Annotated in this window: 42 protein-coding genes and 1 tRNA gene (2 of these 43 cut by a window edge); 22 read left to right on the top strand and 21 right to left on the bottom strand. The window is 56.7% G+C overall.

Annotated elements, in window-relative coordinates:
• Positions 1–518: the 3' portion of a hypothetical protein gene (locus GRX76_RS17205; protein WP_160154425.1), read on the top strand. It extends 100 nt beyond the left edge of the window; 518 of the gene's 618 nt are visible here — the last part of the coding sequence; the start codon falls outside the window, past its left edge; its stop codon occupies positions 516–518.
• Positions 519–660: 142 nt separating this feature from the next.
• Here GRX76_RS17205 and GRX76_RS17200 read toward each other — a convergent pair whose 3' ends face one another.
• The 3 genes from GRX76_RS17200 to GRX76_RS17190 form a co-directional block, all read right to left on the bottom strand.
• The gene (locus tag GRX76_RS17200; protein ID WP_160154424.1) at positions 661–1,083 is read right to left on the bottom strand and encodes a 3D domain-containing protein; all 423 of its coding nucleotides are present in this window, start codon (positions 1,081–1,083) and stop codon (positions 661–663) included.
• A 625-nt stretch (positions 1,084–1,708) separates the two neighbouring features.
• Complete coding sequence (locus GRX76_RS17195) at positions 1,709–2,371, bottom strand: tetratricopeptide repeat protein (RefSeq protein WP_160154423.1); 663 nt, start codon at positions 2,369–2,371, stop codon at positions 1,709–1,711.
• A 99-nt stretch (positions 2,372–2,470) separates the two neighbouring features.
• The gene (locus GRX76_RS17190) at positions 2,471–5,548 is read right to left on the bottom strand and encodes an FAD-binding and (Fe-S)-binding domain-containing protein (RefSeq protein ID WP_160154422.1); all 3,078 of its coding nucleotides are present in this window, start codon (positions 5,546–5,548) and stop codon (positions 2,471–2,473) included.
• A gap of 426 nt (positions 5,549–5,974) precedes the next feature.
• On the opposite strand from GRX76_RS17190, the gene GRX76_RS17185 reads away from it, so the two are divergent.
• From GRX76_RS17185 to GRX76_RS17160, 6 genes are all read left to right on the top strand, one after another.
• Entirely contained in the window at positions 5,975–7,084 is a 1,110-nt protein-coding gene (locus GRX76_RS17185; protein WP_160154421.1) for a DUF523 and DUF1722 domain-containing protein, read from the top strand.
• An 8-nt stretch (positions 7,085–7,092) separates the two neighbouring features.
• Positions 7,093–8,595, top strand: a complete 1,503-nt coding sequence (locus GRX76_RS17180) for a deoxyribodipyrimidine photo-lyase (RefSeq protein WP_236250447.1) — start codon at positions 7,093–7,095, stop codon at positions 8,593–8,595.
• A 95-nt stretch (positions 8,596–8,690) separates the two neighbouring features.
• On the top strand, positions 8,691–9,206 hold the full coding sequence (locus GRX76_RS17175) for a DUF2878 domain-containing protein (RefSeq protein WP_160154420.1): 516 nt from the start codon (positions 8,691–8,693) through the stop codon (positions 9,204–9,206).
• A gap of 76 nt (positions 9,207–9,282) precedes the next feature.
• Positions 9,283–11,472 carry an autotransporter outer membrane beta-barrel domain-containing protein gene (locus GRX76_RS17170; protein WP_160154419.1) on the top strand — a complete coding sequence of 730 codons (2,190 nt, stop codon included), beginning with the start codon at positions 9,283–9,285 and terminating at the stop codon, positions 11,470–11,472.
• Between the two features lie 352 nt (positions 11,473–11,824).
• Positions 11,825–13,018 (top strand): pyridoxal phosphate-dependent aminotransferase, encoded by a 1,194-nt coding sequence (locus tag GRX76_RS17165; protein WP_160154418.1) that lies wholly within the window; start codon positions 11,825–11,827, stop codon positions 13,016–13,018.
• A 156-nt stretch (positions 13,019–13,174) separates the two neighbouring features.
• Positions 13,175–13,651, top strand: a complete 477-nt coding sequence (locus GRX76_RS17160; RefSeq protein ID WP_160154417.1) for an Lrp/AsnC family transcriptional regulator — start codon at positions 13,175–13,177, stop codon at positions 13,649–13,651.
• Between the two features lie 3 nt (positions 13,652–13,654).
• Here the strand turns inward: GRX76_RS17160 and GRX76_RS17155 are convergent, their stop codons facing one another.
• Together GRX76_RS17155 and GRX76_RS17150 are read right to left on the bottom strand one after the other, a co-directional pair.
• A complete protein-coding gene (locus tag GRX76_RS17155; RefSeq protein ID WP_160154416.1) occupies positions 13,655–14,671 on the bottom strand; it encodes a HupE/UreJ family protein in 1,017 nt (338 codons plus the stop codon).
• Positions 14,671–15,528, bottom strand: coding sequence for a peptidyl-prolyl cis-trans isomerase (locus tag GRX76_RS17150; RefSeq protein ID WP_160154415.1), 858 nt, complete (start codon positions 15,526–15,528; stop codon positions 14,671–14,673). Before GRX76_RS17150 ends, GRX76_RS17155 begins: the two co-directional genes overlap by 1 nt.
• Before the next feature lie 225 nt (positions 15,529–15,753).
• Here GRX76_RS17150 and GRX76_RS17145 point away from each other — a divergent pair, with 225 nt between their 5' ends.
• Positions 15,754–16,068, top strand: coding sequence for a cytochrome c5 family protein (locus GRX76_RS17145; protein WP_370463932.1), 315 nt, complete (start codon positions 15,754–15,756; stop codon positions 16,066–16,068).
• Positions 16,069–16,248: 180 nt separating this feature from the next.
• On the opposite strand, the gene GRX76_RS17140 is transcribed toward GRX76_RS17145, so the two are convergent.
• The 3 genes from GRX76_RS17140 to GRX76_RS17130 form a co-directional block, all read right to left on the bottom strand.
• Positions 16,249–17,289: a helix-turn-helix transcriptional regulator gene (locus tag GRX76_RS17140; RefSeq protein WP_160154413.1), complete on the bottom strand. Its 1,041-nt coding sequence runs from the start codon at positions 17,287–17,289 to the stop codon at positions 16,249–16,251.
• Between the two features lie 38 nt (positions 17,290–17,327).
• Positions 17,328–17,918: a lytic transglycosylase domain-containing protein gene (locus GRX76_RS17135; RefSeq protein ID WP_160154412.1), complete on the bottom strand. Its 591-nt coding sequence runs from the start codon at positions 17,916–17,918 to the stop codon at positions 17,328–17,330.
• A gap of 155 nt (positions 17,919–18,073) precedes the next feature.
• Positions 18,074–19,552 carry a peptide MFS transporter gene (locus tag GRX76_RS17130; protein ID WP_236250446.1) on the bottom strand — a complete coding sequence of 493 codons (1,479 nt, stop codon included), beginning with the start codon at positions 19,550–19,552 and terminating at the stop codon, positions 18,074–18,076.
• Between the two features lie 221 nt (positions 19,553–19,773).
• Between GRX76_RS17130 and hrpA the strand changes: the two genes are divergently transcribed.
• The 7 genes from hrpA to GRX76_RS17095 all read left to right on the top strand — a co-directional run bounded on the left by hrpA (position 19,774) and on the right by GRX76_RS17095 (position 29,602).
• Complete coding sequence (hrpA, locus tag GRX76_RS17125) at positions 19,774–23,712, top strand: ATP-dependent RNA helicase HrpA (RefSeq protein WP_160154411.1); 3,939 nt, start codon at positions 19,774–19,776, stop codon at positions 23,710–23,712.
• A gap of 269 nt (positions 23,713–23,981) precedes the next feature.
• Positions 23,982–24,356: a hypothetical protein gene (locus GRX76_RS17120; protein WP_160154410.1), complete on the top strand. Its 375-nt coding sequence runs from the start codon at positions 23,982–23,984 to the stop codon at positions 24,354–24,356.
• Positions 24,357–24,468: 112 nt separating this feature from the next.
• The gene (locus GRX76_RS17115) at positions 24,469–25,380 is read left to right on the top strand and encodes a DUF692 domain-containing protein (protein ID WP_160154409.1); all 912 of its coding nucleotides are present in this window, start codon (positions 24,469–24,471) and stop codon (positions 25,378–25,380) included.
• A complete protein-coding gene (locus GRX76_RS17110) occupies positions 25,370–26,212 on the top strand; it encodes a DUF2063 domain-containing protein (RefSeq protein ID WP_236250445.1) in 843 nt (280 codons plus the stop codon). Before GRX76_RS17115 ends, GRX76_RS17110 begins: the two co-directional genes overlap by 11 nt.
• A gap of 134 nt (positions 26,213–26,346) precedes the next feature.
• Complete coding sequence (locus GRX76_RS17105; protein ID WP_236250444.1) at positions 26,347–27,321, top strand: VacJ family lipoprotein; 975 nt, start codon at positions 26,347–26,349, stop codon at positions 27,319–27,321.
• Between the two features lie 74 nt (positions 27,322–27,395).
• Entirely contained in the window at positions 27,396–28,646 is a 1,251-nt protein-coding gene (locus tag GRX76_RS17100) for a PP2C family protein-serine/threonine phosphatase (RefSeq protein WP_160154408.1), read from the top strand.
• A gap of 407 nt (positions 28,647–29,053) precedes the next feature.
• On the top strand, positions 29,054–29,602 hold the full coding sequence (locus GRX76_RS17095; RefSeq protein ID WP_236250443.1) for an STAS domain-containing protein: 549 nt from the start codon (positions 29,054–29,056) through the stop codon (positions 29,600–29,602).
• 28 nt (positions 29,603–29,630) lie between these two features.
• On the opposite strand, the gene GRX76_RS17090 is transcribed toward GRX76_RS17095, so the two are convergent.
• From GRX76_RS17090 to GRX76_RS17070, 5 genes are all read right to left on the bottom strand, one after another.
• On the bottom strand, positions 29,631–30,086 hold the full coding sequence (locus GRX76_RS17090) for a TerB family tellurite resistance protein (RefSeq protein ID WP_160154407.1): 456 nt from the start codon (positions 30,084–30,086) through the stop codon (positions 29,631–29,633).
• 81 nt (positions 30,087–30,167) lie between these two features.
• The gene (gene tal, locus GRX76_RS17085) at positions 30,168–31,112 is read right to left on the bottom strand and encodes a transaldolase (RefSeq protein ID WP_160154406.1); all 945 of its coding nucleotides are present in this window, start codon (positions 31,110–31,112) and stop codon (positions 30,168–30,170) included.
• Between the two features lie 35 nt (positions 31,113–31,147).
• Positions 31,148–32,170, bottom strand: a complete 1,023-nt coding sequence (gene dusA / locus GRX76_RS17080; protein ID WP_160154405.1) for a tRNA dihydrouridine(20/20a) synthase DusA — start codon at positions 32,168–32,170, stop codon at positions 31,148–31,150.
• Positions 32,171–32,293: 123 nt separating this feature from the next.
• The gene (locus tag GRX76_RS17075) at positions 32,294–33,502 is read right to left on the bottom strand and encodes a glycerol-3-phosphate dehydrogenase/oxidase (protein WP_160154404.1); all 1,209 of its coding nucleotides are present in this window, start codon (positions 33,500–33,502) and stop codon (positions 32,294–32,296) included.
• On the bottom strand, positions 33,486–34,178 hold the full coding sequence (locus GRX76_RS17070) for a glycerophosphodiester phosphodiesterase family protein (RefSeq protein ID WP_160154403.1): 693 nt from the start codon (positions 34,176–34,178) through the stop codon (positions 33,486–33,488). Before GRX76_RS17070 ends, GRX76_RS17075 begins: the two co-directional genes overlap by 17 nt.
• A gap of 218 nt (positions 34,179–34,396) precedes the next feature.
• Between GRX76_RS17070 and GRX76_RS17065 the strand changes: the two genes are divergently transcribed.
• Positions 34,397–34,720, top strand: a complete 324-nt coding sequence (locus GRX76_RS17065) for a hypothetical protein (protein ID WP_160154402.1) — start codon at positions 34,397–34,399, stop codon at positions 34,718–34,720.
• A 59-nt stretch (positions 34,721–34,779) separates the two neighbouring features.
• Positions 34,780–35,460 (top strand): molecular chaperone, encoded by a 681-nt coding sequence (locus GRX76_RS17060; protein ID WP_160154401.1) that lies wholly within the window; start codon positions 34,780–34,782, stop codon positions 35,458–35,460.
• 47 nt (positions 35,461–35,507) lie between these two features.
• On the opposite strand, the gene GRX76_RS17055 is transcribed toward GRX76_RS17060, so the two are convergent.
• Genes GRX76_RS17055 through GRX76_RS17045 form a run of 3 tightly spaced genes read right to left on the bottom strand, consistent with a single transcriptional unit; the run spans position 35,508 to position 39,567 of the window.
• Positions 35,508–36,473, bottom strand: coding sequence for a hypothetical protein (locus GRX76_RS17055; protein WP_160154400.1), 966 nt, complete (start codon positions 36,471–36,473; stop codon positions 35,508–35,510).
• A complete protein-coding gene (locus tag GRX76_RS17050) occupies positions 36,466–38,991 on the bottom strand; it encodes a TcfC E-set like domain-containing protein (RefSeq protein ID WP_160154399.1) in 2,526 nt (841 codons plus the stop codon). The genes GRX76_RS17055 and GRX76_RS17050 overlap by 8 nt, the downstream gene beginning before the upstream one ends.
• 48 nt (positions 38,992–39,039) lie before the next feature.
• The gene (locus GRX76_RS17045) at positions 39,040–39,567 is read right to left on the bottom strand and encodes a hypothetical protein (RefSeq protein WP_160154398.1); all 528 of its coding nucleotides are present in this window, start codon (positions 39,565–39,567) and stop codon (positions 39,040–39,042) included.
• 333 nt (positions 39,568–39,900) lie between these two features.
• On the opposite strand from GRX76_RS17045, the gene gltX reads away from it, so the two are divergent.
• Both gltX and GRX76_RS17035 read left to right on the top strand, forming a co-directional pair.
• Positions 39,901–41,376 carry a glutamate--tRNA ligase gene (gene gltX / locus GRX76_RS17040; protein WP_160154397.1) on the top strand — a complete coding sequence of 492 codons (1,476 nt, stop codon included), beginning with the start codon at positions 39,901–39,903 and terminating at the stop codon, positions 41,374–41,376.
• 153 nt (positions 41,377–41,529) lie between these two features.
• Positions 41,530–41,605, top strand: a tRNA-Ala gene (locus GRX76_RS17035).
• A 196-nt stretch (positions 41,606–41,801) separates the two neighbouring features.
• Here GRX76_RS17035 and GRX76_RS17030 read toward each other — a convergent pair.
• The 5 genes from GRX76_RS17030 to GRX76_RS17010 all read right to left on the bottom strand — a co-directional run bounded on the left by GRX76_RS17030 (position 41,802) and on the right by GRX76_RS17010 (position 49,221).
• Positions 41,802–45,170: an Ig-like domain-containing protein gene (locus tag GRX76_RS17030; protein ID WP_160154396.1), complete on the bottom strand. Its 3,369-nt coding sequence runs from the start codon at positions 45,168–45,170 to the stop codon at positions 41,802–41,804.
• A 69-nt stretch (positions 45,171–45,239) separates the two neighbouring features.
• The gene (locus GRX76_RS17025) at positions 45,240–46,685 is read right to left on the bottom strand and encodes an O-antigen ligase (protein ID WP_160154395.1); all 1,446 of its coding nucleotides are present in this window, start codon (positions 46,683–46,685) and stop codon (positions 45,240–45,242) included.
• 123 nt (positions 46,686–46,808) lie between these two features.
• The gene (locus tag GRX76_RS17020) at positions 46,809–47,612 is read right to left on the bottom strand and encodes a hypothetical protein (RefSeq protein ID WP_160154394.1); all 804 of its coding nucleotides are present in this window, start codon (positions 47,610–47,612) and stop codon (positions 46,809–46,811) included.
• A 208-nt stretch (positions 47,613–47,820) separates the two neighbouring features.
• Positions 47,821–48,555 carry a LapD/MoxY N-terminal periplasmic domain-containing protein gene (locus GRX76_RS17015; protein WP_160154393.1) on the bottom strand — a complete coding sequence of 245 codons (735 nt, stop codon included), beginning with the start codon at positions 48,553–48,555 and terminating at the stop codon, positions 47,821–47,823.
• A gap of 3 nt (positions 48,556–48,558) precedes the next feature.
• On the bottom strand, positions 48,559–49,221 hold the full coding sequence (locus GRX76_RS17010) for a transglutaminase-like cysteine peptidase (protein ID WP_236250442.1): 663 nt from the start codon (positions 49,219–49,221) through the stop codon (positions 48,559–48,561).
• Between the two features lie 524 nt (positions 49,222–49,745).
• Here GRX76_RS17010 and galU point away from each other — a divergent pair.
• The 3 genes from galU to GRX76_RS16995 all read left to right on the top strand — a co-directional run.
• Positions 49,746–50,657, top strand: coding sequence for a UTP--glucose-1-phosphate uridylyltransferase GalU (galU, locus tag GRX76_RS17005; protein ID WP_160154391.1), 912 nt, complete (start codon positions 49,746–49,748; stop codon positions 50,655–50,657).
• 416 nt (positions 50,658–51,073) lie between these two features.
• A complete protein-coding gene (locus GRX76_RS17000) occupies positions 51,074–51,436 on the top strand; it encodes a hypothetical protein (protein ID WP_160154390.1) in 363 nt (120 codons plus the stop codon).
• Positions 51,437–52,312: 876 nt separating this feature from the next.
• Positions 52,313–57,671: the 5' portion of an FG-GAP-like repeat-containing protein gene (locus GRX76_RS16995; RefSeq protein ID WP_160154389.1), read on the top strand. Its footprint extends 2,630 nt past the window's final position; only the first 5,359 of its 7,989 coding nucleotides appear in the window; the start codon lies at positions 52,313–52,315; its stop codon lies off the right edge, out of view.

Below are 57,671 nucleotides of genomic sequence, written 5' to 3'. Positions count from 1 at the left end.
CGATTATCGCCGGCAGAACCTGTGTGGACTGCGATGAAAATACCGCAATTTTCCTGGAGAAAATTGACGGCGACCAGCTCGCGTCACAACCCCGCGATACCGAGCGCGAGGAGCCTCCAGAACCCCAGGAGTTTGCTGCGTTGGATGAGCTTGGCCACGACAGCCGGTCCGACGACCGGGCCCGGGATCGCGCCCAGGCGGACACCGATGGCGTGGTGGATGTGGATCTCTCGGGAGAAAGGTTCAGTTATCCCGGGCAATACCGGGATTACCTCACCAAGGAACTGGTGGAAAAAACCCGTATGTTTTACGGCCACTGCCACGAGAATTCTCCGGCACTGCTGTGGTTGACGGAGTACCGCACCGAGAAAGGCTGGGTGAAAGAAGAGTACCTGCTGGTGTTTCGCGACGAGGGCGTGGAACACCGCTACAACCAGTCGCGCCAGCCGAGTATCTATTACATCAAGAATGAACGCTGCCGCGAGTTGCCCGGTATCTCGGTGACGACGGAACCCTGACCACTAACCTCAGAGTCGAGTAGATTCGGAACGGCCAAATAGACAAAACCCCGCAATTGCGGGGTTTTGTATGTGAAAGTCGTGCTTGGCAAAGCCCTGTGAACTTTCGCTGGGTCGGTCGGCGCTCACTGGCGCAGCCGACTTACTTCTTGTGGTCCCAGATGATTTTCAGCTTCTTTTTACCCCAGCTACGTGCTTTCTTGATGTCTTCTTCCATCCACACGTCGATGCGGTTTTTGTAGCGCTTGTTCATCCGGTCGCGCACGGTATAGGTACCCGGCAGACCTTCAATACGGACCTTGGCACCGTTGGTCAGGCCGTGTTTCTCAAGGTCGCGGGAAACCGCGATGATTTTGTCACCCGGGCGCAGACGGTTGTTCCAGGCTGCTGTCCAGGGGTCGTCATCGGTCTGGCCTTCAATGGAGTTGTAGGCGGTCGCGGTGACGGTCATAGACTTCTTTTTGTCGGCAGGGTCCTTCTTGATTGCGGCAAAGGCATCGCCACCGGCCAGCGCCGCAAGGGAAGCTACAAGTACGATTACATACTGTTTAAGACTCTGTCGCATATTTAATTACCTCCGAAAGCTTTTTGGTCACAGACTCTAAATGTCTGCCCGGCCTCCAAGTTGATTTCGTCATATGTGATCAATGTTTGATCAGGAAGGGCCATATTAAAGATCGCGGGGGAGGAATCAATCATTCCGCTGACAGCGGCAGACGTCCGTACAGGGTATTCATTTGCTTTTGTCTGTGAGTCGGATTGTTTAATTTTTTCCTCGTATTTAGAAAAAATAACCTGAGTGTGACCGTTTTATGACGGTGGTGACTGCTCTTGAGTATTTTCAATGGATCTCTGTTTCCTGATCACAATTCACTCATGACAGCGATGTCATCTTTTTTGGGTGGAATTTTGGGCGATCAGGGCGCTGTGACCGCCGCTTTTGTGGAACATAATTTTTTTCGAAAAATCTGCGACCGCCGGTTCAATACTACTTGTGCGTATCGATGACAGCGTTGTAACGGGAGCTGGGGAGGGAATTTTGGCTGAATATCGAAAGGCTCAGACTATTAGCCTGATAGAAAAAGGGCTGGCCATCCCTGTTTCTCTGGTCAGGTAGGAAGGAAAGGCCGGGGAAATCCATTCTCTGCTGTTGCACGGGCAGGGAAAGGCAGCCCCGGGGGAAGGGGGAGTCAGATGGCGGTATTGCCGACCGGGCGCTGGGGATTGACCTGTTCCCGCAGGGCAGTCAGGTAGGCCTGGTCTTCCTCCAGGTCCGCAAAGCCGTGCCGGCGATCCAGCGATACCGCCTGCTCCAGCCACTGGATAGCCTCTTCCAGATTGCCCTGCCACTCGCACACCTGTCCGATGTTGAAGGCGGTGATCGCCAGGTTCTGCCAGTCCTGCTCTTCCCGCAGTTGCTCTATGGCACCGGCGTAGAGCTGGTAAGCGTTGCGCAGCATGGCCAGGCGCTTGTTGGGGTTTTCCTGCAGGGCTGACTGCTGGTGGTAGGTATGGGCGATGGCGGAGCGCACACGGGCGGCGGAATGCTCAAACGGCAGGCCCGGTGCGGACTCTACATACTCCAGCACCCCCTGAAACTGGGTGCGGGCGAGGGGATAGAGGTCCGGGCGCTGGGCGCCCAGGGCATTGAGGATGATCCCGTAGCGGTAGCGCAGCTGGTTTTGCCGGTGAGGCTCACTTTCCAATTGCGCGATGGCGCGCTCGTATAAAGGAAGGGCGTCGTCGTAGTTGCCCGCCAGCGCGAACTCTTCCGCCTCGGCCACCAACGCTGTCGAAGATGTCGCAGGTTCCTGAGTGCTGGCGGCGGGCGCTGCAGCCAGTTGCGTGGCCATAACAATAGCAGCGAAGGCGGTCAGGAGTCGGGGGCTACAGCGGTTGGCATGGCCAGCAATCTCCAAAGCCCGCCGAAAGCACTTCGGCGGGACGGGAAGTTAGTGATTACTGACAGTAAACCCCGAATCTTCGATCTGCGCCAGTAGTGCTTGCAACGGATGGCGCAAATTTGTGTCGGCAAAGCGTCTGCTCTGGCAGCGGCAGGAGTAGCCGGTGGCAACAATGGCGCTGGTGTCGCCATTCAGCTTGGGTGCCCAGGACTGCTGGAAGATGGTACGCGAGGTTTCCCGGTTGGCCACTTCGTGGCCATAGGTACCCGCCATACCGCAACAACCGGCCGACTGGGTTTTCAGTTCCATACCCAGGGCGGCAAATACCTGCTGCCACTGGCGCGAGGAGCCGGCCGCATTGGATTGCTCAGTGCAGTGGGGCAGCAGTGTGAAACTGCCCGACTGCAGGCGGTTCTTGTTGGTCGCCAGGTGCTCGGTGTGTTCCGCCAGCCATTCCTGCAGCAGCTGAACCTTCGGTGCCTTGTCGCCCAGCAGCTTCTGGTACTCGGCGCGGTAGGTCATGGTCATGGAGGGGTCTATGCCCACCAGCGGCACGCCGCTGTCGGCGAGGCTGTTGAGCATGGCGCTGTTGCTGGCTGCGGTCTGGGCAAACTGGCGCAGGAAACCGTGCACGTGCAGCGGTTTGCCGTTGGCCCGGAAGGGCGCCACCAGGGGATTGAAGTCCAGCAGCTTGAGCAGGCGCAGGGTATCCGCCACTACCTCGGCATCGAAATAACTGGTGAAGGCATCTTGGACAATCACCACGGATTTGGCCCGCTGTGCCGGTCCCATGGCGCGCAGGCTTTCACGGCTGGCGTAGGCTACTCCCAACTCGCGCATCACCTTGTCCAGCCGGGTGGCCGACAGAGCCGGGGAGTCGGTGAGACCCAGGCCGCGCTCCATCAACCAGCGCACCGGCTTCAGGCGCAGGGGGACGTTGTACAGCTGTGGCACCCGCGCCAGGTGCGGCATCATGAACTCGAGTCCGCCGACAAAGTAGTCCTTCAGCGGGCGCAGGTAGCGGCCGTAGTAAAGCTCGAGGAATTTGGCGCGGAAGGTGGGCACGTCCACCTTGATCGGGCACTGGCCGGCGCAGGACTTACACGCCAGGCACGCCTGCATCGATTCGTTCACCTCATGGCTGAAATCGTATTCGCCGCGGGCCTTGGCCAGGGAGTTTTTGAAGCGCCCCGGCAGGCTCATGATAAAGGACTGCTCGCGGCTCTTGCGGGCTACGGCTTCCGGGTCGACGGACCTGTCTGCCAGCAGGCGCAGCCATTCGCGGATCAGTGAGGCGCGGCCTTTGGGGGAATGGATGCGGTTGCGGGTGCCCTTGTAGGAGGGGCACATGGCGTCGTCCGGATTCCAGTTGAAGCAGGCGCCGTTACCGTTGCAGTAGACCCCTTCTGAATAGCCTTCCCACACCTGCACCGGGATCTGCCGGTCGTGTTCGCCGCGCGTTGGCACCTGGTCGATCTTGAGCAGGCTGGAGGCGACACTGGGGGTGGCAATCTTGCCCGGGTTTAACTGGTTGCGGGGATCGAAGGCGGCCTTGATCTTCTGCAGCTCCGGGTAGAGTTCGCCGAAGAATGCGGGCGCAAACTCCGAACGCACGCCCTTGCCGTGCTCGCCCCACAACAGGCCGTTGTACTTCTGCGCCAGATCCACCACTTTTTCCGTGATGATCCGGACCTGCTTGGCCTGCTCCGGGTCCTTCATATCGATGGCCGGGCGCACGTGCAGCACGCCCGCGTCTACATGGCCGAACATCCCGTAGGCAAAGCCCGCTTCATCCAGTGCTGCACGGAACTCGGCGATAAAGTCGGCGAGGTTTTCCGGCGGCACCGCGCAGTCTTCTACAAACGGGATAGGGCGCTCTTCGCCCTTGGCGTTGCCCAGCAGGCCCACCGCGCGTTTGCGCATGCCCCAGATCTTGTTTACCTCGGCGTGGCCGCGGGCGATGGTATAGCCGAAACTCTTGCCCGGCTGGCCGATCAGGCTGTCCACGTGGGCGGTGAACTTGCCGAGCGCCGCGTCCAGTTCTTCTTCCGAATCCGCGGTGTATTCCACCAGGTTGATGCCGTTTACGGCCCGATCGTCCTGGGGGAAAAACTCGCTCACGCTCTCCCATACGATATCGCCCATGGCCAGCTGCAGCACCTTGCTGTCCACGGTTTCGATGGAGGTAGGGCCGGCTTTCATAAGGTCACTGGCGTCTTTGAGCGCGTCCTGGAAATGATCGTAATTCAGGTTCACCAGTGCTGCGCACTTGGGAATTTTCAGCAGGTTGAGCTTGGCCTCGGCAATAAAGCCCAGGGTGCCCTCGGAGCCGCACAGGATATTGTTGAGGTTGAAGCGGCCGTCTTTGCCTTTCTCGCGATCGCGAATATGCGCCAGGTCGTAGCCGGTGAGGCAGCGGTTCAGTTTGGGAAACTTGGTCTCGATCAGGGCCTGCTTGTCCCGCGCGATACCGTCTACCAGGCCGTGCACCTTGCCGGCGCGGTTTTCCTGGGCGGAGACCGTTGCCAGTTCGGCGTCCTCAATGGCCTGGGAGTGCCACAGTTCGCCGCCCATCAGCACCGTCTTCAGCTCCAGAACGTGGTCGCGGGTCTTGCCGTAGAGGCAGGAGCCCTGTCCGGATGCGTCGGTATTGATCATGCCGCCGATGGTGGCGCGGTTACTGGTGGACAGTTCCGGGGCAAAAAACAGCCCGTGTGGCTTGAGGGCCGCATTCAATTGATCCTTCACCACCCCGGTCTGTGCCCGCACCCAGCCTTCCTCAACATTGATCTCGAGGATGCGGTTCATATGCCGGGAGATATCCACCACGATGCCATCCGTGAGCGACTGGCCGTTGGTGCCGGTGCCGCCGCCGCGGGGGGAAAGCACCACCGTGTGGAACTCCTCGCGGTCGGCAAGGCGCATCAGCAACTGCAGATCGTGCAGATCCCGCGGATAGACCACCGCCTGGGGCAGCACCTGGTAGATGGAATTATCGGTCGAGAGCACCGTGCGGCTGGCATAGCTGGGGCTGGCATCGCCGTGAAAGCCCTCCTGCTTGAGTGCCTTGAGGAACTGCAGGTAGAGCGCCTGTACATCGTTGATTTCGCGCAGTGCTGGAATCATTCCGGGCCCCGGGGTCTGGTAAGACGGATGTCTTGCAAATTGGTACATATATAAAGAAGGACTGGCATTTTAGCGGCGGTGGCGGGCTGCGCAACAATTACCGGGAAATCAGCAGGAGGCTGAGAGCCACTATCGGCAAATGGGGAGGCACTAGGTGGAAATTGCGCAGCACGCCATATCGCTCACATGTCATCATCCACAAGGTGTTTTTCATCGTACTTACTAAGCTGATGTGAAAACTTGCCCCCGGGATAACTCGAATGCCCAGGCACGCGCGGATGGCAGTGGAATGAATCAAGGTAGCCTGCGACGCTACTTTTTAAGGAATTGGAGGATGTTCGTGCAATTTCTGCAGGATTTCTCTACTGGATCTCGCTGCGGGTCGGCAGCACTTTGCTTGGCCTCCCGGAGGCTGGAGATAACCATATGAACTTTTCCCGGAAAATCCCCGTCGGCATCAGCCAGTGCGCCATGGGTGATGCCGTGCGCTTTAACGGTGGGCACAAGCACAGCAAGGTGTGTACCGAGTTGCTGGGGCAGTGCTTTGAGTATGTGCCACTGTGCCCGGAAGTGGCAATTGGCATGGGGGTGCCGCGCAAGCCGATTCACCTGTTGGTAGAGAAGGCCAGTGCGCCGGTGGATGCGGTGCGTGTGATCGGGGTGGAGAACCCCGAGGTCGATGTAACCGAGCCGCTCAGGGCGTATGCGGATTCGGTGGTACCCGAATTGGAAAGGGTACGCGGCTATATCTTTATGCAGAACTCTCCCAGTTGCGGACTCCATGGCGTGCGTCGCTACCTGGACAATGGTCACGGTATCGACAGTGAAGGGGTTGGCGTTTTTGCCCGGCGTTTGCAGCAGCAGTTTCCCCATTTGCCGATGGAAGAAGTGGGGCGCCTGAACAACAGTGAGCTGCGAGAAAATTTTCTTACCCGAGTGTTCGCCTACGATGCGTGGTTTCGCTATGTGGAAAACATGACAGAAGTCGACGCGGAAGAAAAAGCAGGTGTAAAAGAAGACGTAAAACAAGCGGAGCAAGCAGCGGCAAAGACCTGGGATCAGCAATGGGATAAGCAGTGGCACGACAAGCTCCGGGGCAAAACCGGTAAGCCGCTTTCCCGTATCGCACGTATCATCGAGTTTTACACGGCTTACAAATATCTGTTGCTGGCGCACCATCAAGAGCAGACGCGCGAACTGGGTCGTTTGCTGGCAGACTCCAAGGCGATGTCTGAAGACGCGCTGGCATTTGAGGTGCGCGGGCGGATTATGCAGATCTTGTCGCGCCCGGCCTCGCGCAAAGACAGAACCAATGCACTGATGCACAGTGCGGGTCACTTGCGGGAATTTCTCGACAAGCAGGAAAAGGCGGAACTCAAGGCATTGATCGACGAATATCGCCTGGGGCACAAGCCCTTGTCTGCGGTACTGACGTTGCTCCGTCACTATATTCCGCGCAGTCCCCACAGTTTTATCCACAGCCAGGTACTGCTGGCGGCAGAGCCCGCAGAGCTGGGGTTGTGCGACTTTCATTGAATTGAGTTATGCCTGAAAAAGCCTATCAACGGGGGCTGGTGTGGTTGCGCAACGATTTGCGCCTCGCCGACAACACTGCCCTGTATCGTGCCGCCAAAGGGTGTAAAGCCGTGGCGGCGATTTTTATTGCCTGCCCGCAAACCTGGCGCAGCCACGGCGATGGCGACAATGTGGTGGCCATGCGTTTGCGCAGTCTTCGCCAGCTGCAGCTGGCGCTGGAAAAAAAAGGTGTCCCGCTGTACTTCCTTGAGTTACCGGCGTTCTCCGATGTGTCCGGTGCACTGGCGCAGATTGTGGACAAACTCCAGGTCGACGCGGTTTTCGCCAATGCGGAGTACCCGGTCAATGAGCTGCAGCGGGATCAGTCGGTAAGGCAGAGCCTGAAAACCCAGGGGGTCCCGGTGGAATTCTCTACCGATCGCACCCTGATTCCTCCCGGTAGCCTCACCACCGGCAGTGGGGATGGCTTCAAGGTGTTTACCCCTTTCAAGCGCGCCTTTATTGCCCGCCACGACAATCGCGGCGATGGCTTTGCGCCACTGCCGGCTCCCAGGGCACTGGGGCCGGATCATATGGCCCTGTGGCCGGATTGGATCGCCGTAGACGGCGACCACAATCTGGTGCGGCGGATACCCGATACCGTGGGTGATTACGGTGTCGCGCCCGGTGGCGACGCGCGGGTACTGGACTGGACGGCAGGGGAGGCGGCAGGTTTGCGGCTGCTGAAGGGATTTGCCGACAAAGTTGACGACTATGCGCAGTGGCGGGATTTCCCCGCGCGAGACAATACCTCGCAATTGTCTCCCTACCTGAACTGTGGCGCCGTGTCTGTCCGCCAGTGCGTGCAGATGGCGCTGGGGCAAAATGACGGTCGCTGGCAGGGCGCGAGTGAGGGCGCCACTACCTGGCTAAACGAACTGTTGTGGCGCGAATTTTACCAGCACCTGGTGGTGAACTTCCCCCGGGTTTGCCGCAACAAGCCGTTCAAGCCGGAGACGGAACAGGTCCCCTGGTCTGACCGTACCCAGGACTTTGCCCGCTGGTGTAAAGGCAATACCGGTGTCCCCATTGTGGATGCCGCCATGCGCCAGCTGAACCAGACCGGCTGGATGCACAACCGGCTACGCATGGTGGTGGCGTCTTTCCTGACAAAAAACCTGCTGACGGACTGGCGCCGGGGTGAGCACTATTTTATGCAGCAACTGGTGGATGCAGACTTTGCCGCAAACAATGGCGGTTGGCAGTGGGCGGCTTCCACCGGTACCGATGCCGCGCCATATTTCCGGGTGTTCAATCCCTACAGCCAGTCGCAGAGGTTTGACCCGGACGGGGCGTTTGTTCGCCGCTATGTTCCGGAGTTGGCGCATCTCTCGAATAAGGAGATTCACTGCCCGCCGGAAACCGCCATCACGCAAGACCTGTTTTCCGGGGAGGGTTACCCGCGGCCCATCTGTAATGTGACTGAATCCCGCAAACACGCAATTGAAGTATTTGCTAACTTGAAGTCTTAAGGATCCTCTGATTTATTCTTGATACCCCCGTTTCTGGCTTTCGGGGGTTGGCTACGCGCTCGCGGTACAGAATGCTTCTGATAAATGAGTGGCTGATGAATTATAAAAAACTCGCAAATTTCGCCCTGTTCGTCGCCGGATGGTGGACGGCCCTGTTGTATGGCAATGCCATGGCGTTGATTGCGCTGTTTCTGGTGCTGGCACTGCATTTCGTTATGTGGCGGGACGTGCGGGATATTTTCATTATTCTGGGCTTTATTTTTTGTGGCTTTGCCATCGAGTGGGGCTTTATGGCCAGCGGTGTGCAGGATTACCACTCCAACCTTCCCCCGGCCTGGGCTATCTGCATCTGGGCCATGCTTGCCACCACCATGCGCTACTCCCTGTCCTGGCTGATCAGCAAACCGGGGTACGCGGCGCTGACGGGGTTGCTGGTGGCGCCGGTGTTCTACTTCAATTCGGTACACTTCGGCCCTGCCGGTTGGGGGCGCCCAGTGTGGCAATGCCTGCTGAGTATCGCATTGGTGTGGAGCCTGCTGGCGGCATTTCTCAGTAGTGTCCTGGTGCCTTTGGTGGAACAGATGGAATCCGCAGAAAGCAGTGCCACCTGAACCCTTACCGGTAAAATTCGATCCTCACAGCTGACCTATACTTGCCACGAATTTTCGCGTAGGCAAGGAGAGCCCAGTGCTGCGAGATAGACATGACGTTAACCGCGCGGCCCGGCTGTCGGCGGCGATAGCCCTGGTCATTGCTGCAGGGCTGCACGCGCCCGAGAGCCGGGCAGAAGAAGCATTGTTCGGGTCCCTGGTCGTATTTGGCGATAGCCTGTCCGACAACGGCAATGCCGGTGTGTTCACCTCAGAGGACCCGCAAGGACGTTACCCACAGCAGCCGGCGGCGTCTTTTCTCGCAGACATGTTGGGTGTTCCCAAACAAAACTCCTGCTACGGGCTTGGGCCCGAATTTGGCGGCGCCATTCCGTGTGCGCCGGCCGCGGGTACGCCGGAGCAGCAGTTGCAGCAGATCACCAATTCGGTACTGACCAACGGCCCCAACTGGGCCGTTGGCGGCAACCGCACCGCCGATGTATTGCTGGACCTGGTGGGACCACAGCGCTTCCGCCAGTTGTTTCCCGATACCACCGTGGCCGATCACAACAGCCTCACCACCATACTGCCGGATTCCAGCCGCTGTGGCAGCGACGGCATCTGTGATCCGGCGGCGGGGGAGAGCCCCTACCTGAGTCCGGCAGAAACCCAGGCCGCAGTTGCCGCATTTGGCGACCCGGTGGCCCTGCAAGCACTGGTGGACGACCCGAATAACAATATCACCCTGACCGGGGTGCCATTTGCCACCGGCCAGGGATACCTGCCGCAAAATGTACCGAATTCCAACAGCCTCTATTTCCTCAATGGTGGTGGCAACAATATTCTCGATGGTGTGCGTGCCGGTAACCTCTCGCTGAGGTCCATGGAGCGGGCAGCGACTTTCCTGTCCACGGCGGGCAGCGAATTGAAAGCCGCTGGCGCCAAGTACATTGTCATGACGAATGCCCCGCGCATCGGAAATACCCCGGCGGTCTACGCTCAGGGACGCGCCCTTATCGACTACGCCAACCAGGGAACCGAGTGGTTTAACGACAGGCTGCGACGGCAGGTAAATGAAATAGGCGATATTCTGCTGCTGGATATGGAGGGAGTACTGGAGCTTGCGGTGCAAATGCCATCGGCATTTGGCTTCGCCAATATCAATCAGAGTGCGACCTGCTATATCAATTGCGCAAATCCCCATCCGGTATACGGCGCCAATGGCACCAACCCCAACGCGAATATGCTGATTTTTTACGACAGCATTCACCCGACCCTGGCCGGCCAGCGGCTACTTGCAGACTATTACTTCGAAACCCTCACCGCGGCCGTCGACTTCGGCGTACTCCCGGACCTCGCCTATCAGAACTCACGCCAGCACCGAATCAACATCGACAACCACCTGATTGCACAGCGCTACCGGGACCCTTACACCACCGTTTTCTTCGGCGCCAGCGTCGGCCATGCCGAGCTGGGCACCGATCCCGCGATCAATGATGAATTTGCGGCCTGGGACGGCTTTTTTGGCATGAGCTTCGCGGGCTTTGAGCAGCTGGAGTGGGGCCTGGGAATGTCCTACGGCGGCAGCGAATACGAACCGCCGGGATTCTTCGCCAAATCCCGCAACTTTAACCTCAGCGCCTTTGCCCGCTGGGACAACGACTTCTGGTTCGTCGATGGTGGCATTAGCTACGCCGACATCGATTACGATGACATCCACCGCGACATCACACTGGGCAACCGCTTCCGCCACCGCCTCAACGCCAACACCGATGGCGACGGTTTCAGTGCCTTCGTACGTGGCGGCTACGACGCCACCCCGAATCTCGACAGCCACATGGGCCCCTTTGTCTCCGCCGAGTGGTTGCAGATCGACGTCAATGGATTCCATGAAAAAACCATCGATGACTACACCTACACCGGCGACTGGGGCCAGCGCCTGGACCCTCTCGGCCTCTGGGTTCGCGGCCAGGAGCGCGACTACCGCCGCTGCAAAGCCGGCTTCTTCTACAACAGCCCCGAATCTGCCGAGCACCAGTGGTACGGCGAATTCTGGCTAGAGCACACCGCGGGCGACAATGAGTCCGATCTGCGAATCGGGGTCAACTCCATTGATCGCAACTGGGCCCGTTTGCCTTCTTACCGCAGCAAAAATGCGGGGAACTTCCAGAACGGCGTGGGTGCCATGGTGGGAGTGAGCATCACCGAAAAACTGCGGGTGGCTGCCGATGTACTGGTACGACCGGAGGATACGGTGGGCGGGTTGAGTCTGAATTACCGGTTTTGACCGGGTACTTAAAAGGACTCAACAGCTTACAAGGTGGAATCTCTGAAGCTAAGGGGAAGTGCTGGGGAACCATTTTCGGAAGCGTCGGCGACAGGGACGTCGCCGACGCAGCGTACATGGATGTATTCACAGCGGTTCCGAAAATGGTTCCCCAGTGCTTGCCCGCCACGATTGGTGGGCAGTGCGCAGAGTCTTGGTCTGATCTGTGCCGCATTTTCTGCGGCAAACACTGCAAAAAAATCGGCCTGCTGCGAAAACACCCGCCCCTAAGCGGCATGAATTACCCCGTCGGTTGCTACCTTAGTTGTTACCTGAGAAGTATTCATAACAACCTCGAAAGATGGACCCGAAGATGTACATCCCGCGATTCAGCAAACAGAGCCAGGCCCTCCACTCCGCAGACGCCGACGTCTGGGCCGTCAGCGACCGCGCCCACGCCCTCGCCAACAAAGGCGAAGATGTCATCTTCCTGTGTGTCGGTGACCCCAACTTCGACACCCCGGAACCCATCCTCGACTTCGCCCGCGCCCGCCTCGGCGTCGGCCGTACCCACTATTCACCGGCCGCCGGCGAACTCATGCTGCGCCGCGCCATCGCCGACATCGAAAGCAAAGTCAGCCCGCACCCCTGTAGCCCGGACGACGTCGTCGTCTTCCCCGGTGGCACCAATGCCATCTACGCCGTGCTCTCCTGCCTGCTCAACCCCGGCGAACAGATCGTCATCCCCGAGCCCATGTACATCGGCTACGTACCCATCACCGACGCCCTGCAGCTTGATGTGAAAAAGGTCGCCTGCCCTGCAGTGCAAGGGTTCGCCTTCGATATCGAATCCATCAAGCAGGCCATCAGTGACGATACCCGTGCGGTCATGATCAACACCCCGGTCAACCCCACCGGCGCCATGGCCACTCCAGAACAGCTGCGTGAACTGGCCGCTTATTGCCGTGCCCGAAACATCTGGCTCATCTCCGACGAGATGTACTCCATGATCACCTTCGCCCGCCGCCACACCTCCCTGCGCACTGCCGCGGAACAGCTGGACAATGTGGTCGTGATTGACGGCCTGTCCAAATCCCACGCCATGAGCGGCTGGCGCCTGGGCTGGGCAGTGGCCCAGGGCGAACTGGTGGAACGCCTGATCGAATACGCCGGCGCCACCATCTTTGGGGTGCCGCAATTTATCCAGGAAGCCGCCGCCTTCGCCCTTGAATTCGATACCTACTTCGTCAAACAGATGCGCGACGCCTACGAAAAACGCCGTGACCTGATTGTCGAGCGTATTGGTAACATTCCCGGGCTTAGCTGCTACTCCCCGGAGGCGGGTATGTTCGTGATGGTGGATGTGTCTGCCGTCGCCGAAAATGGCGATGCCTTTGCCGGCGCGCTGCTGGATCAGGAGCTGGTATCGGTACTGCCGGGCAAGCCATTTGGCCCCAGCGCCGTCAACCATGTGCGCCTGACCCTGGCCGCGGATGACGCTGAACTGATGCGCGCGCTGGACCGTATCGAACGATTTGTTACTGGCGGTTGCCTCAAGGCGGGATGACATTCATAGGTGCGGGAAGCAGGGTGTGTTTGCGCACGCCGGCTTTCCCGCTATGCTGTGAAAAATTTGACCCCGATTACCCGTCTGGTCGTCAGAACCTATTGTCCAGAAGCCGCAACTTACTTGATCGCGGAAAACAAGAAGCGTACTAGAAACGTGAAAATTGATCGTCACAACCTCAAAATTCTCGATGTGTTGCAGACCAACGCCCGCATCAGCAACCTCAACCTGGCGGATCAGATCGGGCTCTCCGAAAGCGCCTGTCTGGCGCGGGTGAAAAAACTCACCAGCGAAAAATTCATCCGTGAGTTTCAGGCAGAGGTAAATCTGGAAAAAGTCCGTCACGCAGAGTTTTACGTCAACGTCGCTCTCAAGCGCCAGGACTCCAAAACCAGCGAAAGCTTTCGCCGCGCCATCAACAAAATCGAGCAGATCGTATCCTGCGTGAAAATGTCCGGCGAATTCGACTATATGCTGCGCTTTGTTTGCCCGGATGCCGCCGACTTCAATCGCGTGTCCGAACAACTACTGGCGGATGAAGATGCCGCCATTACCCGGATGACCTCCCACCTAGTGATCGAAAAAACCAAGCCGTTTACCGGGTATCCGCTGGAGCTTTTATTTCAGGATTGAGTATCAGACAACCAGCGCAATTGTCCGATCAATCAACCACCAGGCGGCCAAACCGCCAACGAGATACGCCACGGGAAGCGCCGACGCTACCGTGGCAGTATGCCCGGTGCGTATTTCCCACTGGTGCACCAGTGGCATCTGCCGCAGCAGCAACATCAGTGCACTGACCGCGAGGATAAACGCCAACTGTCCCGCCTCAACCCCCAGATTGAACACCGCCAGCGACAGCGGAATTGCGTGCTCCGGCACACCGATTTCCGACAGCGCGCCCGCAAACCCCAACCCGTGCAGCAAACCAAACCCGAAAGCTACCAGCCACGGCTTGCGAATCGCCAGGGTCTTGCGTCCCTCCAACTTGTGCAGGATCTCCACCGCCACAAACACAATACTGAGCGCGATCACTGCTTCCACCGGTCCCTGGGGTACTGAGACAACACCCAGCACCGCCAGCGCCAGAGTAATGCTGTGGGCCAGGGTAAACGCCGTAATCGTCGCCACCAGTTGCCGCCAGCCACTGACCAGAACCACTAGTGCCAGTACAAACAGCAGATGATCGATGCCCAGTAAAATGTGCTCCACTCCCAGCCCAAAGTAAGTAGCCGCCACCTCACCGGTCCCAGCGAGCGCCTCAATGGTTAGGCTGGGGTTATCCGGTAATAATCGGCTCATCTGCTCGCGGCCATCGAGCCAGCTGATACGCACCAGGGCATCGGTCATGGTTTTCGCCAGCCCCTCAATTTCGATGCGGCTACCAATCAGCTCAGCGGGGTGGCTGACCTGCCAGCGCTCCACGTAATAGGCACCGACGAATTGCGCCACCGGCAAGCCACTGGTGTGGATGTCATCGGATAGGCCGACATTGAGGGAGAGTCGCAAGTCGCCGCGGGCGGGGACCCGCCAGGTCACATCGAAGGTTTCTGCAGCGGTCTGGATAATACTGAGCGAGGCCGGTCGCAGCTCGTGGGCCTGGGATAGCGCGGGTAGTAGCAGCGCAACAACAAGGATCAGAATTTTCTTCATTACCTGCTGGCCTCACTGGATATTGCCGTGGTGGAAGCTGCGGAAATCTGAATTCGGTAGTTGTCCCTCAGGGTTTCATACTGGGTTTGCAGAATCTTGTTCTGCTCCTGTTGTTGCCAGTCCCGCAGCACTTCTGCGCGCACTTCGCTGAATTCGGTCTCCCGTCTGGGCTGGCGGGCTGAAATTTTTACCAGGTGCTCGCCGTATGCCGAGGTGAGGGGCCCGCTCCATTCGTTGTCTGGCAATTCGAGCAGTTGTTGCGAGAAATCGGCGCCAAACTGACGATCGATGCGCTCGACACTGGCGGATTCCATTTCGAACTGGAGCAGGCTGTTGTCGCCCAGTTTGCGCGGGTTGCCACCGGCGGTGAGCTTGGTCAGCACCATGCGGGCATCTTCGGCAACCTGCGGGCGCTGGTCGCTATTGAGAAAGATTTGTTCGAAGCTGTACTGGGCGGGTTGGGTGTATTTCTGGATATGGCGCTGGTGGTAGTCCCGCAGCACCTGTTCGGCCGGCTCAATGGCGTTGACCAGGTCCCGCGCCAACAGCTCCATCTTCATGCGCAGGCGGCGCCGGATTACCGTATCGTCCCGGTCCAGTCCCATTTTTACCGCCTCGCGGTAGAGGACTTCCTCGCGCACAAAGTCGTCGATCAACCCCTGGAGTTCTGCCGGTTCCGGCGGGCGCTGCCAGCCGCGCTCAAATATGCCGGCCAGGTGCTGGATGCGGGCTTCGCTGACGATGATGTCTTCCGTATCGGCGGCCTGGTCGCCCTGGAAAGCACTGTTGATAGCAAATAGCAGGGCCCCGATCAGGGCAAACTGGGCACTGGGATCCTTGATCCAATGCAGCATCATTGGGTTACTCCGGCTTAGAACTGTTATTGCTGGGGTAATGGGAGAAATTTCTTATTCCATTGAGCATAGTTCATGGAACGCAAATTGGCGGGTCGGTTTCGGGTGGTTATCGGAAGGCAGGAATAAAAGTGTGGTTATTGACGCTAAAAGGAATCTACACTCTGTGCTGGATTTGTACGGCTTACGGGTAATGGCGTTTTCAATACGCGCACCCGAGGGAGAAGAATGATGAAAAAGATGACACTTTCAACGTTGTGTTTTGTTGTTGGCAGCCTGGCGGTAAGCGGCCAGGTCATGGCAGATACCGTGGAAGACAAGTACAAGCAGTCCTGTCATATCTGTCACGACACCGGCGTGGCCAATGCGCCAAAGGTACACGATGTAGAAGCCTGGAAACCGCGGCTGGACAAAGGAATGGATGCCCTGCTGGGCTCTGTTAAAAACGGGTTGAATGCCATGCCGCCCGGTGGCATGTGCAGCGGTTGCAGTGACGACGAATACAAGGCGCTGATCCAATATATGTCATCGCCCAAGCCGTAAAAGGTTTGCAGGAGCCTGTTCTACAGACGAAGTGGTGACTGGGCTAATTGCCTGCAAAGCAGGTCCTGCAAGATTCAGTGTGGCCCAGAGGGCGCGTTTTGGCTTGCGGAAACTGAAAAAAATCTGACGGATTTGTCATCCTAAAATATTGTCGATGGAGTCCTCGCGCTCGTTGAACCATCACGCCGGCAACTGGTCGCGACGGTACTCCGTTGGTGTCTGGTTGTGACGGCGTTTGAAGGCGGCGTTGAACGGGCTGAGTGAGCGGTAGCCGATATCCAGCGCGATGCTGAGTACCGGCAAGTGGGCCTCATCGGGGTCGGCCAGACGGCGGCTGGCCTCGTCGATGCGAAACTGGTTCAGGTATTCGTTGAAATTGCGAAAGCCCAGGTGCTTGTTAATCAGCGCGCGCAGGATATGTTCGCGCACATCCAACTGTTCTCCCAATTCGCGAATCGTCAGCCCGGTGTGGCGGTAGCCACCGCCATCCATGTGCTGTTGCAGCTTGTGCAGAAGTTGCTGACCCTGTGCGTCCAGTGGCGTCGCTTCTTTATTCTGCTTCTCCGGCACAGCCGATTCTGTTTCCTCCGCAATAATTTGCGGCAGGGTTTCCTCCAGTGCCCTGGGTGACAGGGCCAGCAGCCACAGGCACACGGCAAAGGTGAGCAGCCAGGTCATCACCGAGTGGGCGGCGGGAACGCCCGCGGGCACCGGGTAGTAAGAAAACAGGAACTCGGCGCAGACAACAACCGACATGTAACCGCCGACGGCAATCAGCAGCGCAATGCGCAACTGCCGCCGCTCAGCTACCAGGTCGGCCTGCAACTGTTGCCACAACGTCAGGAGCCCGAGCCCGATCAGGGCCAGCTTGAAGGGTTGTTCCATGGGGTAGAGCAGCGGGTGTAATTCAAACTGTGCGGCAAACCCGAGTACCAGATCCACTGCAATCAGCCCCCAGCCCCAGCGGGGAAAGTGCTGGCTCTCGCTGCACAGGTGATGGGCAAACAGCCAGAAAGCGGCCGGGCACAGCATGGTGGGAATATCGATCAGCAGATCGACCGCGGGGTGGGTCACATTCAGCAGCGGGCGCAGCAGATAGAAAAATGCCCCGGCAATCAGCACCTGTATCCAGGGGCTGCCACCGCGACGGGTGAAGCCGATACGCATCGACGCGAGCAACAGCAGGCTGCAGGTGGCGCCGGTAAAGAATGCGTAACTCACGGTGTACCTCTACTGATTTTTTTTGCATTGCGCCAGCGTTAGCGCCAGCGCTCAACCCAGGCGTCCAGCACCTTGCGACTGTAAGTGTGCCGGCCGTAGCTGCCGTTGTAGTAGGCCAGGGCGTTGGGCATATTGCCTTTGGCTTTCTTGATGTAGTGCTTGAGGATGGTACAGCCGTAGCGCAGGTTGGTGTCCATGTTGATCAGGTTGTCTTCCGGGCGCCCCAGTTCCTTCTTCCAGAAGGGCATTACCTGCATCATACCCTGGGCGCCCACCCGGGATACGGCATAGGGATTGAAGGCGCTTTCAATCTGAATCACCGCCAGCACGATTTCCGGCTGCAGTTCCGCGCGGGTGGCTTCTCGGTGGATGGCTTTTAATACGTGCATCCGCTCTTCCGGGTCCTTGATGTAGCGGGCCAGGGGCTGGGATTTGGCCATCAGCCAGACTTCCGCGTCGTAGCGGTCGACAAAGGAGTCCGCATCGGTCACGGCGGTTTTCAGGGCCTGTAACAGCAGCGGGTCCACCTCTTTGGCCTGGGCGGACGCATTGGCGCTGGCCAGAAGCAGCAGACTGGTGAGCCACGGCAGAAGCAGGCGGCTGGCTTTTTTTATCTTGGTGTCGCTCATGCGGCGGATTTTACGGGAAGGGCGCCGCTTGTGGTATCTCTGGCCTGTTACTTAAACAGAGTGACCCCAAATAGAGAGCCCGCAAACAAAAAGCCCCCGTCGGGTGACGGGGGCTCTCTGTTTCGCTTTGCGTTTTCAGGAAGCAGTGAAGCGGGCTATTCCCCAAACTTCCGCTGTGGTGCCACATCGTGGTCGGCAGTGATGCCGATCTCTTCCTTGGTGGTGTCTTTCACCACAGTGTGTTCCTCCTCGGCACCGTGCATCCAGTCCACCAGCTTTTCGCGAATCAGGAACAGGATCACCCCGGCAATAATTGCAGCGGCGGCCACGCCACCGAAGGTGGCCAGGGGGCCGGATTCACCCACCAGCTTGCCGATTTCCGCCGCGCCTTTGTTGGCAATGCCGATAAATGCAAACCAGAGCCCCATCATCAGTGACAGGAAGCGCAGCGGTGCCAGCTTGGTCACCATCGAGAGCCCGATGGGGGAGAGGCACAGCTCGCCCAAGGTGTGGAAGATATAGGCCACCACCAGCCACCAGGGGCTGGCCTTGATGGTCTCGGAGTCGCCAATCTGCAGTGCGGCGCCCACCATGGACACAAAGCCCAGGCCGAGGAAGATGAGACCGAGGCTGAACTTGGCCGGCGAGGTCGGCTCGGAAGAACCCAGGCCAACCCAGATGCTCGCCACTACAGGGGCGAGGATGATGATGAATAGGGGGTTCACCATCTGCAGCCAGCTGGCGGGGATCTCAAACCCGAAGATGTGCAGGTCGGTGTTGTACTTGGCAAACAGGTTCATGGAGCCCGCAGCCTGCTCGAACCCGGCCCAGAAGATCACTGTAAATAGACCGAGGATCAGGATTACCTTGATGCGGTCCCGCTCTTCCGGGGTCAGCGCGCGTTTTTTGTCGGCCCCCAGATTCGCCTTCAGACCGACTTTGGCCGAGGGCTGCTTGCCGATTTGACCGAGGAGTTTGTCCGACTGGGTCATCTGCAGAATCAGGCCCAGCAGCATACCGAGGCCGGCCACCACAAACGCCAGCTGGTAGTCCACCTTCTCGCCGATCCAGCCAATGACCAGATAACCGAGAATCGAGCCGATATTGATCCCCATATAGAAAATGGTGAAGGCGGTATCCCGGCGCCGGTCACCTTCATCGTAGAGGTCGCCCACCATGGTGGAAATGTTCGGCTTGAAGAAACCGTTGCCGATGATCATCAGACCCAGGCCCAGCCACAGCATGGAGAGCTGGGAGCCATCCGGCAGCCACTTGTGGGGGAAGCCGAGGGCGAACTGCCCCAGCATCATCAGCACACCGCCGAACATGATGCAGCGCCGCTGGCCCCACTTGTTGTCCGCCATCCAGCCGCCAATGATCGGCGTCAGGTACACCAGCATGGCGTAGGTGCCGAGATAGCTGAGGGCCTTGGATTGCAGCTCCTTGTCCGACAGCGCCTCCCAGCCGAAGGCCGCCGCCGCTGCCGCGGAGGTGAGGTAGAACACGAAGATGCCGCGCATACCGTAAAAGCTGAGGCGCTCCCACATCTCGGTTCCGAACAGCAGGAACAACCCTTTCGGGTGGCCCATCATCTCCCCGGCGCTGGCCGGGGGTTTTGGCTTCAGGTCTTGCATGAAGGCTCCTCACGCTGACGGTACGAGGCCTGCAGTTACAGACCCGGTCTGAACACGATGGAAATTTGTCGCGCGCAATCCGCCAATTGAAGGTTGTATTGCGCGCCATCTCCCTGAGTATAGGGCAGACGTAACGCACGCAAGTGTAGGAACAGACCCCGGCCGTCCCCAGCGGGTATAATCGCCCGTTTGCAGTATTTTCCTGAATTGCCAGTCAACTTATGCCCCAGAAACCCAGTCGAGACCCGAGCCCAGAAGTCGCCCGTCCCCGCGAGCAATATGACCTGGCGCAATACCAGCAGCTGATCGCCCAGAGCATGGGGGCAGACCGCTTTGGCCTGCGCAAAACCCTGGCCAATGCGCGCCGGCGTCTGCAGGAAGGCAAGCCCGCGGACCGCATGATTGCCCAGCTGGAGAAGCAGCTGGCGGAGTCGGTGGCGCTGGCCGAGGCACGCCGGGCAAAGCTGCCCAAGGTGGAGTGGCCGGAAGGGCTGCCGGTCGTGGCGCGGCGTGAGGAAATTGCCGAGCTGATTGCGGCCAATCAGGTGGTGGTGGTCGCGGGTGAGACCGGCTCCGGTAAAACCACCCAGTTGCCAAAAATCTGCCTGGAACTGGGGCGCGGCATTTTCGGCCAGATAGGCCACACCCAGCCGCGGCGGATTGCCGCGCGCACCGTGGCCAACCGCATTGCCGAGGAGCTGGGGCAGCCACTGGGGAAATCGGTGGGTTATCAGGTGCGCTTTACCGACCAGAGCACCGAGCACACCCATATCAAGCTGATGACCGACGGTATCCTGTTGGCGGAAATCCAGCGGGACCCGCTGCTCACCAAATACGACACATTGATCATCGACGAGGCCCACGAGCGCAGCCTCAATATCGACTTTCTGCTGGGTTACCTGAAAACCATTCTGGCGAAACGCCCGGACCTGAAGCTGATCATTACCTCTGCCACCATCGACCTGGAAAAGTTTTCCCAGCATTTCGACGATGCGCCGATTATTGAAGTCTCCGGGCGCACCTACCCGGTGGACATCCACTACCGTCCGCCCGCGGACAGCGATGCCGATCTGAACGAGCAGGTAATCACTGCCGTTGAGGAATTGCTGCAGGAAGAGAAAGCCTCACCCCGCCGCGGCGGTGACATCCTGATCTTCATGAGCGGTGAGCGGGAAATCCGTGAGTGTGCGAAAGCACTGCGCGACGCACAGTTACCGCATATCGACGTGCTGCCGCTGTACGCGCGCCTGAGCCTGGCGGAGCAGAGCAAGGTGTTCGCGCCCCACAAGGGACGCCGGATAGTGCTGGCCACCAACGTTGCCGAGACCTCTATCACCGTGCCCGGTATACGCTATGTAATCGACCCCGGAACCGCGCGCATCAGCCGCTACAGCTACCGCAGCAAAATCCAGCGGCTGCCGGTGGAAGCCGTTTCCCAGGCCAGCGCCAATCAGCGCGCCGGTCGCTGTGGCCGGGTGAGTGCCGGTGTCTGTATCCGCCTCTATGAAGAAAGTGATTTTCTGCAGCGCCCGGAATTTACCGATGCGGAAATCCTGCGCACGAATCTGGCGGCGGTGATTCTGCAGATGCTGCAGCTGCGTATCGGCGATATCCGCGAATTTCCATTTGTGGATCCGCCGGACCAGCGCCTGATCAATGACGGCTACAACCTGCTACAGGAATTGAAGGCGGTGGACCGCAATGGCGGCGTCACCAAGCTGGGCCGCGCGCTATCGCGCCTGCCGCTGGATCCACGCCTCGGACGTATGCTGATGGAGTCCGGTAACTGCAATAGCCTGCGGGAACTGCTGATCATCGTCAGCGCCCTGGCGGTGCAGGACCCCCGCGAGCGCCCGGCAGAAAAACGCCAGGCCTCCGATGAAAAGCACAAACAGTGGCAGCACGAGCAGTCGGACTTCCTGACCCTGGTCAATCTGTGGGACGGCTATGAAGCCCAGCGCCAGGAACTGAGCCAGAACCAGTTGCGCAAGTGGTGCCAGAAAAACTTCCTGTCCTGGTTGCGCCTGCGGGAGTGGCGGGACATACACCACCAGCTGCGCCTGGCCATCCGCGATCTGGATCTGAAAATGAACCCGGAGCCCGCCGATTACGCCAGCGTGCACAAGGCCATTTTGCCGGGCCTGCTGGACAACATCGGCGTGCGCGACGAAAACAAAGAGTTTCTTGGCTGCCGCAACCGCCGCTTCCATATCTTTCCGGGCTCCGGCCAGTTCAAGAAGCCGCCGCGCTGGCTGGTGGCAGCACAGTTGCTGGAGACCAGCCGCCTGTTTGCCCACACCGTGGGTAAAATCGAGCCCGACTGGGTGCTCGGGTGCGCTGAGCACCTGGTCAAGCGCAATTATTTTGAGCCCCACTACAACCCGCGCTCCGGCGCGGTAATGGCGTTTGAAAAAATTACCCTCTACGGCCTGGTGTTGGTGGACAAACAGCGCATCCATTACGGTAAGCTGGATCCGGAAACCGCGCGGGAAGTGTTTATCCGCGAGGCACTGGTGGAGCGCCGCTACCGCGGCAAGGGGAAGTTCTTCAAACACTACGGCGATTTGCTGGAAGAGCTGGAAGACCTTGAGGCCAAATCCCGTCGCCGGGATATCGTGGTGGACGACGAGGTGGTGTACCGCTTCTTCGATGAGCGTATCCCCGCGGATGTAGTCAATCTGGCCGGGTTTGAAAAGTGGCGCAAACAGGCGGAACAGAAAGATCCGCAGCTGCTATTTCTGCCTCGGGATTTGATGATGCAACAGGATGCGGGCCACGTGGGCGAAGCCCAGTTCCCGGATAGCCTGACCAGTGGCGGTATCGAATTCCCGCTCAGCTATCACTTTGAGCCGGGCAAGCCGGAAGATGGCGTGAGCATTCAGGTGCCTGTGGGCGCCCTGCACCAGGTCCCGGCGGCGCGCTTGCAATGGGTGGTACCCGGCATTTTGCGGGATAAATGTATCGCCTTGGTGAAGAACCTGCCCAAGCAGTACCGCAAACACTTTGTGCCGGTGCCGGCCGCGGTGGACAAGGCATTGCTGCGAATGCAGGCAGACAACACCCCTCTGTGGCAGGCCCTGGCCCACGAGCTCAAGCGCCAGACCGCGCAGGCATTGCCGGATGACGCCTGGATCACTGCCGAACAGGGCGTGGAAGATTTCTACCGTTTCAATATTCAGGTGCTAGACGAGAAAGGCCAGCTGCTGGACCAGGGGCGCGACCTGGAAATCCTGCAGGCCCGTTACCGCGACCGGGTACAGCAGGAGCTGGCCAGCGCCGGCGACGGCTTCGAGCGCGAGGGTATTACCAGCTGGGACTTTGGCGACCTGCCGGAGACCTACCAGCTGGATCAGGGCGGCCTCAAGGTGCGCGCCTATCCGGCATTGGTCGCCAACAAGGACAGCGTTGATCTCAAATTGCTGGACAACCCCAGAGAGGCCCGACTGCTGACCCGCGCGGGTATCTGTCGCCTGGCGATCCTGCATCTGGCGGAGCCGGTCAAGTATCTGCGCAAGGAGCTATTGAAAGGTAAAGAGCTGGGGCTGAGCGCTGCCGATCTCGGCCGCCGCGAAGAGGTGGCCGACGACATACTGATGGCGGCCGTGCGCGAGTGTTTCTGGAGTGACGAAAACTGGCCCCGCAACGAGGCAGATTTCCTCGCTGCACTGGAAGGGCGGGAAAAACTGGTGGCCGTGGCCCAGGAAATGGCCGATGTGCTGGTCAAGGCACTGGCGCAGCTGGTACCGCTGCGTAAACAGATCAAGCAACAGAAAAACCTGGCGGTGGCACTGGCGGTCGCGGATATCAACCGCCAGCTGCAGGGGCTCTTCTATCGCGGCTTCCTGTTCCAGACGCCCCTGGAGTGGCTGCGGCAGTACGGTCGCTACCTCAAGGGGATCGAAGTGCGGCTGGAAAAGGCCGCGCTGGATCCGAATCGGGACCGGCGACTGACCGCGGAGTTTCAGGAGGCGGACGAGCCCTACCAGGCACTGGCCAGTAAAACAGACGCCCTGTTGCTGGCGGGGGATACCGACCTGCTGCAATTCCGCTGGATGCTGGAAGAATTCCGTATCTCGCTGTTCGCCCAGACCCTGAAAACCTTGATGCCGGTCTCCATCAAGCGCCTGCGCAAACTCTGGACGGAGCTGCAGGCAGGTTGATCCATGGCCGCACTGTTCTCGTATGGATGGGTTTGGGTGTAAGAAACGGCTCTCCGGCACGACATAAGAATGTCCGGCTGAGGCTTGGCGGGCTCCGTGATTGGTGGCCTGGTTCACATTTCGGGAAATTGCCCCGAACCAGTGAAGTGGACCTCCGGTCTAAGGGCTAAGCCAATCCACTCCCGGCAAACTATAATCCGGAAACGGCGGTTTTCGCGCCGTTCGCGTGAACACATACTCGATACGACCATTTCCCAAGGAGAAATGTCATGAACAAGAAGAACCTGCCACTCGCAGCCGCCGTTGGTGCTGCTTTTATCGCCTCTGCCACCCTGAGCGTGTCCAGCGCTGCCAATCCTTTTACCGCCACCGAGCTGTCTGCCGGTTACAACCTGAAAATGGCTCAGGATGATGAGTCTAAAAAGAAAGAGGGTAAATGCGGCGAAGGCAAGTGCGGCGAAGGTAAAAAGAAAGAAGGTAAATGCGGCGAAGGCAAATGCGGCGAGGGTAAAAAGAAAGAAGGTAAGTGCGGCGAAGGCAAGTGTGGTGAAGGTAAAAAGAAAGAAGGTAAGTGCGGCGAAGGCAAGTGTGGTGAAGGTAAAAAGAAAGAAGGTAAATGCGGCGAAGGCAAGTGCGGCGGTTGATCGCTACCTGAATCTGACCTTCAGTAGCAACCTGGCGCAGTGCCGGGTTGCTGCCATCGAAAATTCTTATTTTTGTTTCTCTCGTTTCCAGTCCCATTAAACACCTGATCACATGAAAACGAATCCTCACCAATTCCCCGTTCAGGGCGCCGGGCTCGGGCTGCGGCGTTCAATGATGGGTGAGACGTTGTCTGTGGAGCAGGTAGATTTTCTCGAAGTTGCACCGGAAAACTGGATTGGCGTGGGCGGGCGCTACGGCCGCTGGTTTCGGGAACATACCGAGCGCTTTCCGTTTGTTAGCCACGGTCTTTCACTGTCTATCGGTTCTCCCGCACCACTGGATGAAACCCTGGTGCGCTCCATCAAGCAGTTTATCCGCAACCACAATATCCGTTGTTATAGCGAACACCTGAGTTACTGCTCTGACCACGGACATCTCTACGACCTGTTGCCGATCCCCTTCACCGAAGAGGCGGTGCGCTATGTGGCCGGCCGCATTCGCCGGGTACAGGATATTCTGGAACAGCGCATTGCGATGGAAAATGTTTCCTACTACGCGGCGCCCGGGCAGGAAATGTCCGAGCTGGAATTCCTCCAGGCGGTGCTTGCTGAAGCCGACTGTGATCTGCTGCTGGACGTCAACAATATTTACGTCAATGCCATCAATCATCGCTACGATGCAGAAGCCTTTTTACTGGCGCTGCCCCCGGAGCGCATTCGCTATGCCCATGTGGCGGGGCATTTTGACGAAGCGCAAGACCTGAAGGTGGACACCCACGGTGCGCCGGTGATCGACCCGGTGTGGCAATTGCTGCAGCGCGCCTATGAGGCATTCGGTCCCATTCCGACCTTGCTGGAGCGCGATTTTAATATCCCACCACTGCCAGAACTGTGTCGCGAAGTAGAGCATATTCGCGGTTATCAACAGCCGTGGCGCACTTCAGCGTGGGCGAGTAGATCGCCGCAACTGGAGATGTCACAAGGTGCACCGGCGGCGACCCTGGAGGTGCATCGTGGCCGTTAAAGACGAGAGTAAGAAAGAGGCAAGCGAGAAAGACGGAGAAGCCGGCTTCCAGCTGATGCAGACCTATTTTGCCGCTCACCTGCGCGCGCCGGCAGACGTGGAAGCGCCGGCGGGTATTGAAGACCGCCGCATGGGTATTTACCGCGACCTGATTTACAACAATATCGAATCCTTTATTGCCGGTGGCTTTCCGGTATTGCGCAGTATTAGCGAGGATGCGCACTGGCATGCCATGGTGCGGGACTTTGTACAGCGGCACCAATCAGAAAGTCCGTATTTTTTGCAGATCAGTGAAGAGTTTCTGCAATATCTACAGCATGAGCGCAGCGGCGCGTCGGGCAGCGAGCAGGATCCGCCGTTTATGCTGGAGCTGGCCCACTACGAATGGGTAGAGCTGGCACTGGACGTTAGCGAGTCGATTTTCCCGGATAATTTACCTGGAGAATACACACCGCAGCAAATGCTGGAATGGGCGCCACTGGTGTCGCCGCTGGCCTGGAATCTCAGTTATCACTACCCGGTACACCAGATAGGCCCGGCGTATCAGCCGGTCGACCCACCGCAAACGCCGACGTTTCTGGTTGTTTATCGCAATCGGGCTGATACAGTGGCGTTCCTGGAAGCCAACGGTGTTACCGCACATTTATTACAGTTGGCCGAATCTCACTCCGATACCCCCGTGAGTGGCCGTCAGTTATTACAGAAGCTGGCGGCGGACATTCAGCACCCGGACCCCGAGCAATTGCTGGCGTTCGGGGTCGATTTGTTCAGAAAATTACACAACCTGGATATCCTGTCCGGGTTCAAACCGCCACAGAGCGGTACTCGCTAATTACCACGCCTAACAACCGCATTGACCAATATTGTCAGCTGCTATGCTGGCTTAGCGGCCAGTGTTAAAATCGCGCAAACGGAAACTAAGATCCTGGTTTGAACATTCGACTTTATTTTGCGAGGAGCAGGGAATTGCTTGAGCGCACCCAAATTTCTGCCTTGGCCCTGACGGCACTGCTGTCGGCACCCATCGCGCTGGCGCAGGATGCGTCAGATCCTTTCGCTGAGATTCCCAATGAGTCTCCTTCTGCAACTTCTCCGGCCAAACCGCCGACACCACCCGCATCGGGCGCCGATGAGGTAGATCCCTTTGGTGATGGTGGTGAGGGGACTGGTGATAGCGCCAACGACAGCGGTGCAACCAGTGGTACTACCGGGGATACCGGTGACGACTTCGGCTCAGAGCTTGAAGACGAATACGGCTTCGACCCGGCGGGTGAATTTGCCAGCGCCGAGGAACCGGAAGATCGCGACCCCTGGGAGGGGTTCAATCGCGCCATGTTCCGCTTCAACGATACTGCGGACCGCTGGTTCCTGAAGCCGGTTGCCATCAGCTACCGCCAAGTAACCCCGATTTTTGTACAATCCGGGGTCACCAACTTCTTTTCCAACCTGCACGAGGTCAACAATGTGTTGAACGACGTGCTGCAGTGGAAATGGGGCCAGGCGGGCAACGATACCGGCCGCTTCCTGATCAACAGCACCATCGGTATTGCCGGTCTGTTTGATGTGGCCCAGCACATGGGACTGGAGCCCAGTGATGGCGAAGATTTCGGCCAGACACTGGCAGTGTGGGGTGTGCCCTCCGGCCCCTACCTGGTCATTCCCATGATGGGGCCGTCCACCGTGCGCGATGTACCCGGCGAAGTGGTAGAGTGGTACACCAACCCGCTGACCTACGTGGACGAAAACTCCGTTGAATACACGCTGAAAATGGTTGATGTGATACAAACGCGCGCCAGCCTGCTGCAGGCAGAAGCACTGGTACAGCAGGGCGATCGCTATGTATTGATGCGTGACGCCTATCTTCAGCGGCGGGAATTTTTGATCAACGACGGCGAGCAGGAAGACGATTTCGGCGGCGACCTGGATGAATACGACTTCTGAAGTCACAAATAATAAAAACAAGCCCACATGCTGCGCGTTAGCGGTGGGCTTTGACCTATACCGGTGCCTGTATCATGACTACTGCGACAGGTGACTCTCCCACTGTGCAGCCCGCCGATTCCGGGCTGACACCTGTCTCTCAGAAACGCGCCCTTTTTCTGGGTTGCAACGACCAGTCTTCCTGCAAACTCGTGCACCAGAGTCTTGTTCGCCTCGGGTTTACAGTGACCCGGGTGACCAATGGCGTAGAGGCCATTGGTCAATTCTCTCCCGGGTTTCACGAGCTGGTGGTGACGGACCTGCATTTGCCGGATATGGGCGGCCTTGAAGTTCTGCGCAAGATCAAGCGGCTGTCGCCGGATACCCCGGTGGTGGTGCTTGCCTCCAACAGTGAAGTGAACGACGTAGTGCAGGCCCTGCGTCTGGGCGCCAGCGACTACATCCTCAAGCCGATCACCGATGCTACCGTCATCGAACACGCGATTACCCGTATCACCGAGGCCCGGGACCTGGCGGAACAGAACCGCGAATACCGCGAGCAACTGGAAGAGCGCAACCGCGAGCTGCACGACCATATCGCGTTGTTGCAGCGCGACCATGAGGCCGGCCGCCAGTTGCAGCAGCATCTGCTGCCGCGCACCCCCTACCAGTACCCCGCCGGTATCGAGGCGGCCTACCGCCTGCTGCCATCCCTCTACCTGAGTGGCGATTTCATCGACTACGGGCTTTTTGGCGAGCGCTTTGTCGCCTTCTATCTGGTCGACGTGTCCGGCCACGGTGTTTCCTCCGCGCTCGTGACTGCCCTGATCAAACACAGCATCATGCACCTGCTGCGCGAGCGCCCCCTGTTCAGTCAGCTCGATACCATCGACAGTGACCTTACGGATATCCTGACGATGATCAATAAGGAGCTACTCGGTACCCGCCTGGACAAGCACGCCAGTATGTTCGTCGGCGTTGTGGACAGCCGCGCGCGCCAGCTGCACTACGCGGTAGCCGGGCAGGTACCGGTGCCAGCGCTGGTGACCCGCGACGGTGCTCGCTGGCTTGAGGGCAAGGGCCGCCCGCTGGGTCTGTTTGAGCGCGGCGACTGGGAAGTGCGCCACTGCAATCTGCCCGCCAACTGGCGACTGGTGGCCTGTTCTGACGGTGTACTCGAATTACTGCCCGGAGACCTGCTGCAGAAGGAGCAGGAGCTGTTGCAAAAGATCGATCACAGCCGGGGCGACCTCGAAAGCCTTTGCGCTGCCCTCAAGGTGGATACCGCCGAATCCTTCCCCGACGACATTACCATTCTCACCCTAAGGCAAGACGAGCGGGCATAGCGGCCTGCTTTTTGCAGCCTTTTCCCGGTTTACGGAACATCTCGAATCTTCATGCAAAAGCGGTGGTTAACAGCCGCCTGAGGTCGTTCATGTTGGGTTCATTGGGGGTGCCCGAGACTGATGTACGTGGGCAGGGTGCCTGTGAGATCGGCGGCTGCGGGCTTGAACAAGCACTGTAGCCTGTGCCGGAGATTGAAGCAGTTGCTCCGGACTGTCTGGTCATAATTGTGCGCCCGTTCACACTGGTCTTGTCAGCGCAAGTGGGCAGGAGTAAGCTCCGCCCACTTTGGAGTCAATTGGCACCGGGTTAGGCCCCGGCCGGTTGGCTACGCTTGCACAAGGAACTGTGCGCGGTCACAAGCCGCAACTTATCCATCTCGCATCTTCGCTCGGGACAAGGGCAGGGTGTGTTTGAGGTTACTATGCAGTCCGGGCAGATAATGGTTGGTGACCACCAGGGCATCTATGTTGTCAAACTGGTGGGCGATGTGCGCCTCAATCTTTGCACGTCTTTCGATAACTTTATCGACAAGATGTTCTCTCACGGCGACTTTCGTGGCGTGGTTTTCGACCTCAATGGCGCGGAGGGCGTGGATAGCACGACCCTGGGCCTGATGGCGAAGATCGCCATTCGCGCGGAAGAGCGCGGCGTGTCCAAACCGCTGGTGCTTTGCGATAACCGCGGCCTGTTGCACTTGCTGGATTCCATGGGTTTTGAAGCACTGATGGATATCAGCAGCGACGCCCACAATGACGCCTATCTGGCAGAGCCTGCACCGCTCAAGTGCAACGCGCCGGATGAGCACACCGCTCGTGAAATGGTACTGGAAGCACATCGGGTGCTAATGAGTATGAACGAGCAGAACCAAGCCACCTTCCGCGATCTGGTGCACGCGCTGGAAACCGAGCAGGCTGCGCATACCGCAGCAGGCCCGAAAAAGGCCGTATCCCACTGATTGAACGTTAAAAAGGACCCGGTCGGGATCAGCTGTCCCCGTCCCGGGCCTCTGCGCGGGCGCGGGTAAACAACCCGTGGGGCAGGTAAATCAGCTCCGCTACCCGCCGTATCAGATGCTCTTCAAACGCATCTATCTCACCGTCCGCAAAAGCCACCTGCCACATCTGCTTTACCAGCAGGTACTTGTCGCGCTCACTGAAGTTGGTGTTCACCGACTGGGTAAATTCATACAGGGAAGTGGCCTCGTGGCGCTCGGTCAGTGCGCGCTCGACCATGGATTGCGCGGTGTCACCATCTAACTGGTAGTGTTCCTGTAGCAACTGTTCCAGTGCCGCCCGCTCGCGGTCATCCACCTTCTGGTCAGCAGTGGCAATTTCTGCCAGCAAAGCCGCACTGATCATGCGCACGTCTTTTTCCGTGCGCACTTCCACACTTTCCCCGCGGCCAATCTGTTCAAACAGTTTTCGAATCTGTTGCAGCATGATCGCGGGCTCCTTTCTCAAGTGGTGTTATTTAGTCTTCTGTTGTCAGCGTGGTGTAGGCCGAAAACCCTGTTGGGAGTTTCAGCGGGCTTTTTTCAGCAGTTCTTCCAGCTTCAATTGGTCGGCGACAAAGTTGCGGATACCCTCGGCCAGCTTTTCCGTGGCCATGGCATCGGCATTCAGCTGGTAGCGGAACTCGGATTCCTGCAACTGGGTGTCCGGCGCCGGCTGGCTGGCAATGTCGCTGTTGAGGCCGGCGGCCAACTCGCCGTTATCGTCCTGCAATTCCTGTAGCAGTTGCGGGCTGATGGTGAGTTTGTCGCAGCCCGCCAGGGCTTCAATTTCTCCGGTATTGCGGAAGCTGGCACCCATCACAATAGTGGGATAGCCGCGGGATTTGTAGTACTCGTAGATACTGGTCACGGAAACCACACCCGGGTCATCCTGTGCAGTGTAGTCGTCGCGCCCGGTGCTGGCCTTGTACCAGTCGAGAATGCGGCCCACAAAGGGCGAGATCAGGGTAACTCCGGCCTCGGCGCAGGCAACGGCCTGGCACTGGCTGAACAGCAGGGTCAGATTACAGTGGATACCTTCCTGCTCCAGTACCGCTGCTGCGGCAATACCTTCCCAGGTGGAGGCGAGCTTGATCAGCACCCGCTCGCGATCAATACCGGCCTGCTGGTACATGGCAATCAATTTGCGCGCGTACTCAATACTGGCGCGGGTGTCGAAGGACAGGCGTGCATCCACCTCGGTAGAAACCACACCGGGCACCAGCTGCAGAATCTCGCAGCCAATGGCCACCGCCAGCTTCATGGAGGCCTGATTGATCACATCGCCGCCGTTCTTCTCCGCCCAGCTCAGGGCATCTTTTACATGCTGTTCGTACTGCGGCAGTTGTGCGGCTTTGTAGAGCAGGGAAGGGTTGGTGGTCGCATCCTGCGGCTGATAGCGGCGAATGGCTTCAATATCGCCGGTATCGGCCACCACCAGGCTGCGCTGCTTGAGTTGTTCCAGTTTGTTCATCTTCCCCACTTCCTTATATCAATCGTTCGAATTTCTTATGCGGCGTCGGTCACCAGTGCCAACGCCTGCTCCAGTACTTCCGGACCAGCCCCCGCGGTGTGTGCCTGCTCACTCAGGTGCCGGCGAAAACGCCGTGCACCGGGTACCCCCTGGAACAAACCCATCATATGCCGGGTTATGTGATTGAGTCGCTGCCCCTTGCTCAATTCGTTTTCGATATAGGGCAACATCCGCTGAACCACCGCCGCCGGTGTCGGCCCGGGCTCACCGCCAAACAGGGTCGCGTCCACCTGTGCCAGAATGCCCGGCGTCTGGTAAGCCGCACGCCCGAGCATAACACCATCTAATCGCTGTAAATGTTGCAGGCACTCGTCAATGGAATTGATGCCGCCATTCAGCACAATTTCAAGGTCTGGATAGTCCTGCTTCAGCTGGTACACCATGTCGTATTTCAGTGGCGGTACCTCGCGGTTTTCTTTCGGGCTGAGGCCATTCAGCCAGGCCTTGCGGGCGTGGACGATAAAGGTGTCGATGCCGGCTTTGGCCTGGGCTTCCACAAAGCGGGTCAGTCCCGGGTAGTCTTCCATATCGTCGATACCGATGCGGTGTTTCACCGTGACCGGAATCGAAACTGCACCTTTCATCGCGCCCAGACACTCGGCCACCAGATCCGGCTCCGCCATCAGACAGGCGCCAAAGCGGCCTTTCTTCACCCGGTCGCTGGGGCAGCCACAGTTCAGGTTCACCTCGCTATAGCCCCACTGCTCGGCAATCTGTGCACAGCGCGCCAGATCCTCGGGATCACTGCCGCCCAGCTGCAGGGCTACTGGCTGTTCCGCCGCATCAAAATCCAGGTGACTCTCCTGATCCCCGAACAGAATGGCGCCGGTGGTGACCATTTCGGTATATAGCAGGGCATGCTTGCTGAACTGGCGCCAGAAGTAACGGCAGTGCCTGTCACTCCAGTCCATCAAAGGGGCAGTGCAGAAGCGGTGGGAAACCGCAGTGGCGGTGCCGGCAGTGTGCGGGCGGGTAGCGAGGGGGGATGTTTCAGGCATAAAACGACTGTCAGGCGGTAAATCTCCGCGCAGTATAACAAGTCATGGCGGTGCGCTGGGCCTTTGATGGATTGGAGTGACAGGCACTGCCGGCAGTGCGGCTGCCCAATTCCCCTGTGCCAGCTAGAGATTGCGCTCCTTGGCGCTCGGCTCTGTATCCGCAGGTTGGCTCGCGGTGATCGGACTCCAGTCGGCGCGACCGGCCAGGACCGGGCGCAGTTTTTTCAGTACCGCACGCGCGGTGGCGCGGTAACTGGTCAGCTTGCCACCGGCGACGGCCACAATATGGGGGTGCTTGTCGTTGTCGCAGCAGATCATGGTCTCGCGGCTGCGGGAGAAGGGATTGCTGCTGGCGTGGGGCAGCACCCGCAGGCCGGCGAAACTGTCGCTCAGCTCGTTCAACTGCAGTGGGCGGGTTTCCGGGAAGTACTGTTTCAGGGTTCGCAGCAAATACGCTTTTTCTTCCAGCGTCGGCGCCACTTCGGAGGGATCACCGTGGTAAGGGCGTTCGGTGGTGCCAACCAGGGTTTCCCCTTGCCAAGGCATCACAAACACGGCGCGGCCGTCTTCCGCTTCTACATAAAAGATCTTGTTTGCCAGTTTCAGCGGCACCTGTATATGGGTGCCCGCCACCAGCTCCAAAGGGGGCAGCTTGGCGCTGGGGGCGCACTTGCTGTTGGTATCCTCGATCCAGGGCCCGGAACAGTTCACCAGTGCGCGGCAGTGCAGGGTATTCAGCTGGCCCTCGTGGAAGTAATCCACCAGTACGAACTTGTCAGTGACCTCGGCACCTACGAGGCTGCCGGGGCAGATCAGCTCGGCACCACCGCGCTGGGCGTTGGTGATCACCTCACGGGTCAGGGCAGCGTCATCGGTCTGGGCATCGTAATAGCGATAGACCGCCAGCAGGTCGTCGCCGTTGAGGCCGCAGAGCGCATCGTAATCATTCACGGAGATGCTGCGGAAACGGGAATGGGGTGAGAAAAGCCCCGCCAGCAGGGCGTAAAGAGTCAGTCCCAGCCGAATCTTCCACGCCGGACGGCGGCTGTGGCGATACACCGGGATCAGGAAGGGGACCATATGCACCAGGTCCGGTTTGTGGGCGAGCAGCCAGCGGCGCTCCTTCAGACATTCGTACACCAGTGAGAACTGGCCGCTCTCCAGGTAGCGCAACCCGCCGTGAATCAGCTTGGAAGAGCGGGAAGATGTCCCATGCGCCACGGCCTCCTGTTCCAGAATGGCGACCCGGTAACCGGCGGCAGTCAGTGCTTCGGCAACACCGGCACCCTGGATGCCGGCGCCTACTACCAGAACATCATATTCCGTAGACATTACTGGCCTCCCGGGAGCGCATCAGTAGTGGCAGGTTACCCGTGAGAATGTGGTGTGCCCCACGGTGGCGCCAGTGTACCGCGCCCTGGGCCGTATTGATCTCGTGTACCACCCATTGCCATGGGCCTGGCGGTAACTCCTGGCAATCCACATGGCTTTGGTCAATCAGCAAAAAGTCCGGCGCCAGCGTAACCACCTCTGCAGACAGGCAGCGGGCCACGCTGGGAATACGCAGTGCAACCAGATCGAACCCCAGGCTGCGGGCCAGGCGCAAGCTGCGCAGGTCTGACGTCAGCAGTACAAAGGCGTCGGTACTGCCGGGAATCTCCTCCCGCAGCCGCCGGATGGCCGCCTCTGCGCCCACCCGGGCGAGGGTGTCGGTGTTCAGCTCTACAAACCATTCCAGGTGCCGGTGGCGATTGGCCCAGTCCACCAGTTGCTGAAAACTGCTAATCGGCAGTGTTTTCAGGTCCCGGTCTTTCAGGCGGTGCAGCGGCGCAGAAATCCCGACCTTGGTGAAATCCATTCCCTCCCCGGCACAGCACCAGGGGGTGCGCTCCTTGCTGAACTGAATTTCAGTCGCAATCGCGCAGGCACCCAGCCCATGGGCCGCTTCAAACGCCGCCAAAGTGTTCTCCGGGTGGTGGATTTTGTCGCCCAAATGCGCAATCAACATCGATGTGAGTTCCCGCCGGGTATGGCTTTATTGTGTGGATAGGAGAGGTGGGAGATACCGCGAAATCTCTATTTGAAAAATAGTTGGTGTGGGGTGGGTTGCAAGGAGGAATTGGCGCAAGGGTGCACGGCTTTTGCTGAGGCTGAATTATGAAGGCATACGGGTGCCTACAATGAAAATGGGAGGGAAAATCTTGTTAGAGGTTAGGTCGTGGCGCTATGGACCGAGGACGTCGATTCACACCACTACTGCTAGGACTCGCGTGGCCGGCATTGGTGCCTTCCGCACTATCCGAGGCGGTATCTTCCACCGCCTCTGCACAAATTGTCCTGGCGATGCCGTTACGCGCAGAAATCCGCCCTTCAGAAACCCGTGGCTTGAACCTGATATGTGTGGGGCACTTGCCAGCACCGGACTACCAGATAGTACTGGCGACCGATAGCCTGCAGGTGCAGCGTATCTTGGGAAAGGCGTCAGGTGCATCCTGTTTGCACATACCAGGCAAAAATGCAGTAAATAGCCTGGTTGTTGAGGCGCTGTAGTTGTTTCCCCTTTCAGTGCGTTTAGAATAGGTCGCGTACTTCCACTGCTGCAACTGATCATGAATAAAATCCTAGCGCTGGCCTTCCTATTACTGACCAATCCAGCTTGGGCAGCGATGTCCCTCGATAAAATAATTGTGTACCTGGATGATTCACCGCATTCCCGGGATGACATTGTGGTTACCAATCCGGACCAGGAAACTCTGTACTTGCAAACGGAAATATTTCGGGTTGATAACCCGGGTATGCCTGATGAAAAGAGGGTTAGAGTGGTCGACCCAAAGGAATTTAAGTTGCTAGTAAGTCCTGCGAAAGCGGTGCTTTCTCAGGGGGAGAAAAAGCGATTTCGACTGATGTCTTTGGAACGGGACCTGACCGAAGAAAAAGTGTACCGCGTTACTTTCAAGCCCGTCGTCGGCGCGCTCAAAAGCGACAGGCCAGCCCTGAAAGTGCTTGTGGCATTCCAGGCTTTGGTCTTTGTTCAGCCCGAAAGCGGTGCATACGACCTGCGTCTTGTTCGCGAAGGTGAAGGCTGGAAACTGAAGAATCTTGGCAATGTAAATGCTGATGTCGCTCAGGTTGAACACTGCCAGGCCGGCTCGGGATGTAAAAATCTTGACGTGCACGGTCGAGTTTATGCGAAAAATTCGCTCGATCTTGGCGAAATCTCTGGGGGAGGAGAGATAAAGATACAGACGAGGGGGCCAGAGGGCGGCGTTCTAAAGCTGCCACTTGAATGATCCCTGCTTTCAGGGTCAGTGGGAAAATTCAAATATCTTTGAGAAGCTCAGTAGCTGGTAACCGTTACGGTCAGAATATCGGTATATATTGCGTCTGCCGCCTTACTCCATTCCGTAGACATCACTGTCACTATTATCCGGGCTGTATCGGCGGTGCAATCGGCATTGCCTTTCAATGGGTATCGAGTTGTTATATCGCCACTGCTGGTAGGCTCCGTGCCAACCTGATCGGAAAGATCGTCAGTGAATGCAACCGAATAGGACAGTTGTTCCCCGCTGCTTTGACCTACCAGAGTATATGGATAGGTACCTCCGCCTGCACCAGTGCTGCCATTCAAGCTGGATAGATTTACCGTAAATTCGCTGAACCCCGCGCCGCCTACGCAAAAATCTTCGGACTTACTTAAAGGCTGCCCAGAAGCGATACCCGAGTTGCTCAAATCTACTGGGCCCAAGCCTGCAAGCTGAAGAGTTGGTGTTACCGACATGGACACGACAAACGTCGCCTGTGCGGTCGCACCTGGGGAAAATGGATCATCCCGCATGAGGTTGAATTCGAAGTTCCCCTCATAAAGAGAATCCGTAATCGTTTGTCCCGGAGTCACGTTGATTCTCAGTGCTGCTTGCGTCTCATTCAGTGTGCCCCCAAAGGGTCCTTTTGGGGTGTCCGACGGAGAAAGGTTATATACGCCCCCACCTTCGGGCTGGAACGAAATTTCAACTTCAAGCGCTGAACCCTCGCCACTCGCCGGATATAGTAGATAGCTACCACTAACGGCAGTGGTCTGGGAAAGCTGAACGTAATAATTTCTTGGGGAGTTTCTACCCTGGCGGCTTCGCACAGAGAAGTTAATAATGGATTGGCTCCCGTCAGAGTCCAGATTTACGACAGAGGGAAAGCCACACGCATCTAAATTGCCATTGCAACTTTGTGAATAGGCAGGTGCAGGGCATAGAAGTGCAAGCATCAGAAGCAGTGGAGCGGCCAGATTGCTGAGGTTGAAATTACGCATCTTCAATTCCGGCAATCTGTGGCAGGGGTTTGTCACATTGGCCCGAACCGAGTTCGATGTCCCCGAGGTTCAACCAGTCTTCTCCTGAAGTTTGTTCGTTCAGGTCTACTTTGCAATTTCCCCAAAGTAGATAGGGCGCTCGCATATTGCGTGGTGTGGTATACATCTCCAACTGGAAAATACCCAAATCATCGGTTTTAGTGGAGAAATCACCGATAGATATACTGGTATTTGTTACGGGATTCCCTTCTCGCAGGAGTCTTCCCATAACGACAACGAGAGATTTGATGTCATAGTTGGCGTGAGTGACACTGCCGGGATAAAGCGTCAATGCATCTCGCTCGTCGCTGTATTCGAAAAAGCCATCGCCCAATGGGCGCAAGCTCAGGTCGTATGTGCGATACGGCGCTAGATCGATAACCGTACGGTCGCCGCCTTGTGCGTAGCCATGGGGTGTTCCATCGACAAGCACTTCGAATTTATCGCCAGGACTCCCATTGATATCAAGAATAACGGCACTATCAAACGACCGGCCTCCACCCCACGCATGAGTATCGCCCGTACTCATTATGCTGGTGCTGAAGCTACCAACGTAGTTGAGTGCGCGATTAATTTCATCATCGATGTATCGCAAACTCGACGTTATGCTGCCGCGACGATCAATCATCGTAGACCTGCTCTCGAGATATTGCTCATTTGAAGAGGCTTCAACATTGAACTGTTGTTCCACCTCGGCAGCCCAGAGATCCCCATCGTTCCACTGGGCGCTATAGCCGCCCCGAGTATCCGTTTGACCAGACAATTCGCGGCCGGCATTCAGGTTTGCTGTGTGCTGCCAACGTTGGTCACGCATTCGGAATTGAACGCCAATACTGCTGTAGGTTTCCCCATCTGCTTTTCCGTACGATAGGTTCAGGCGGCCGAACCAGTGTCGGGTGCGGAGAATCAGTTTGTTGAACTCGAGTGTTGCCAGCCGTTTGGCGGGATTGAATGTATTTTCGGTATCAATCTCTGAGGTGGCGAATGATTGTGGGCGGTCGCGCTTACTATATCGCATGGACAACTGGCCACCGAGAGCCCTTGTAGTAAGGCTTGCATTCTGTTGGCGTTGGCCCGTGGGGAGCAGTGCATATTGGTTTACTAAAGGCTCGGACCGAGTGCCGTCCAATTTTAAATCGGACATGTTCAGCGTGAAAAAGTCGCCGTGAAATAAACCCTGAATACGATGCCCGTTGCGCCCGTCTGTGGCTTTTACCAGGCTGGGTGATATTTCGAGGTGCGGCGTTACCCAGCGAGCTCCGGCTTCCATAAGCTGGACGCCTTCGGTTGCGGCAAGTGTCGAGAAAACCCCAATGTCGTCCCCGACCCTGCGGGCAATACTTGCCTGAACAAAATGATCTTCAATACGCTGGGGTAATACCTGTTTCAGATCAGAATAGGCCGGCTGACCTGCCTGTATAGCCCAGCGCCACTCTCCCGGTGGGGGAAGCAAGGCGTCTTTGGCAAAAAAAGTGGTAAATGTATTTAAGGGGCGGCCTGTGTCATCGAAAGTCCGAACTTCAACTTCATAAGAGCCCGCGGGAAGTAAAGTTGTATCTAGCAGGTGATTACCTGCTTCCAGGAGTACGCTGTGTAATAGCCGGTTATCCCTGAGCAACTCTACGCGGCCTCGAACGGGCAGGTTCACTTCCAGCGGTGAGCCCTGCAGATGACTGGTGTCGGTGCGTGTTCTGATGGAGCTGCGATACTCCAAGCCATACAAATAAGGCGTGGTGACAAAGCTGCTAAAACTGCCGATCGGTTGCATTAAGCCAATTGCATAGGCCTGCCCACGGTAGTCGCGGCTCCACTGCAACTGGTGAATTTGTTCATTGCCCGCATCGGTCGTCGACCATTGACTCAAAAGGGCACTTTCACCGACCCCAAAGATTGTTTTGCCGGCCAGATTGTAGCTGCGAGAGTCAGGAAAATTTTCACTGCTTACGCCGGACCAGCTTCCTGACAGTTGCTGTACAAACGATAAATCGCTGCTCGCTTCTGGCAGGAAGGGGTCATGTATTTCGTTCTGGCGAGGGAGCCAAGCCGGTGACAAAAACAGGTCGAGGCGGTATCTGGTGTCGTCGTAGATGACCGCGAGACTGTCGGTAGTGATTACTCCGCAATCCTGCTGCTTTCGAGTTCGGCAAATTTTATGCGCATTTGGTGGCTGAGGGTGTGTCAGCTCGGCGAGTACTGTTTCGGGTTCGAGCGTCTCAGGTAATAACTGAAGTACTGACGCAGGATTACTGAATTGCACGGAGTCCGGTGTAACAACGACCTCGGCCGCACCAATTGGCTTCCCACCAAAATACAGGTCAGCGACAAGTTGCCGAGGTTCTGTCAGCTCCGCGAAACCCTCCGGCACACCACTTTCCAGCACCAATGCAGCAGTCGCAGCAAAGGGCTGCCCAGGGTAGCTAAACCCGGATAGCGCTAGCCAGGCAAGGGCCAGTATGCGTTTGGGGTGTGTCAGCGCCATTGTCGGAAACCGGAGGTGAGAAATCCCACCTCCCAGCTGTGCGCGGAGTTATTCTGTAGTAACAGTAATCGTGAGGGTGTCGGTAAACTGATTGCCGTTGTCCAGCGCAGTTGATTGAGCTTGCCAATCAGCTTGAGCTACCGAGATCTGGAAGCTGGCGTTTTCGGTGGTGCCCGAGCAGCTGGTATCGGCTTTGCTCTGGGTATTGTAATCCGTGTTGTAATCCGCAGGGGCGTACACCGGGGAGCCGCCAGAGCTTGCTACATCATCAAAGCCGACGGTGTAATCGATCTTGTTACCGCTTCCGTCAGACAGAGCAAATTCGCCGTTGTCACTGGTGAAATTGATGACATAGCTGCTAAAGCCGATACCGGCTACACAGTAATCATCAGCTTGCGATACGGCTGCAGGAGCAGCGGGATCCGGAGTCAGATCGATCGCACCGACATTGGCGATATAAATCACCGGCTCGATGGCGAGAGTGATGTCGCTTGTAGCAGACTCGGTATCAGCGGCAGCTTTCCCGCCTGCAATTGCCAGAGCCGCGAAAGAAAAGGACAGAAGAGCTTTTTTCATGGTCTTTCCCTAAATCCCAAAGTGTTGTCGTTATAACTAACCGTTTCCGTTATACAGGGTGCGTATTTTATGAGTACTCCCTGGCGTCTACTACAGCAAATTGGCGGTTTTTCCTCCAATTTTGTTGACTTGGAGGCAATATTACCAATTATGTGAATTGAGTCACGGAATATTTTCTGACTTGTCGTTCTCGGACGAACGTTAGTCTGTCGGGGCAGGTTGGACAGGTTTTGAGGCTTGCACCTGATCCCCTGTGCGCCTCCAGATCACGGCGATATAATGCGGCGCCTCTAAACCAGCCAAATTGATTTTCTTCAACCGATCAGGCGTCCAATGACCGTAAGAACCCGTATTGCTCCTTCTCCCACCGGCGATCCCCACGTAGGCACCGCTTACATCGCTCTGTTTAACCAGTGCTTTGCCCAGGCCCAGGGTGGCCAGTTTGTACTGCGTATTGAAGATACCGACCAGGTTCGCAGCACCCCGGAATCTGAACAGGCGATTCTCGACAGCTTGCGCTGGCTGGGTCTCGACTGGCAGGAAGGCCCGGACGTGGGCGGTCCGCACGGTCCCTACCGTCAGAGTGAGCGCGGTGACATCTACAAAAAGTACTGCGATGAGCTTGTCGCCAAAGGCCACGCCTTCCATTGTTACCGCACCGCGGAAGAATTGGATCACTTGCGCGCGCAATTACAGGAAGCGGGCCGGGTAACCCTCAAGCCCAGCGACCTGGCACTGCCGGAAGAAGAAGTCGCCAAGCGCAAAGCCGCGGGCGAGCCCTTTGTTGTGCGTATGCATGTACCGGAAAGCGGCACCTGTGTGATTGACGACCTGCTGCGCGGTACCATCGAAATTGACTGGGCTCAGGTAGATGCGCAGGTGCTGCTCAAGTCCGACGGCATGCCGACCTACCACCTGGCCAACGTGGTCGACGACCACCTGATGGAAATCACCCACGTACTGCGTGGCGAGGAGTGGATCAACTCTGCGCCCAAGCACAAACTGCTGTACGAATACTTCGGTTGGGAAATGCCGGTGCTGTGCCACCTGCCGCTGTTGCGCAACCCGGACAAAACCAAGCTGTCCAAGCGCAAGAACCCAACCTCTATCCTTTACTACCAGCGCGCCGGCTTTATGCCTGAGGCCCTGCTGAACTACCTCGGCCGCATGGGCTGGTCCATGCCGGACGAGAGCGAGAAGTTCACCCTGGACGAAATGCTCAAGCACTTCGATATCAAACGTGTGTCCCTGGGTGGTCCGGTATTCGACGTGGAGAAGCTGAGCTGGCTCAACGGCCTGTGGATCCGTGAACTGGAAGACGCGGCCCTGGCCGATCGTCTGCAGAAATGGCTGCTGAACCGCGACAACCTGATGAAGGTGCTGCCCCACGCCAAAGGCCGTATGGAAACCTTCGGCGACTTCATGCCGCTGGTCAGCTTCCTCGCCGCCGGCAAACTGCCGCTGACCGAAGAGAGCTTCGCCGGCAACAAGCTGGAGCTGGAAGAGCAGAAGAAATTACTGCAATTTGCCCTCTGGCGCCTGGAAGCCCTGCGCAGCTGGAGCAAAGACAACATTTTCGCCGCGGTGAAAGAGCTGTCTACCCAGATGGACATCAAGCTCAAAGACTTCAACGCGCCCCTGTTTGTCGCCATCAGCGGAACCACCGCGTCCTTCTCGGTCATGGATGCCATGGACCTGCTGGGTGCGGATCTCAGCCGTGCCCGCCTGCGCCAGGCCATCGACGTACTGGGTGGCGCCGGCAAGAAAGTACTGAAGCGCTGGGAAAAGGAATACGCCTCCCTGGGCTGATTCGGCGTACCGTCATGCCGGTTTTGGTCGGCATGACGGTCTGGTCCCTAACTATTTGATTAAAAAGTTATTTTTCTTGTTGACAGCCCGCCAAGCATTGTTAAAATGCGCCCCGCTTTCGACGGAAACGTCATCCGAAAGCAACCCAAATTTGGGGCCTTAGCTCAGCTGGGAGAGCGCAACACTGGCAGTGTTGAGGTCAGCGGTTCGATCCCGCTAGGCTCCACCAAACACAAAACCCTCGTACCGAAAGGTACGGGGGTTTTTTGTTTGGCCGAGCCTAGCGCGATGGGAGCATAGTTCCCGGCTCACAAGGAGCCATAGGCGACGCAGAGCGCCTGCACAGGCGACCCCGCGAATCATCCCGCGGCTCTCTTGTTCAATTCCCGTTGTGCATTCCCTGCAGGGCGTCTTTCCGACCTCCGTCAAATCCCATCTATCACATCAAAGTGCACGATCTCCGTGAAATCATAGGACTTGAAGTTGCTTGCCCGGTCGTAGATCGTCATCTCCGCCACGCCCCAGGTGCCGGGTGCGGAGCCCGCGGGCAGGATGATGGATCGCGTATAGGTCTGCCAGAGCGTTGGATCTTCCTGTGGGAAGAGGGACCAGGTTCCCTCGTTGTACGCCCAGTAGTGATGCTCGCCCCCCTGAGGATCGCGCAGCATCAAGCCGGCAATCCGGTAGCCGGAGATATTGTCCTTTACTCTGAAGGTCAGGGTGACCAGGGTCTCACCGTTCGGTGACTCAGGGTTGATGGGCGTCGCCTCAACAGTAATATCGGTCAGATCCAGCTGTGGTGGTTCCACATCAGGGTTGTTGGTGACGAGTTCAATCTGCGCAGGTGGCTCGTCCAGGACGTCCTCGCCGCTTGCCGGATCTCCCGGGGAGGTGAAGTAGATACTCGACCTGTTCAGGGCAATATCCAGTATCGATATCTGATTCATCCGGTAGGTGGACGTCGGCATATAGTGCGGCATAACAAAATCCACCTGGCAGCGCTCGTTGCTGGTGTCAAAGGTGCCGTACTCCTCGAACCGGTAGGTTTCAGGGATTTCGTCGTTGAGAGAGGCGTAACAGGGGTTGTACGGCTCGAGACTGGTGTCCTCCTCGACTCCCCAATAGGCGTGAATGACCTGGACCTCCTGCCCCTCCATGGTGGTCACCGACTTGGTCAGGCGCGCGGTATTGGGCGCATATGCTGGCGGTGTGACATCTTCCTGCGGGTTGTCGATGTATAGCTGCCAGCCAAAATCGTTGATGCCTTCCATGCGCTGGTTGCCGACCGCATCGGTAATCACGATCTGTGGTGTCCGCCAATAGCCTGATTTGGCATGCTTGCTCAGCTCAAACGAGCCGCGAAGGGTGCTGCCAAGCCCATCAGGAACAGTATTGCCCTGTTCATCTACCGGATACAGGTAGAGGTCGGTAAAGGTTCCAATTTCACTGGAGATACGCATAAACGCGTGTTTTGCCCCTTCGAGCTCCGTATCCAACGCGTGTAGCTCAATCTCGACCGTGACTCGTTTGTCCTCTTCCGGGGCGCCTTCCACGCGAATATCCACGCGCTTGATCTTCCCCGGGAACACATAATCCGGGAACAGGTTGTAGACCTGGAAGGTGAGGTCGTCGCGGATTTGGCTGAGATAAATATTGCCCTGCATGATGCGGTCGCGCACAAATTCGTACTTCATAATCGCGCGGGACTTGAGCAGATCCGGATTGATGACAAAGTAGGAAATAGATTCCGCCATGTCTTCATCCGGATTTTTCAGGTGTGCATAGGCGGATACAAAGCTGGTCTGCTCGGTCGTGGACCAGCCACTCTCGCTGGTGCTGTCCGGGTACCAGCCACCGAGTTGTATCCAGTCACTTCTAAGCTGCTCGTCAAACTGATGTTCCCACAGGAAATGGGACTTCTCATGAATGATCAAACGGTGCGCATAGCTAATGGACGAGGTGTTGAACCCGCTCTCCATAAATTCAATATACCCGGCAGTGGGCCAGGCGACGGCAGGTGCGTCACCATAGAGAGGGTGTGAAGTGCCGTCGAGTCGTCGCAATAGATATTTCAGCTCTGGAAGCTTGTGCATACCTCGCGGCATTTCCTCCAGCATATTGATGATCTGAACAATTTCTTCCGGGTGGAACTGCTGAAACCTGCCTTCATATTCAGCGGTTGTCGAAGCTGTCAGTGCGGAATAATCGGGTACAAGCGTGCTCAGGCCAAAGCGTTCATTGAGGATTTTTTCGTAGGCACCGACATCGGCCCCGTTATCGGTCACAAACCTCACCAGCGCATGGTGCAGGCGCTGGGAATAATAGGAACCTCGTTTGCCATCGATGGCCGCGAGCCTCGGCTCGGCATTCACAAAGGCCTTATCCGAAATAATCACCGACGTGTTACTGCCTGTGGTGGTGATCTCAATGTCATCTTCCTGGTGATCTTTACTCAGTATCCATTTGGAAGCGGGCAGCTGTTGCGGCTTATCGTACTCGCGAATCGTTTGCGGAATGCTTTTCAGGGTTTCCAGCAGCCGATAGGCATGCTCCTGTGTCCAGGCCGTATTCTCGCCATCAACAAGAAGGATGTTGTAGTCGTGTTGGAGTTGCTGTGCAGCCGACTCGTCTATTACGGAAATAGACTCACCGAGGAACTCGACCGTAACCGGCTCATTCAAATGACTCGAATAATCGTAGCCGGCGAGGCTCTGGTCTTCTTCCCAGTGAAAATGAAATCCGGTCGCGGGAATGGGTGAAAGCTCAAACGTATTCAAGCCATCGCCATAATCCGTCAACGTTGTGGGCAAGCCGTTGAGCTGAAGTGTCTTTGCCGGCGCTGACTGATAGCCTGCGGCTCTTGCTTTTACGCTGTAGTCACCATCTGGCACCGAGTAGAACCGAAACGCGCCCGAAGTATCGGGCACCGTTCTCATTAGTTCGGAAGCTGAGGACAGGATAATTTCAATCTGCCCCGTATCACTAAGGTCACCGACTACCTGACCCATGTAGGCCAGACCATTTTCAATGGTGATGAGGGCGGTCGCGGTCTCAATGGAATCCGAGGCTTCAATCGTAAACTGGTCGGGCCCGGTAATTCCGCTATTAGGTTGATAGGTCAGGGTGCCGTCCTCATTGAGGGTCACCTCGCCCTGCTGGGGCGCTTGTACTATCTGGTAGGTCAGTGGATCTTCATCTATATCACTTGCATCCAGCGTCAGCGTAATCGGAGCGTCATTTCTTGTGGCGGCGGTTGCCGGCTGGATACTTGGGGCATCGTTTACCGGTCTGACGGTAATGGAAATCGTGGAGGTTGCGGGTTCGTTGACACCATCGCTGACGTGTACCTGAAATGAATCGGCGCCATAAAAGTCGGCATCCGGTAAGAAATTGAAGTGTCCTGCCTCGGTCAGGTTAATCCGGCCGTGGGAGGGAGGGACATTTACTTCATAAGAGAGACTGTCTTCATCTGGGTCGGATGCGGAGATGTTGCCTTCCAGTGGGGTATCTTCGTCGGTAGTAAATTCCGCGTCGCCAACTACTGGAGCGCTGTTTTCGTTCGACCCGCCGCTGCTGCTTCCGCTGCTACTACTACCATTACTTCCACTACTTCCACTACTTCCGCTGCTACTGCTACTGCTACTGCTTCCGCTGCTACTACTACCGCTACTTCCGCCGCTATTACTACTACTGCTACTACTATCACCGCTGCCACCGCCTCCGCAGGCAGTAAGGCAGAGCAGTGCAAGTACAGTGGCAGTTTTTAATACATTGGGACGAAACTTTGTGACCACTCTTATTATCCTTATGGTGTAAAAATATTATTATTGTTCGCGTAACTGTAATTAGAGCTGTCGTGGCAGCTAGTGGGCGGGTGGATACCGTTTTCGGGCTCTTTGCTTCTCACCTTCCATAAACCGCGCCTTCCACCCGAGCCCCAACATCATCAAAAAATATACCGCGGTAGCCGGTGCCTGCAGGTGGAAATCCGTAGTCAGCATGATCAGCTCCGCCACAATCGCCATCACCGCCGCAAAAGCTACTCCCTGCATCAAGCTGTCCCGGCGGGTGCGCAGGGCGACAAACGCGTGAAACAGGCTCCACAAAACCGCCGCGCCCATCAGTAAGGTTGCGGGCAGGCCAAATTCGATGGCGAATTGCAGGTAGTCGTTGTGCCCCTGGTCGTAGAAAATATTGATCCCCGGGCCTTTCACGCTGGGGAAGGAAGAGTAAAAGCTGCCAGCGCCAGTACCTGAAAGCGGATGCTGTTCAATCAGCGTCATCCCGTACTGGTTTACTTCATCGCGGGTTTCCTGCGTGAAGCTGGTTTCTTCAATTTCCTGGCGCAACTTATCCACGCCGAACCAGCTACCCACAATAAACAGGTCGATCACCATCAGGCTCACCAGCAAAATGGTCAGGCTGCGGCTTTTGTTGCGGATCAGTAACAGGCCAAGTGCCCCGGTAATGCTGAGGCTTACAAAGAAGGCTGTATTGGCCATGCGCGAGTGTGACATCACCAGGCCGATGACCATCATCGCCAGGCAGATACGTACCACTGCTTTGCCGCCCAGCAGCATGTTCATGAGGTTTTTGAGTTTATCTTTCAGCTTGCCGGTTTTGCTGCTGCTCAGGCTGGCAATCAGCAGGCCGATACCCAGACACAGGCACATCACCAGAAAGTTGCCAAAGTGGTTTTTGTAGCGGAAGCCACCGGTGGCGATGCCGCTGTTGCGATACCCCATTACCCAGCTGGTTTCTGAGTTGGAAAGTGCCTGCAGCACGCCGTAAAACGCCTGAAAGGTGCCCGTCAAAACAACCACCAGAGCCAGGGTTTTGAGCCTTTGCGGTGTGTTTACCAGGGCCAGTATCAGAAAAAGCAGGCACCAGTAGCTGAGGCCTTTGATCAGGCTGATGTGGGTTTGTGCCGGGTCGAGTGAGAATGTGCCCGCAGTTGCTGAGGGGTTGCTGAGCAACAGATGCTTTGCCGTGTCGGGGGCTAGAGTCTTGAGCCAGTTGATCGGCACGGGCAGCTGCTGAATAAATACCCAGGCTTGTATCAAGCCGAAAATGGCCAATAGCGGCGCATAGGGGCGCAGTCTGTGCAGTCGTGGGGAGTGGAGATTAACAAGCAGCCAGCCTCCCATCAGCACAAAGGTGTAAATTTCCAGAATGCTCCAGGCCCATGGACGGTGTGACCCTAGAGGGATTGGCAGCCAGAATAGCAGGGCGAGCAGGGCGTAAAAGAGGATGCGCTCAAGGCGCTCGGTGCTCTCGCTAGTTGCGGAGACAAGGCTCGGATTGGGCATGGACTACTACAGTAGATAGGGTCGAATCGTTCGATTATTACAATATGTAAACGGTCACTGCGACCAGTAATTAAAACGCAAAAAAGGCCCTTGCGGGCCTTTTCTGTTAAGCGAGCGCTGATATCAGCTCGGAGAGGCGGTGTCTCCACACTCATTGCCGCCGCCGCAGCCAGCGGGTGGGGGCGGGGGCAGGTTAACCACTGGCGCAGTTGGTGCTGTTGGTGTGGTTGTAGTCGTGGTGGTTGTGGTGCCGGTGGTCGGCGAAGTCAGTGCGCTGCCGCTCTCGGTCGTGCCGCCTGTTTCGGTGCTGCCAGTCTCGGTGGACGCAGTCTCACTAGTGGTGGTAGTGGTTTGTCCGGAGGAAGCGGTAGCGGCAGAAACTGCGCTGGTGTCACCGCCGCTGGCAATAGCAGCGGTAGCAACCTGCGTGCTATCTGCACCGGCAGAAACTGCACCGCTCACAGCGGCAGCCGCAGTTGCTGAGTTGGTAGATACCGCACCGCTAACCGCAGCTTCCGCCACAGCCGGGTTGGTTTTAACCGCAGCGCTCACCGCTGCCTGGGCAGTCTCCGGGTTGGCTGCAACAGCACCGCTCACAGCGGCAGCCGCAGTCGCCGGGTTGGTAGCAACCGCTGCGCTTACCACAGCCTCTGCAACGGCCGGGTTGGCAGTAACGGCGGCACTTACCACGCTGGCAGCGCTGTCCGGGTTGGCGGCAACGGCGGCGGCAACAATGGCACCGGCCTGCTCAGGAGAGGCGGCCACGGCTTGCGCAACAATCTCTTCTACAGACAGGCCTTCCTGCGTGGCAAGCTCAATCACTTGTTCCATGGAGTAGCCGGCCTGGATGTACTGTGCCACATCGGCAAAGGCTACGCTGCTCAGCAAACTCGCACCCAGTGCGAACCCCAATGCTGACTTTTTCATACTTCCCCCTAAAGAAGATTATTTTCGGTAGATTCCTTTCGAAACTGCGGAGGATTGTAGCGCCTATACTGCAAATGGGAAGCCTGCGCCACTTACCTGGCCGCAAAAATTCACGAAGGTCTTAAAACAAGCGCACAAAATGGAAAAAATTTAGCCCTAAAGAGCTAGGAAAATCCGCTACATATAAGGGCGCTTACTCAGAGCTCACTTAGTCGGCCGCTTCTTTTTCGTACAAAGTGCGCTCTTCGTGTGTCTCCAGCTGCGCGGTTAACTGGTAAACACGGTTTTGCAGCAGGTCCTGGGTGCGTTGCCAGTCCTCCATTATTTGCGCATCCGCCTGGAGTCGCCGGCGCCGTAACCAGATTGCGGTAGTCAGCATAATCAGCCCCGGCCCGGCCAGGCCCAATGCCATACGCCATACCAGCTGGTAACCCGCAGCCGGGTGGCGGCTTACTGATAGAGTCCCTGCAATATCCCAGCCAGCCAGTACCTCGGCTTGCACAATTGGTGGATTAATCGGCAACAAACGCTGAAACCACAGCGGCACGCCCGGGTCCGCCAAGACATATCGCTGTTCATATAAAGTGTTGCCGTCCGGGTCTATTAAGATGATCTGTCCATAGGCGCCACTTTGGCCGATAGCGCTGAGTAAGGTATCCCGGATGAGTGCATTACTGGCATGGCGCCATTCAGGGGCGGCTGGGATACCATCGCCACTATTTATATTGCCACTGTGGACATCGTTGCGGTGCATATAAGGCTGCAACGCTGCACCGATGGCTTTGGCACTGTCCAGGGCCTGCAATTTCTGCATTTCCAAAACCTGCGTCCGCACCACCAGCAAGCTGAACAGCACCAGCGCCCCAAGGCCCAGCACACAGCGGAGGGTAAAACGCCCCCACCCGATGATTGACCAGTAATTGTGCAATTTATAAGCAGCCATTGCTCAGAGCACTCCTTCTTTTTCCATACGCGCTACCAGTTCGCGCCACAGGCTGGAGCCCGAGTGGTTGCGGACTTTTACTTCGTGTTCGTTTTGCTCTGTACGGTTGTTCAGCCACAGGCCACTGGCGTTGAAGCTGTACACCGGAACCAGATCTGTGCGATCGCGAGCGGCAATGATTTCACCGGCCATATTGTCCAGCACCAATGGGTGCTCACCGGGGTTGGCCCGGTACACCAGTACCATATGCGCCTGGCCCAGCTCTTTGGCGGTGACATACATAAGGCGCAGTTTGTCTGGATCTATGTTGGCGCCCTGCAGGCTGAAGAGTTTGGCAATGGCAAAGTCTTCACAATCGCCGCCGTTAGAGGCGAGGAACTGCACCGGTGTGGCCCAGTAGTCCTGCTGTTGCCAGTGATCCTGGTCTTCGGCAAAGGGGATGCGATTCAGGAACGCATTAATGTGCTGTAGGCGTTGCCATTCCAGTACCTGCGATTGTTCCTTAACCATCATTTGCCAGCTGAGTAGCCGGACCCTGGCCTCGGGCCCGTAGTGGTTGCTCATCTCCTGTACCAGGCCCTCTGGCAACTTGAGGGGGGCAACTGCAGCCGCGGCCATCAGCAGGCCGCTGGTGAAGAGCAAGGCCAAGGAGGGTATGATCAGCACCAAATGAGCATGGCGCGAAAATCTACGTCGGACTCTAAGGGACTTTTGCTGGTCACAGGTACTACCCATTACAACTCCTGCGCAGTAATACGGCCGAAAGAGCCAAAGTGCAGTTACAAGGAAGTCTTTGCTTTCGCATAAAATGTATCGCTCAAAAAGTGAGCGAGTCGGCTAAAAGTTTGGCACTGCGACGGAGAAGTGAGGGCGGCGCGAAGCGGCTTAGGCAGAAGTGGCCGCCACAAATGGCTTGTGACGTAGAAACCCGGGCCAGGCTGCGCAGAGAATAGGTTGTAAAATACGCAAGCCGTACAGTTGGTACGCAACTTGCTGATGAATAAATAGAGGGCGTTACCGAGGTAAAAGTGACAAATCTATACAAAGGGGTCAGAGCCTGACGCTTGTCTCCCTTTTTGTTGAATTGTCATAATTAGCTGATAAAGTGTGACGCCTGTCACGATTCGGGTGTCTCCAATTTATTTGGACCGGATGCCAAATAAAAAAAGAGTGAAGAAAGGAACTTAGGAATGAATGAAGTAAAAAAAGCCGTAATCCCGGTAGCCGGCCTTGGCACCCGCATGCTCCCTGCCACCAAGGCCATCCCCAAAGAGATGCTGCCCATCGTGGACAAGCCGTTGATCCAGTATGTGGTTAACGAAGCGGTTGCCGCCGGCATCAAAGAAATCGTACTGGTCACCCACGCCAGTAAAAACGCCATCGAAAACCACTTCGATACCTCCTTTGAGCTGGAAGCCCAGCTGGAAAACCGCCTCAAGCGCCAGCTGTTGGAAGAAGTACGCTCCATCGTCCCCAAAGACGTGACCGTAATTTCCGTACGCCAGGCAGAAGCCAAAGGCCTGGGTCACGCCATCAGCTGCGCCCGCCCGGTCGTGGGGGAGAACCCCTTCGCCGTGTTGCTGCCAGATGTACTGATCGACCAATACGCCGCGGACCTCAAGGCCAGCAACCTCGCCGACATGGTGAGAAACTTTGCTACCAGCAAAGCCAGCCAGATCATGGTCGAGCCCGTAGAGTGGAGCCAGGTCAGCAAATACGGTGTGGTGGACTGCCTGGGCGCGGATCTGCAAACCGGCGGCACTGCCAAGATCGACGGTATGGTAGAAAAGCCGGAAGTCGACGCCGCCCCTTCCAACATGGCGGTTGTAGGCCGCTACGTACTGCCTGCAGAGATTTGGGGCCTGCTGGAAGACACCAAGCCAGGAGCCGGTGGTGAAATCCAGCTCACAGACGCCATTGATGAGCTACTTAAAAAACAAACCGTAGAAGCCTATCGCATCGTCGGCCACAGCCACGACTGCGGCAACAAGCTCGGCTATATGAAGGCGCAGCTGGAGTACGGCCTGCAGCACGCGGAAATTGGCCAAGAGCTGAAAGCGCTACTTGGTACGCAGCAGGTAAAAGTCGCTGAAGCGGTATAAATCAGCTTCTTCTTTCTTCCTTTCTTTATCAGATCCGTCCACAAGGACAATAAATGGCTATAAGGGGCTATTTATTGTCCTTGTTTTTTGATGGTAAAAATCATTCTGAACGTGGAATTCTTTTTTCAGCATTTTTGATTGAAAATTGATCGCAATTTAGCTCCCAAAATTGCCTTTCGTGTAATTTTTGCAGTATTGCGACAGTTTTTTGTGATTACAGTCACGTAGAAGTGTTGATGCAGTAAGTACCTCCATACCTGCCCATAAAGGGAGCTGAGGGCGGGTAGCGTGAATAAATCTAATTTAGAGCGCTGGAGTTTCTGTCGACCGCATTTTGGGGTGGCCGACAGAATTGATGCTCGCCCGTTTAGGGCTACCTATTGATTTTTGGAAAGAATCTTTATTTAGGGGGCAGGGTGAAAGTACAACTGAATCTGCAAGTATCGCTTGCAGTCGCACTCGTTTTATCTGTTGCCGGCAATGTTTTCGGCTTCATTCAATATCAGAAAGTTTCAGATAAAGCTGCAGAGACGCAGCTTGTCGTCGCTTCTCTACAGAAAAAATTAAATGCGTTTGAGCGACGCGACCTTGCCGTCGATTCTCAAACACGCAAATCCAGTCGAGAAGAGTACCTCGAGCGCCGCGCAAAGCAGCAGCGCCAGCAAAACTCTCTATCCCGCCTCTCAACCCAGCAGCAAACCGCTGAAGCTCGGATGGCCCAGGCCAGTCGAGAAGTTATTCAGCGCCGCCAGTTGGGTTCTCCACAGGCAATTCAGTAAGCCCAAGTCAGCACCAGTAAATTAATTACAGCGAGTTGGCTGTTATTGACTCGTAGACGGAACATCACGAGGAGCCCTGTCATGGACCTGCAGCACTCCGAAGTAGCGCGCACCGACAAAAAGAATGTCATGGATACTTTTAAGCACCTGCTTCTGCCTTTCGCGATCATCGCTTCGTTATTTAGCCCTGGCGCATATGCGACCGAAATCGATGACCTGACATTTGCGGATGCAAACCTTGAAGCCTGTGTAGATGAAATGGCCGTAAACTACGGCTGGACTGAGATCAGTGAATTTACATATCTCTATTGCAATAACCGGGAAATTTCGGACTTGTCGGGTATCGGTCAACTTACCGAGTTGTTTGAGGCTTGGTTGTCCAACAACCCGCTGACGGAATACTCTGAACTAGCCGGTTTATCCAAGTTGAACCAGCTCCAGATTGCACGAGTTCCAGATTTTGATATCGAAGTACTTTCCGGTTTAAGCCAACTTCGTTTTCTGGAAATCGCTGAATCAAATATAGATGACAATGATTTTTCATCATTATCTAGCTACTCGTTTTTCCCTAACTTGGAATGGTTGAGCATCTGGGCGAACCAGATTACAGATATTAGCGCACTGGAAATGGTCTCAGGTTTGCGTGGCCTAGACCTAGGTGGCAACCCAGTTTCAGATGTCTCCCCCCTCAACGGCTTACCTCTGGACTATGTAGTCTTGTGGGGTAGCAGGGTATCGGATCTGGGCCCGCTGATGGGAATGTCCAATCTTGCTCATATTGACCTAAACAGATCCTGGGTAAAGGATCTGCCAGATGCGGTTGGAGCGGGCTATTCTGACCTGGGCGCCGCATTTCCGGCCCTGACAGATCTAATTTTGGATCAAAACGGCCTTGAAGACGACGACCTGGCGGCATTGCTCCAGATCTCAACGCTGCAATACGTGAGACTGGAAAGCAATCTGTTTACCCCGGGCGGCGCAGAAGAAAATGCGTTGGCCGCTGCAGTCTCTGACTACAGCGGATCTCAGCTGCCAGTGCAGCTGGACCAAGCCAGCTTCTCGCCCACCGGTGCCATTGATACAGACGATGGTGATCACCAGATCTTTTTTACCGTCTCTGGTAGTGCGCTTGACGACTCTCCCGTTTGGGAGTCCTGTGTTCATTTGGTTAGCCCGAGTGGAGTGGCCAGCGCCGGTTACTGCGACAGTTGGAACGGAACCTCAGAAGGAAGCAGCTGGCTCAGCGCCTATGCCGAGCGTGGTGACTGGGCCTTGTCAGGAAATGTGTGTATTGATGGTGGCGATTGTTTCGAAGTGACCAAGCCGCAATTGGAGGTAATGGGATTTACAGAAACCCTCCTGACGGTCAATGGCACGGGCCCTGTCGACATGGCGGCTCCCGTTGTTACCAACCTCGCTTTCTCTGCTACCAGCATCAACCTGGATGAAGCTCCGAATGGCTATGTTGCCATTACCGTAGAGCTGGAACTGGACGATGGCGATGGCAGTGGAGTACGAGATGGGTGGATCGAAATTTACCATGAAAACTGGGAGTCTGATTCCAAGTCGGTGTACTTTACTCCCGATCAAACTCAGGCAACGCTAGTTTTCCATAGCAGTGACGCAGCGGGCAAATGGTTAATTAACTATATTGCTGCAGATGATTATGCCAACAATCACCTGCACATGGATGCGTCACAGATTCAGGCACAGGGGTTTCCTGTTGAGGTCGATGTTACCAACTCGAATCCTGCACCCATCGATATCAACACCCTGTCATTTTCCGACCCAGAGCTGCAAAGCTGCGTGCACGGAGCCGCAACCTACGTAGAAGATCTTCAATGGCTTGGCTGTAATAACAACGATATTGAAGACCTGGGCGGGATTGAACAGCTGTTCATGTTACAGAGCCTGGATCTGAATAGCGGCGGTGCGTTTTCAGACTTATCCCCGGTTACACAACTGCCGCTGTTGACCGATCTTCATTTTGCCGGAGCCGCAGTCTCCGATCTGACTCCGCTCTCAGGGCTGCCGATCCACTCGGTAAATATCAGCTGGAACCCGATTGCAGATCTTTCCGTGCTCGATTCACTGCCGGTGTTGCGCCAGTTATGGGCAGATGGCACCGGTATGACTGCACTTCCTAACTTCGCCGTACCGCATGCGGTGGAAACCCTGGATGTGAATGACAACCCGATCTCAGATGTTGGCGGCATGATCAATGAGCTGAATTCGCTGCCGAGCTTACGTCATCTTGGTATCAGCTCACTGGGCGTGTCCGATATCAGCTTCTTGGCGGATTTCCCGCAGTTGACCGGGCTGAATGCATGGAATAGCGGTATCAGCGATATCAGTGTGCTGGCTGATCTGCCTAACCTGAGCTACCTCAACCTCAGTGATAACCTCATTGAGGATATCTCACCGTTGACTGGCGCACCGCTGAATTCGGATATTTATCTGGGTAACAACCGCATCAGTGATTTGCAGCCACTAGCGAATAAAGACATTTGGGGGTTGGATGTTTCCCGCAACCGGTTGGTAGATATTAGTACGGTCTCCACGCTGTCGAACCTGCACTGGCTCAATGCCAACGAAAACGCGATCACTACAATTCCGGATCTCTCGTCGAAATCGAACTTTCAGCATCTGTACATGAACCACAACGCGCTAACGGATATTACCCCGTTGCAGTCCGTTACAGATCTGAGAAATGTCGACCTCTGGGGTAACGCAATTCCGCAAGATGATCTTGCTCTCATCAGTCCTGTCGATTGGTACAGTGCGGACTTTGGCCGACCAGAAATCACAGCTCTGAGTATCGACCCCACAACCATTGACCTAACCAATGGCAGCGCAGAAGCCAGTGTTGTATTCAGTACCGCTGATCAGGACAACGTCAACTATTCCAATGTGTCCCTGCATTTTTCTCCGGAAGACGTAGAGCAGCATTACCTGTATCTGGACGGCAGCAGTACTGAGGGGCTGCTATACGTGCCCGACTGGGCGAGCCTCGGTGAGTGGGATGTCTGGGTAGACTTTGGGCATGCCAACGGCCACTTCGATTTGCGCGGCCCCGCCCTCGCGGCCATGGGCTTTAACGCCACCGTAACCACCACCGCCATTGACCCAAATATTGATACCGATGGCGACGGCCTTACGGATCTCTTCGAAATTCAGAATGGGTTTGATCCGGACTACGCAGGCGATGCGAACGAAGACGACGATAACGACGGCTTCAGCAACCTGCACGAAACCATGGCAGGTACTGACCGCGCTGACGAATTCTCTTTCCCCCCATCAATGGACAACCCAGGCGAAGGCCGTTACTTGCTGGGTGAGCAGGGCAACTTCGCTGCGAATGCTTACGTGCTGGATCTTGCCGGCGACGGTATCGGCAATGACGACGAGGGCCGGTTTGCCAAGCATAACGGCAGTGCCAATTTCACCTGGATGCATGATGGCAATGCCATTACTGGTATCGGTAACGGTTCCTACGTCAACCGTGACTACTGGTTTGTCGACGAGCTGGGCTACGGCACAGAGATAGAAGAATGGGTCGACAGTATCTCCATTTTTGAAGTGCAGTCTGGCCCCGCGCCAGTTTGGAAAATCGTAACCGTCGGGCGATATGTCTATCCCACCGAAGCGCTCCCCGAAGAGGCATTTGTAGATGTTTATGAGTATCAGCTTCTCGGTACGGGCTCTACGGATGCACCTGCACTTTCCAGCGGTACGTTTACCACCAGAATTGGTGTAGGCACTGACTACTCGGTAGACCCGAGCTGGGTAACTTACCCAACTGAGATCGTACTGAATGGTGACAATTCGGGTCATCTTGTGGTTCCCACGGAAATCGGTGGCAGTGGCAATCACCCAGTTACCTGGAACACAGAGGGAGATGGGACTCTGGTAGCGGACTACGACGGCAGTAGCGCTCGTACCACCACTTACTTTATCGAAACCTTTGGCAAAGGTATCAAGACTGTCGTTCTGCATGAATTTGACAGTGCCGCTCCGGGTCTGTCCGGCTCAGCTGCTGCGGAACAGTCAATGTGGGAAGAGGTTACTATCGGGTCTCTTTCCGCATCTGATGTGGTTGGGCGACTGGAGAATGCGCCGGAAGGCGATCCCTCAGGCAGTACCACTTTTGCGCTGGTATTCAATGACGACGGCCTTGGCTATCAAGAGTCGCTGTATGAAGGTGCGTGGTATCAGGGAGCACCGTTTGGGTGGGAAATCGTGGACAACACGGTTGTTGCCCACTATTACCGCGACGAGAACTGGACATATTATGCCGAGTCCGACTGCCAGGGCGCGGCGGAATGTCACGAGTACCGCCGCCGGCATGTGACCTTCAACGATGCCGAAGACACCAGTGGTGATGGTACAAACGACCGTTTCTATATCACCATTCGCCAGGGCTACGGGTACTTCTGTGAGGGCCAACTGTGTGATTGGAGTGGTTATATAGGCCAGTTTGTACGGGGTATCCTGGACAGCGATGGCGACGGTATGTCCGACGATTGGGAAATTGCCAATGGCCTCGATCCGTACAATGGCGATGATGCCTGGTATGACGCCGACAGCGATGGGCTGCTGAACATCGATGAGTATTCGATTGGCACCAATGCCCAGTCGCAGGATAGCGATGCCGATGGCCTGACTGACAGTGAAGAATGGAATACCGGACTGGACCCACTCTCCTCCAATATGGGCGGAGACCAGGATAATGATGGCTTCCTTGACCTGCACGAAGTCAAAGTGGGTACAGACCCTCACGACAGTAGCAGCACACCGGCACTGCTGGCCGACCCCGGAACTGGTGAGTTTATGTTCACCAACTTTGGCGGCTTCCAGGGCTCAAATTACGGTGGCCTGTTGAACCTGGAAACCGACGGTTCCAGTCGACTGAGTACGCAGCTTCACGACATCTCTGGTAGCTGGACCTATGCGGGCACACACCTTGAAATTGATCTGGGTGGATATCTGGCCGGTGACTGGTGGACCTGGAATAACCTAGCGCAAGCCGATGTGCAGGAGCAGGTCATTTTTGACAAGGTTTACTACTTTGAATTTGACCAGGGCGATGGCAATACCACCTGGAAACAAATCATTGTCGGGCGCCTGCATTACCCCAACGGTGAATTCCCTGACGAAGGCTATACCTCTGAGTGGAATCACAATCTGGTCGATAGTGGCAGCCTCTATAATGCGGGAATCGGTGAAGGCGAATATGCCACCCTGGCATTCGATACCCTGGGTACCGAAGATCCCGGTATAAAGCTTGGCCCGACCAGACTGACCCTGAGTACAACGCCAGCAAATAGTAGCGATGCTTTGAATGAACGTTCCGATCTCAGTTGGAGCGATGATGGCAACGGTACACTGGTGTTGGATTATGGGAACGGCAATACCACGGAATATCGTTTCACCGACGCCATCGGCAATTCCCGTAACGCCTTGGCGGTTTATCAATTCGATGGTGCGCGCTACGCCACCAGCGTACTGTTCCACAACCATGTAGACCTTGGCCTGACCGCGCCAGACATTGTCGGGCTGTATGTGTCAGATGGCCGGGACTCTCTGGATGGTACACCGCAATTCGGCCTGGAATTCGCCGGTGATGGCCAGGCTTATCACCTGTATTGGGATGGAAGTCAGTGGAACCGTGAAGGTTGGTCCTACACATGGTATCTGCAGGGCGGAACCGTCTTCGCGCACGCCTGGGTCGACGCAGAAACCGGAACGAGATACAACGAATCCACCTGTGGCGGTAACGATGCCAATTGTGTCCTCTGGCGAGAGCGCCAGGTCACCATCAACGATATTGTCGGTGACGAAATCTACTTCACCAATCATCAGGTTTTCGATTGGGAATACGACGGTACCTTCGACAACAATTTTTGGAATGGCTATGTCAGTATTTTCCAGAAAATTGTTCCTCCGGGTGACTTCGACAACGACGGTATTAACGACAATGAAGACCTGGATGACGACAATGATGGTATTCCCGATCAACTCGAAATCGACAATGGCCTGAACCCGCTGGATGCATCCGACTCACTGGCAGACCCCGACGCCGATGGCTACAGCAACTACCAAGAGATCCTTGCCGGCACTGACCTGAATGAAATCAGTGATTTCCCGGCAGGTGACCTCTACTACACCATGGGCATCGAGTCCGACATTGTCTGGGGAAGCGACGTAAGCTGGGCTAGCCAGGGCAATGGACAAG

Origin of the sequence: Microbulbifer sp. ALW1 (genome assembly GCF_009903625.1) — a bacterium.
Classification (GTDB): Bacteria; Pseudomonadota; Gammaproteobacteria; order Pseudomonadales; family Cellvibrionaceae; genus Microbulbifer.
This window is presented reverse-complemented; position numbering and strand designations above follow the sequence as displayed.

Coding starts and splice junctions, on each gene's coding strand:
- GRX76_RS17200 (WP_160154424.1), bottom strand. CDS start 1,083: ATGCGACAGAGTCTTAAACAGTATGTAATCGTACTTGTAGCTTCCCTT.
- GRX76_RS17195 (WP_160154423.1), bottom strand. CDS start 2,371: ATGGCCACGCAACTGGCTGCAGCGCCCGCCGCCAGCACTCAGGAACCT.
- GRX76_RS17190 (WP_160154422.1), bottom strand. CDS start 5,548: ATGATTCCAGCACTGCGCGAAATCAACGATGTACAGGCGCTCTACCTG.
- GRX76_RS17185 (WP_160154421.1), top strand. CDS start 5,975: ATGAACTTTTCCCGGAAAATCCCCGTCGGCATCAGCCAGTGCGCCATG.
- GRX76_RS17180 (WP_236250447.1), top strand. CDS start 7,093: ATGCCTGAAAAAGCCTATCAACGGGGGCTGGTGTGGTTGCGCAACGAT.
- GRX76_RS17175 (WP_160154420.1), top strand. CDS start 8,691: ATGAATTATAAAAAACTCGCAAATTTCGCCCTGTTCGTCGCCGGATGG.
- GRX76_RS17165 (WP_160154418.1), top strand. CDS start 11,825: ATGTACATCCCGCGATTCAGCAAACAGAGCCAGGCCCTCCACTCCGCA.
- GRX76_RS17155 (WP_160154416.1), bottom strand. CDS start 14,671: ATGAAGAAAATTCTGATCCTTGTTGTTGCGCTGCTACTACCCGCGCTA.
- GRX76_RS17150 (WP_160154415.1), bottom strand. CDS start 15,528: ATGATGCTGCATTGGATCAAGGATCCCAGTGCCCAGTTTGCCCTGATC.
- GRX76_RS17145 (WP_370463932.1), top strand. CDS start 15,754: ATGATGAAAAAGATGACACTTTCAACGTTGTGTTTTGTTGTTGGCAGC.
- GRX76_RS17135 (WP_160154412.1), bottom strand. CDS start 17,918: ATGAGCGACACCAAGATAAAAAAAGCCAGCCGCCTGCTTCTGCCGTGG.
- GRX76_RS17130 (WP_236250446.1), bottom strand. CDS start 19,552: ATGCAAGACCTGAAGCCAAAACCCCCGGCCAGCGCCGGGGAGATGATG.
- hrpA (WP_160154411.1), top strand. CDS start 19,774: ATGCCCCAGAAACCCAGTCGAGACCCGAGCCCAGAAGTCGCCCGTCCC.
- GRX76_RS17120 (WP_160154410.1), top strand. CDS start 23,982: ATGAACAAGAAGAACCTGCCACTCGCAGCCGCCGTTGGTGCTGCTTTT.
- GRX76_RS17115 (WP_160154409.1), top strand. CDS start 24,469: ATGAAAACGAATCCTCACCAATTCCCCGTTCAGGGCGCCGGGCTCGGG.
- GRX76_RS17100 (WP_160154408.1), top strand. CDS start 27,396: ATGACTACTGCGACAGGTGACTCTCCCACTGTGCAGCCCGCCGATTCC.
- GRX76_RS17090 (WP_160154407.1), bottom strand. CDS start 30,086: ATGCTGCAACAGATTCGAAAACTGTTTGAACAGATTGGCCGCGGGGAA.
- tal (WP_160154406.1), bottom strand. CDS start 31,112: ATGAACAAACTGGAACAACTCAAGCAGCGCAGCCTGGTGGTGGCCGAT.
- dusA (WP_160154405.1), bottom strand. CDS start 32,170: ATGCCTGAAACATCCCCCCTCGCTACCCGCCCGCACACTGCCGGCACC.
- GRX76_RS17075 (WP_160154404.1), bottom strand. CDS start 33,502: ATGTCTACGGAATATGATGTTCTGGTAGTAGGCGCCGGCATCCAGGGT.
- GRX76_RS17070 (WP_160154403.1), bottom strand. CDS start 34,178: ATGTTGATTGCGCATTTGGGCGACAAAATCCACCACCCGGAGAACACT.
- GRX76_RS17065 (WP_160154402.1), top strand. CDS start 34,397: ATGGACCGAGGACGTCGATTCACACCACTACTGCTAGGACTCGCGTGG.
- GRX76_RS17060 (WP_160154401.1), top strand. CDS start 34,780: ATGAATAAAATCCTAGCGCTGGCCTTCCTATTACTGACCAATCCAGCT.
- GRX76_RS17055 (WP_160154400.1), bottom strand. CDS start 36,473: ATGCGTAATTTCAACCTCAGCAATCTGGCCGCTCCACTGCTTCTGATG.
- GRX76_RS17050 (WP_160154399.1), bottom strand. CDS start 38,991: ATGGCGCTGACACACCCCAAACGCATACTGGCCCTTGCCTGGCTAGCG.
- GRX76_RS17045 (WP_160154398.1), bottom strand. CDS start 39,567: ATGAAAAAAGCTCTTCTGTCCTTTTCTTTCGCGGCTCTGGCAATTGCA.
- gltX (WP_160154397.1), top strand. CDS start 39,901: ATGACCGTAAGAACCCGTATTGCTCCTTCTCCCACCGGCGATCCCCAC.
- GRX76_RS17025 (WP_160154395.1), bottom strand. CDS start 46,685: ATGCCCAATCCGAGCCTTGTCTCCGCAACTAGCGAGAGCACCGAGCGC.
- GRX76_RS17020 (WP_160154394.1), bottom strand. CDS start 47,612: ATGAAAAAGTCAGCATTGGGGTTCGCACTGGGTGCGAGTTTGCTGAGC.
- GRX76_RS17015 (WP_160154393.1), bottom strand. CDS start 48,555: ATGGCTGCTTATAAATTGCACAATTACTGGTCAATCATCGGGTGGGGG.
- galU (WP_160154391.1), top strand. CDS start 49,746: ATGAATGAAGTAAAAAAAGCCGTAATCCCGGTAGCCGGCCTTGGCACC.